Origin of the sequence: Roseivivax jejudonensis (assembly GCF_900172265.1) — a bacterium.
Lineage (GTDB): Bacteria > Pseudomonadota > Alphaproteobacteria > Rhodobacterales > Rhodobacteraceae > Roseivivax > Roseivivax jejudonensis.
The window spans coordinates 113,766-170,075 of record NZ_FWFK01000008.1; the positions used below are offsets into that span (position 1 = coordinate 113,766).

Consider the following 56,310-nt stretch of genomic DNA (forward strand, 5'->3'; position numbering starts at 1 on the left):
TTATGGACACACGCCGCCCGTTACCCGCGTTTCCAAGCTGACTAGGGCATAGGTTGCCGTCAGGTTAGTGCAACGTGATGCAGAACCAAGGGTGTTGGGCGACATCTGGTCAGTGCTTGCCGTGATGGGGTTCGTCGCGATCCTCTTCGGGTATCAATGGGCCAAGGTCCCCGTACGAGCAGTGGGCTGTCGAGCATCCAACGATTGCCCGCGACGGTCACGCGAAGCCGAAGTATCTTGGAGCTAGGCGACTCACCGAGTGTCCCAGCATGTCGAGAAACACGCTTATCATTGCAGGCCCTTCTTCGCTGACTGGCCGGCCGCTTCGCTGAACTCGACATATTTTTATTCCTCAGAACGGCTCATCAGCTTCATCCCAGACCATGTCGTCGGGTCGCGAGTATTCCACCCAAAGTAACTCGACGGTTCGCTCCTGCTCATTCATTCGAAACCATATAGAGTGCGACAAGATAACATCCGGTCCATTGAACCTCAGATGCGTTCGCGCAAGTCGTATTTCAGCCACACTCGTTTCAGGGAAAGCAAGTGGCTCGCGATGCAATGCATAGATTATTGGAGCAATGGCATCATCAACTTGTCGCGCGCCGCCGCATTGTGCGACGGCACGCAAGTAATCGTCGCTCTCAACTATAGACCACCCGTTACCAGCCAAGCTCTCGTGCCAACTCTTGCGTTCTTGTCTGCTCGGCGTCCGAAAGCGGGTCTCCAGAAAGATGCACGAGTTCGTAGGGCATGTGGTCTTTGTGCCGCAACGCGCGCCAACGAATGTCGTGAGAGGCATCACTGACTTCTGCCGCGGTTTGGCTCCACAGCTCCCGTATCACCTCATCAACAAGGTACAGCTCATCGGCGGTGAACAGGTCGACAACCGGCTCTCGAAGCGCAATCGGGCGGTCCTGACGATGGTCGGGTCCAACTTGTCGCTTCTCGACACGCAAAGCACCTTCACGCACCAGTTCATCGCGAACCGGAACCAGCATTTTGGGGGCAGGCCCCTTCGGGAGGCGGAAGTAACGAACTCCTGTCAGCGGCACACCGAAACGCTCAAAGGCCCGAAAGTCCGAGTGGTAGAGGATCTTGTTCAGCTTGACTGCGCCAAACCAATGGTCGCTCTGGCATTCCATGCAAATATACAGAATCAGTTCGCGAAACCGCTGCGTTCCGCGAGGCACATCAAACGTTTCGTGCAGCATTCCTCGCACCACGGGCACTCCTCACATTTCGCAATACCATATATGGTAGAATTTGCCAAAATTTTATCCCGGACGAGAGCGCGAGCCCGGCCTACCTTTCTAGCGCTGGAGTAGCGCCAGTGATCATGGCCGCTTGCGAGCGCGTGAGCTGAGGAGACTCAGAAGCAGGACGGAAACCCGATGCCGCGTCTCTGATGGCCTCCACGCCTTGGCGAACGGCTTTGTCGGCGTAGCCCTTTGCAGCCGAGCCCACGACCATCGCAGGCAGCGTAGCACCGCCGGAGAGAATGCCGCCGGTCGTGTGCAGCGCCAGCATCAAGCCGTTTCCATCGGGCGAAAGTTTCCCCAGAAGGCGGGCGAAGTTCTCACTGCGGGAGCCACGAACAAACTGGCGCATAAGGCTAATTTCGTCCTCGCTGAAGAACCTGGCCTTCTTCTTGTCATTGATGATCGACGTGACCGCCTGGCGATACTTGTTCAGGATGTTGCCACCGGAACCAGTAGACGCCGTTTGGTCCTCTGCCTTCCTGAAAGCATCGTCCAAGAGCTGAGATTTGGCGTAGCGAGCGTTCGCAGCTCGGGCGAGCCCCATGACTTCAGAGGCTCCGGCCCTGCTGTCGATCAGCGCATCAATCTCTCGGATGGCGTCAAGGATGAAAGGTTGATCCGGTGCACTGCTGTAGCGTCGCCATAGGCTCTGGCGAATTCCGTCTAGTTGGGACAGCGTGGTATTCGGCTGATCTGCTCGCTTCTCCAGCGTTCGCAAGACCGCGCGGCCGGCGTTGTCAACTTCCTCAACGTAGTTTGCCGCCTCAAAGGCTCTCGTAGCTCGCTCGTAAAGGCTGCGCATTTCGCCGGAGCCAAAGCTCTCACCTGCCTCGTCCACCGCGCGATAGGCTAGATCCTTGGTGGTCCTGAGGGCGCCGAGCGTGGGTCTCTGCTGTGATTGCTTGAAAGCCATCCTGACGCGCGTGGGCACCCCGCTGAGAGCGTCTACCGCCTTTGGCGCTACTGTTCCGAAGATACCACCCAGCGCTCCTGTGAGGGCACCTGACTGCGCCCGGGCCGATGCGTCCCCCTCACCCTCCAGGAACCCGTACAGACCACCTGCGCCCGCACCCAGCGCCATTCCAGCGCCGCTGCGCCCTAGGGCATTACTTGCCTTAGCGGCGAGCTTTGCACCACCAGCGCCGGGAATAAGCGCAGGGGCGACTTCTGCGGCGAATGCCACGCCTGGGTTCTCGTCGCGCAGCTGTTGCTCTTGGTCACGGCGAACCTGCAACCGCTCATCGTAGGAACCGCGCCCCATAGCGGCGTCAGTCGCCGCTGCCGCCTCGTCCCCCACAAGGCCGAGCGTCAGGCTTTCCCCGCCGATGTTGAGCGCTGTCGCCGCCTTCTCACCGAAAGACTGTACACCGTCATCAACGCCGACGATATTGTCTTTCAGGCGCCCTGTGAACGACATGTCAGCGCGGGGCGGGCGAGCTTGCGGACGAACCTTTCCCAAAGCCGCGCCCTGCGCCGCCTGCTCTAGTCGCTTCCGACGTGCGGTTAGCCGGGCCAGTTCCTCGAAATTTCGCGGGCGGATTCCAGACGGCTCCTTGGTTCGGTCCTGCGATGACTCAGCGCCGCTCTCTTGCATGGCCTTTCGCTTCCTCGCTTGAGCCTGCATCAATTGGAGGCGCCTCAATTGCACATCGGTCGCCTCTGACGTGGCTGATCCCTCTGCGCGATTATTCGAGGCACCGACTGAGCTTTCCGACGCCCGGTCAGAATCCCTAAGCGCGTTGCTGGACATTGGCTTTCCCTCGATCCTTCCAAATCGCTTTGCTCGCCTCAACGAGGAGCTAGAACAGGCCTAGCAAGCCCGCTCCGACACCGCCCGCAATTGCCATCGGTCCACTCAAGCCCATAGCCGCGAGACTTCCGTATGTGCCAAGGCCGCCAAGCCCCGCACCCAGTGCCTTTTCAGCACCGCTCGCGCCCGGCATCGTCTGGCTGCCCGACGTAGTGCCGCCCTGGCCGCCCATCAGCGCCGCAAGGTTGGCATAACCCATGAGGTTGTCACGCGGCTGAAGCTCGCCCTCGTAATAACGCTCCATGTCCGCGTCAATCCGGCGCTGGCGCAGGGCATCACGCTCATCACCCACGGCACCCATCATCTGTGCCCCGAGATAACCCGCCTGCTCGGTGCTCGGCGTCAGCGCCACGCCACGCAGCGCATTCGTCTGCATGTTGTTCATCGCGTCGTAAGCGAACGGCGCCGTCGCCTCTGCCGCTACCCGTCCCACGGTATCCATTGCTTGGGACGAGTTGAGCATGCCCGACCCGGAGAACTGCGCCGTTGCCGCTGGGATCGCGGCATCAAGTGCATTGTCCTGCGCGGCCTTAAGTTGCTCGCTTTGGAAGCCGCCAGACATCATCTTTGATAAGTAACCTTGAGCATCGTCCGTGAGACTTGGTCCGCGCGCGCGATCCATAATCATCTGTTGGGAGACTGCTGTGGGTGCACCTGGTCCTGCGACGCGGTTGCCCTCGTAGGGAGACGCTGAAAAGCCACCAGAGCCATAGAGCTTGGAGCCGCCTGCCATAGCTTCTTTGAGATATGGTTTAGCAGCCTTCCACGGCTCCATCTTTTGCGTAGTTTCAGTCTTTTCGCTACCACCGCCTGGCATCTCATTTACCCTTTAGTTCAGCCGTGCGTTTTCGCCGGGCGCTTCATTCAGTTTACCATCACCATCTATATCAAGCCACATCGTTCGATATATCTCAGGTGCGATTTCTTCGGCCCATTGATCGCCGCCACAAATCCACGCTGTCACATGAACAACGCTCAGCAGAGAATGCGACAAAACTTCGATGATGGGCTGATCGGGGCTTTGCTCAGGATCAAGGCTGGCTATCGTCCGTAACTGAAGGCAACTTGTCAGAACAACAGGCCGAAGTATCGCCGCATGCTGGACGAAGAACGGGTGTAGCTCTTTTCCAAATGCCATCCAGACCGTCATCCGCCCCATGCAGTCGGTTTCGCTGGTTTGGGACATGCGTATCCACTCGCTGCAGGCGATGGAGAGGTTCTCCATGAAATTCACGGCCTGAGCGTTCCCACAGAACCATTTGTTCAGGTCCTTTGAGTTTAGCCTCAAGAGTTGATGCTTGCCCGTCATTTTCTAAGTCTCCAGGTTTTGATGATTGACACCAATCCGAGTCGAGCATCTGGCTATCTCGACAAGAAATTCTGCAAAGTCATCAATCATGGTGAAGCTGCAAGAATTCGCTTTCGGGTTTCTGAAAACAACAAGCTCCTTCCAGACGAAGCCGTCAGCTGTCGCGACCTGATTGGCCTGTCGTTCTATTTCTGCGTCCTCTAGGTCGGCGGGTGCGAAAACGATTATCGCAAGCGACGTGTCACCCCTGCCTGCCTCCAGCCTTTCGACGCGGTTCATGAGCTGTCTCATTGCGCCGGACGCCTATGCTCTTCGAAGACGGATTCCGCGCGCGCGTAGAAGCTCTCGCTGGTTTCACCCTCTGCCCGTGCGATGCTGGAAACGCTGCAATTCACGAAGAGCGCGACATCGGGTGCATCTTCTTGGCTGTCCGCATGGTCTGCCCTCTGGGCCACGAGAAAGATGATTGCAGGCCATTCCTTGTCCGGGGCGTTATCGCCTTCCAGCCGTTCGATCCGCGTACTCAACTTGCTCATGTCCTGCTCTCCAGTGCCGCCACGCGGCGTTCGAGTTCTTCGGTCTCAAGGGCCCGCCGGTAGGTCTCGACCAGCGCCATGACGCTTGCCGCTTCGCTAGGTGTCAGCTCACCCTCGGACACGGCCTTCAGGACCGCCTGCGCCGCCTTGGTGGCGTCTTCGGCGGTCTTCATTTCGGGTAGGTCAAAGCTGACCGGGGCGTCCTTCTTGGCGGGAGCGATCCGCTCCAGGCAGAGGCGCATGGCTGTCGTGTCCCCCTCTAGCGCCATCTCGACAGCCTTGCGGGTAATGCCCTCGGCTTCGCCCTCCAGCAGTTCCTCCACCGCGCGGGTGATCTTGTGGCGTGTGCCCTTCGGGCGACCCGGATTACCGGGCGCAAACGTGCCGTCGGGGTTGCGGGTATCCGTAGTCGAGCCGCTATTTCGGTGGGTCATCGTGCGGCCTCCGAGACTTGCCGGATCTGCCAACAATCACTATACACCTCTTCCCCCCGGAGGGATTGGGATACCAAGCTGTAGAGGCCACACTGACGACGGCTTTTATCCGGACTGCGGCGCTCGGCCAGGTAACCACGCTCAAGCAGTACGTCCCGGGCGCATTCGATACGCCGGCGCGGCCATGGCGGTGAACCAGCCTTGCTCATGGCTGTGGGCGCGATTGCGAACGACTGGCGGTTTGGATGCCAGCGCTGGAACAGCAGATACAGCGCATAAGCTTCCGGCTGGTCGATCAGACCGTCCATGATCCTGTCTCCGTTCGTGATCTGGGGTTTCTTGAGCCCGAGGAAGTTCCGGCCGGCGGCCTCGTACTTCCATGCCGAGCGCGCGCAGCCTTCGACCTCTCTCAGCCCGAGCGGGTTGGGGAATGCGCTGCACCAGGTCTCGGCCGCGTCGATCAGCGTCTCCACGTCGTCGCAGTGGCGCGCCTCTGCCATGCACCAGCGAAAGAGGCTGTTGTTGCGCTCACCTTTCCCGATGCTCTCAGCGGCCCTCAGGGAGCCAGTGCTGAGCGCTGCAGCCGGGATGGTCGGGAGGTTTGCGATGTCGCCAAGACCGCCGGTCCGGAACGCGTACGACGCGCCCAGGTCTTCGCGGCGAGACGGCGGCGCGATGGTGAAGCCGTCGCCGAGGATGTCGATTGGCTGATTGGATAGAGGGCGGATAGCTCGCCCCTCACCATTGTGCCGATACCAGAGCTTCGACTTTCCAGACGCGGTTCTGATCGTGATCGGGGTCTCGCCGAACCGGTCAACGGCAACGGCGAGCCACGCGTCTCCAACGGCGTCCACGTCTACTTCGACCAGGCCGGATGGCTTGCCCATGACAAGGCCGAGTCCGTCCGCATTGGCCAGTCTCGAGGAACGCGCCCACGCTCGCGACTTGTTTGCGTTGGCGTGCTGCCAGCCCTTCACTGCCGGACGCTTCGCACGGGTATCCACCGGGAAGGTGGCGAGCCCGTGATCCGCGAAGTGGGGAGCGTGCTGAGCGAAAACACCCATTATGCTGCCCTCCCGATGAATTGCATCAGGGTGGCGCGCTCTTGGGCCTCGATGTTTTTCAGCTGCGTCAGTTCCTCGTGCGGCAAGTGCGCTTCGATGGCACTCTCCACGAGCCGACGCAGGAGGTCGGGCGGCATGGCATCCAACTCGGCAGCGAACTCGTAAGGCCAACGCTGATCCGCCCTTGACTTGCGCTTCGCTGGGCGGGTCGGAAGCTCGTGGTCGATGACCTGCTGGTACGTCAGCCCGAGTTCGTGGAAGACGACGGGCACATCGAATTCGGTGCCAAAGCGATGCAGTTTGTCCCTTAGCGAGCGCGCGGCATCCCGTCCGCTGCGGTCGAAGTCGTAGAGCGAGTAGACCACGAGTGTCTGGCCGATGCCGATCATGTCGTTTACTGCCTCGAAGGCGAACGTCTCCGAAGAGAAGCCACCGGTCGGCATGAGCGGCACGTCGTATTCGCTCGTAACCGGCGCGATTACACCAGCCAGCGCGCTCTTCTCGATCCAGATTTCCACCTGTTCGGCCGCATCCGCCCAAAGAGCCTTGCGGTACACCTGCGCGGTGCGGCGCAGTGCGTCCTGCCAGCCGTCATAGGTCCGGGGCTTCCGCATGTAGCGGGTGGCGTCCGCAACTGCGCTGTAGGGCATCCTACCGGCACGGCGAAGGGCGAGCACTTGTGCCTGCACCTTGCCGTAGCCACTCTCAGACTTCTCGATAAGCCCGGCAACGGTCGCGGCATAAAACAACTGCCGGACTGTCACGGGACCGTGCAGGTTGGCGTAGCTGATCAGGAAGTCGGCGCGCGCTTCCATCTCAGCGCCAGTGGCGCGCCCGCGCTTTATCCGGCCAGCCTGATAAACACCGGAATTCATGACGATGCCCCCTGATTTGGGGACATCGCGCGCAGCACATCATTGAGGCCGACGCAAAGTTCGGGAAGCTCGTGCGGCTCGATGGATACGCCTTGCTTTGAAGGTCGCATCCGACCATCTCTGAGCGGATACCAGAGACGCAGGTCGACGCGCTGCCGGCCCTGCGCCCCCTCCAGCGTTAGGCGCAGTTCCTTACCATTGGTCTGCGAGATTGCGGCGTAAATCACTGCTGCTGCCCTCCGCACTCGGGCGGCATCTGCTGCGCCTCGTTCAGAGCCCAGAGGAAATCCGACAGCAGCTCGGCCTTGAAGGCGATGCCCTGCTTGCCAGGCTTCATCTCGCCGCCCGCGTCGTAGAAGACGCGGACGTTGATCATGTCGTGGCCTTTGAAGTCATTCCGCATGACGCGGATTTCCTCGCGGTCGTTCTTCCTGATCTTGGTAAACAAGGGCATCAGCCACGCCCTCCGAATGCGAGCCCTGCGATGACGCGGGCGGTCGGTTCAGGCAGGCCGTGGCGCTTGCGGAGACGGTCAATCTGCAGGCGGCGGATCATGCTGCCACCTGCTCGCTGGCCACGCGGTGAACCCGCGAAACAAGCGTATACGTTCCGTAAGCACCCGCTCCGGTGTTGGGATCACCGGCGTAGTAATCCGTGTGGATCTCGACGCCGGTTTCGCGCTTCAGCAGATGCACGATGTCCGAGATGCGCACGGGCGACGCGCAATAAACGGGTGCAGCAATCAGCAGATCCATCACCTGGCGGCGACGCTTCGACAGGATGTGGCGCGTAACCGAGCCGTCCGCTTGCTGGATGGCATAGGTTGCAGCGGAGCGGTCAGACGGCAGGTCTGAAACACGCCAGATGCGGCGTGTGCTGGCTGGGGGAATTGCAGTTTCGGTCTTCATGGTTCGTCCTTTCCAGTTGAAAGGACCGAGCCGCGTCGCTATACTTTCAATTGCCGCTGAAAGAATAACGCCCCTGCGAGCCCGGTCGGGTTTGCGGGGGTTTTTCTTTTACGCGGCTTCGCGATTGGCGGCGGCGTTGTCGATAACCGCTTGGATTTCGCTGCACTTCCAGCGGCTCATTCCGCCAATCTTGATCGGGCGCGGAATCACGCCATCCTGAACGCGGCGCCAGAACGTCGAGACAGACGCACCGAGCATCGCGGCCGCTTCCTTGTCGCGAAGGAGCGGATCAGCAGGAATAGCGAGCTTGGGGGCTTCGCCGATATTCGACGTCGCTTGATTTCCAGAATAATTCGTTTGCATCTCTCAGCCCTCAGGTCAGCGCCGGGGGCTAAGTGCTCAACCCTCGGCTTGATTGCGATGGGTTGAGAATACGGCGGGCAGTTCTGTCGCATAACGGGGTGCAGCATCTCTGCACACCACCCCGCAGGGGCTAAACTATCTAGGCGGACCAGCGTTTTTGTTGCGATACTCCCTCATTCTCGCGATTTCCCAGTCACTTAAGTCCGGAATATTTATCGAGAAAGAACCATCTGTGACCGCTGACATGTATCGCTTGGGGACTGCATGTGGGACCTCGTTGGCGACGAGTTGCATCACGGTCAGCTCCCTCTGAAACCAAGCGGAAACCTTCAAGAAGCGATCCAGTGCATTGGATTCCTCAAAAAGGGCTTTGCGAACTGTTACTTCGTCTAAAATTTCGTGCGCGGCCCAAAGATGCGCCACAGACTCAAATTTTGGCCACATCTTAGACTGCAAATTATTAGCGTCAGAGCTTACTGATCTTCCCGACGAGTCTCGCTGAGTTGAAACCCACTCCGAGACAAGAAACGCCGCCTTCATTTTTTTCTTTTCGCCATATTTCTTTATGTTCCTAAGCATCTGAATAGCCAAACACCCACAAAGCCTGCCGTTCTGAGTTCGCGTCGGTGCATCCTTGAAAATTAGTTTGCTAAACCGCGAAAATTCTTCCGCTTCGCCCAATGCCATGGCGGCACCATCACGAAGCGCGATATCGATGGCGTTGTTTCGATCCAGATCACTCTCCGGATACAGCATATACACGTGCAGAATGAGTGGAGCCAAAGAGGAAATACTTCCGTCTTCGCCTAAGATTGGCAGGACTTCAGCCTGGGTCACAACATCTCCGTTTCATGCCTAAGTGCGAGCCAATCTTGCACGGTGCGGCTATACCAACCCACGGCGCGCTCTCCGATCCGCGCGGGCACCGGCAAGTCACCACGCGCAATCATGCGGTACAACGTGCTCTTACTTGGGCCGGTGAGGCTCTCGACCTCGGGGCGGCGCAGCATTCTGTCAGTCATTTTTCTTTCCTTCCTTGACTGACGTGATGAATATACCGCGACGTTTTCGCCAAAGTTAAAGGCCAGTTGCTCAGGCAAGTTTCACCACCTTTCCGGTGCCTTTGCCTGTTACGTGGTCCGCCCACCGCTCCAGTAGGGCGTGCCGCTGCTCCAGGAAGTCCGTTCGCCGATAAGCGCGCTCGACCGCGCTGCCGGTCGTATGCGCCATCACGGTCTCCGCGACCTCGTGCGGTGCGTCGGTCGTCTCGGACAGCCAGGTGCGCAAACTACTGCGGAAGCCGTGCGGCCTCTCAGGCAATTCGCGGCGCTCCATAAGACGGGACATGGTTGCGTCCGAGATGACGCCTTTCCGCGCGCTCGGGAAGAGGTACCCGTCTCGCGAATGCGGTTTTGCCAACTCGATAACGGCCAGAACTTCAGTGGACAGCGGCACGCGGAAGTCGCCAGTCTTGCCCTCGCGGCCCTTCATCAGTTCCGCCGGTATCGTCCAAACGCTACCGTCTATCTGGTCGAGGCTGAGAAAGCGGATTGGCTTTGACCTGGCGCCGGTCAGTATCAGCAGGCGAAGCGCCAAGTGCGTGACGGTCGGCTCGTTCAGGGTCTCGTAGAACGCAGGCACCTCGCGCCAGTCCATCGACGCGATGTTCTGCGGCTTGTGCCGGCTCTTGCCAAGAAGCGCTTTGGCTTTTTCGGTAGCCTGCAGATCCACGTCGAGCCCGAGCGCGGCGGCGTGTTTCATCACAATGCTCAGCCGGTTCATGGCTTTTCGGGCCGTGTCAGCCTTGCTGTGCCAGATAGGCGACAAAGCAGACTTGATGTCCTGCTGGCTGATTTCTTCGACAGGAACCCGAGCGAGCTTCGGCAGGACGTGAAGCTCAAGCGGGGAGAACCAACGACCGGCTTTACCGTCCCCACGCAGTTCCGCCTTGCGCGCCTCAAATGCATCGGTCGCCACAGTGCGGAGTGTGTTGTCGGATCGGGCGGCCTCTCGTTTCAGACGGTCTCGCTCCTTGATCGGATCTTTCCCCTCGCGAGCAATCGCCCGCCAGCGCTCAGCTTCCAGCCGCGCTTCCTTGAGCGAGACGTCGGACAGCCGGCCGAGGCCCATCTCGCGGCGCCGGCCGTGGACGGTGACACGCAGGAACCACTGTGCGCCGCCATCATCACGCTTGTGCAACCAGAGGCCGCCGCCATCGGCATGCTTGCCTGGCCCAGCGTTCTTTACTTCTGCAGCTGAGAGCCTGTGCAGCGCGCGCACGTTCCGCCCACCCTTCTATCCACCCCAACATGTGCCACATCATGACACGGATTGAGGCCGAACGAAAGGGGTACACGCTGCGGTATCAGGATGTTGCGAGAAGCGCGAGATTGGGTGAGGCTACACGATATTGATGTTCAATGCCCTCTGCCGGCACCACCAATCCAGATCAAGTTTCGGTTCATAGTGAACCTCCGAGGTCCATTCTGGATCGCACGTGCGTGGCTCCGCGCTGCCAGCGTCGCTCTGCGCCAGACAAGGGTTCCGTGCGCCGGATCCTGCAGACGTCGCTTTGGCGCCCCGGCGTGCCGCCACTGCGTCGATATCCAAGCGCCGCCCTCGTCCGCAGTCGCAAGAATGACGGCATTGCTTTCGGATGCACCGGGGCGACTTCGAAGTCGTTTCGGTCGTCAGGCAAGGATACAGGACCACCGTCACCACGCCCTCCTGGTCGCTCCGACATTCAGCCTGGCACGACGATCGTCGCGAAGGAGGTATTCGGCCGGCTCTCACCCAGCGCGACCGAACAGGCGCATACGGGCTCCCGGCGTTTCGGCTCGGCGCGTGGCAACCACCCTTTCATTGAATGCTTGGAAACATTCTGCCCGTTTGGCTGTTCACGCTTTCGGGGAGGCAAGTGGCACCTTGCGAGAGGGAGGTCCCGATGACGGCGGCAGAGTCGGAGACGGTGCAGGCAATTCGCGAGCTGATCGCCTCGAGGATACGGACGGCCGAAGCGGTGTCCGCGTTCATGTACGCTCCTCATCCGCACCTCAAAGGGCGCCGGCCGCATGATATTCTCGCGTGTGCCGATCACTTCGAACTCATGGAACTCACATCTTGCGTGCTTTCGATGAGCAAAACGCGCTCGGCATAGAGCGCGGTGTTCTCCCTGCGGGCCTTGTCGGATGCCTTGGGCGCCCGCTTGGCGCAGGACGCGGGCCCGGCGGCCGTGCCGTAGCACTGTGCACACTCGCCCGAAGGCTCACGCTGCAAAATGGCGCGGGACGCCGAGGGCGACCTGGTCTGGTCTCACAGACGTCGAGGCTGGTCAGCCAACGCGAGGCGATACGACAGGGTGGCTGCGTCGAGAGGCCAAGTCCTGATTTTGGGGAACCGATATCGCTCACGTTGGTTATGTTCCAACATGGTATGAGATGTGAGATGTCCCGAGCCCCTCAACGCTTCGACAACCAGTCACGGAACCCACCAGCGCGACCGTCACCGCAAAAATTGGATGGCGTAGGGTGGGGCCACATTTGGGCAGTTCTCGGAGTGATGGTCGTCGGCGCGATCCTCTTTGGATATCAGTAGGATACCGCTGAACCAGAGGAGGAAGCGCGTCGCGAAAGATCCGCAGGTTGCCGCGACCGTCGCCTGCGGCTGACGTATCACGAGGCGGTGCAACTCAAGGAGTGGTCAAGCATGTCGAGAAACACGCTCATCATTGCAGGGCTCGCGGTCGTTGTGATCATTGTTCTCTTTGCCGGGTTTGGCGGAGTTGACGACGAGGGGTCGTCCCCCGAGGAACCGGCGGCCGAGACAAGCGAGTAAGCAATCCTCGCGTGGCTTGCGACCCCGTGCTGCCGCGGGGCCGCAGTGAATTCACCTTGCCCGATCAGCCGCTGCATCATGGCGACAACCACGGCGCGCGCTTCGAGCGGCGTGTGACGAGAATGCTGGTCGCTCGATCGGGTGACCTGGCGGGCAACGTCAGCGAATCCCGCCTCCGACCGGATGTCCGGAAGGTCATGCCCGTCGGCACCACGAAGCAAGCCAGTTTTAACAGTAAGGTTGCCGGTCGGGCGCGGGTCGGCAGGGTCGTGCAGGTCGCTGGCGAGTGCACTCGCGAGGAGTGCGCCGCGTCTCGCCCCGAAGCGTTTCGAGTTGTCAGGGCTTTGCCAGATGGCGGTCTCGCCCCACGCAGGGCCGCGCGGCTTTGCGCCGGATCCGCTCGGGCGCAAGCCGCGAGACATCGGCAGTCCCGGCGGCGCGTGACCGCACCGCCGCATCTCATTTGCCCAGGCCGAGCTCCACCAGCGCCTGTCCGATCGTCTCGTTCGAAAAGGGCTTCTGCACGATCCGGCAGGGCGGGTAGGCGGCCCGCAGGTCTTCCTTTTCGCCGTAGCCGGTGGTGAGCACGATGGGCGTGCCGATCTTGGCCAGCTCTTCGGCCACCTGCACAGACTGCTCGCCGGCGAGGTTCACGTCGAGAAGCGCGACCTGGAAGGTCTCGCGCGCAAGCTCGCGCTTGCCTTCGGCGACGCTCGCGGCGATGCGGACGTCGGTCGCGCCGAAGTCGCGGAGGATGTCCGCGGCATCCATCGCGATTATCATCGCATCCTCGACCACAAGAGCCGGACCCGAGAGCGCGGGCTCCCACGGGCGGGTGCTCTTGTCGACGCGTTGCAGCGCCACGACGTTCTCGGGTTCGGAGATGAAGCGCGGCGGGATTCGAAAGCGCGCGACCACGCCGGTCATGCGATAGTCGATCTCGGCCTCGCCGTTCAGCTCGAACGGGATGGAGCGTTCGATGATCGTCGAGCCGAAGCCCTGGCGTTCCGGCGGGCGCACAACAGGACCATCGGATTCGCGCCATGACACCTCCAGCGCGCCGGCGGTGTCGCGGGTGAGACCGACAGAGACGCGGCCGTCCGCGGTGCTGAGCGCGCCGTACTTCACCGAGTTCGTCACCATTTCGTGCAGAACCAACGCCATCGCGGTGTAGGCCTCGGGCGACAGCAGCACGTCGTCGCCCGTCACCGTCGCGCGTTGCACGTTCTCGACGTAGGCCGCGAGTTCGAGCTGCACGAGTTCGTCCAGCGATGCGGGCGCCCAGTCCTTGCGGGTCAGCTGGTCGTGCGCACGGGCCAGCGACTGGATCCGGCCGTCGAGGCTGGAGGCGAAGCGATCGAGGCCCACATCCTCGCGCCGGGTCTGCGAGATCAGGCCGCGCATGAGGTTGAGGATGTTGCGAACGCGGTGATTGAGTTCCGCGATCAAGAGCTCCTGCCGCTCCTGCGCGCGCTTGCGCTCGGCATTCGCGCCGTCGGAGATCCGCAGGAAGACCTCGAGCAGCAATGCGCGCAGCATCTCGCCGGCGCGGCGTTCGTCCTCGGTCCACGGGGCGGACTGCCCCTGAACGATCTCCTGCCACGCCTCGAAGCTCTTGCGCGGGTGCAGGCGCGTTGTGCCGTCGGCTTCGGTCCGCACGGTTTTTTCCGGCGCGCCGGCCCATTCGACCGCATGCGCCTCCTCACGCCGGCACAGGATCAGGTAATCGCGCGGCGTGCGCGAGATCGGCACCACGAAAATGCCCGAGCAGCGCGACGCATACTCGGCCGCCGGTGGGTGATCGCGCGACAGCGCCTCGGTCACGTAAACGGACGAGGACGCGGCGGTGTTGAGAAAGCGCGTGAGCGCGGTCAGTTCCTCGCCCTGCGGCGTCGCACCGGTGGCGGTGACCTTGCCGTCGGACACGAGCACCATGCCGTCATGCGGCAGCAGCGCCTCGAGTTGATCCGAGACCGCCGACAGGCTGCCGGCGAGGTCGCCGCCGACCGCGAGGCGCCGCAGAAGCTGGCCCTGCATGTCGCGGATCTGTGCCTCGTTCTCGCTGCGTGCGCGTTCCTGAAGGCGGGTCAGCTCGTAGCTGAACAGATGCGCGAAGAGCTCGACCGCCGTCCGCTTGTCGAAGGGCACGTAGTGTTGGCTGCGGTGGTGGCAGGCGAACAGGCCCCAGAGCTCTCCGTCCTTGATGATCGACACCGACATCGACGCGGCGACGCCCATGTTGCGCAGGTACTCGATGTGCACCGGCGACACCGCGCGCGTCACCGCGAGCGACAGGTCGAGCGGTTGGCCCTCGGGCGACCGGGCCGGCACGATCTCGGCGCCCGGGTCGTCGACGTCGGCGATCAGGCGCAGGAGATTGCGCTGGTAAAGCTCGCGCGCCTGCGCGGGAATGTCGCTCGCCGGAAAGCGCAGGCCGAGGTAGCTCGGCGAATTGCCGACCTTGGTCTCCGCGATGACCTTGCCCGAGTGATCCTTCTGGAACTGGTAGACCATGACGCTGTCGAAGCCCGACAGCGCCTGCACCGCGCGTGCGCCCTCGTGGGCGACGCGCGACAGCGTCTCTGCCTCCCGCACCTTCTGCAGCAAGGGATAGGTTTCGGACAGGGCATCGGAATCCCGGCGGCCGGCTTGCGGTTCGAACTCGATCACGAGGTGCCGCCCGCTCTGGTGCACCGACACGTCGAAGCGGGAATCGTGCACGGCGAGCCCGAAGATCCGTGTGGATTTCGCGCCCACCTCGAGCCCGCGCAGCCGGTGCCGGATCTGGCGCAGCGCCTCGTCGGGCAGCATGTCGGCCAGGGGGCGCCCGATCGGATCGCGCGCCGCCGGCTCGCCGAGCAGCTCGGCGAGGTTTTCCGATGCGTGTTGCACCATCCAGTCTGACGAGACGGCGATCAGCGCGCCGTAGCTTTGCACGCGACCGAGCATGTGGATCGGTTCGCTGGCGCAGCCGTCGAGGTCGATGTCGTTTTCGGCCGCTGTCGTGTTGGCGGTGGCCTTTTTCATGTCGTCGCGCTTTCGGATATGGTCCAGACGCGCGCCGCCGCCGCACGGTGGAGGTCGAACCCGGCACGGGCATCCGCGATGACGCGTTCGGCCCGGACCGGATCTTGGGAATGGGTGTCGAGCCGCTGCCGGAAGGCGCGCCACGCGCCTTGGGGAGCGGTCAGGGTAAAGGCACGGGGCAGGGCGAGCCCGGCCTCCGTCACCTGTCGGGCGAGCACGGCGGACCCGAGGCGGGCGCCGAGCGCGAGGTATCCCACGGCGAGCGTGTCGAGCCGGCGCGGAACGGCCAGATCGGGCAGAGGGGCATGCCCGGCGTCGGCGCAATCCTCGGACAGCGCCTCGATCAGATCCGCGAGAAGGCGGCCTTCTTCGGCTACCGGCGCACCGTCGCGCGCCGCCGCAAGTGCACGGGACGCGACGAGTTGCGCGGCGAGAAATCCGCTCAGGTGGGCGGCCGGATCAGCCGTGAAGAACGCGAAGGCCTCTTCCGTCCGGCTGTGCTCCGTCCCGGTCTCCGTCCTCAGCCGCAGCGACAGCGTCGTCTCGGCATCGTGGCGCAAGAGCCGCTGCTCGCTGGAAGTGCTGTCGAGCAAGGTTGACTCCTTCAATGTCAATCATACTCAACATATCTCGCCTCTTGCAGGCTTTAAACCATTGACAGACGGAACCCGGGTTTGCTTCGGCGGCACACCGCGCAATGACGCTATTGCCGGAAGCGGTCAGCCCAGCTCGCGCAGACGCGCAAGAGCGGTCTCCAGGGTCATCGCCTCTTCCCGCCGGGCGGCGAGCGTTTCACGCGTGTCGGCAACGACGTCCTCGGGCGCGCTTTCCACGAACTTGGGGTTGGACAGGCGCTTGTCGAGACCTGCGACCTCCTTCTCCACCTTGGCATGGGATTTCTCGAGGCGGCTCATTTCCGCGGCGACATCGACGATCCCGTCGAGCGGCATGCCGAACGTGGCGCTGCCGACCGGAATGGTGACGGTGCCCTTCGGGAAGGTCTCGGTTTCGGTCAGGCTGTCGATGCGGGCGAGGCGGCGGATCAAGGCGGCATTCGCCTCCCACGCGGCGCGGCCTTCGGCGTCGAGGTCCGACACCAGCAGAGGCACCTGCATGTTGTTCGGCACCCGCATCTGCGCCCGGGCCGAGCGCACGCCCTCGATCAGCTGGATGACCCACGCCATCTCACGCTCCGCCGCGGGCACAACGCAGTCATCGGCGCGATCCTCGGGCCAATCGCCATGCACGATCATCGTGTCACGCGTGCCGAGCGTGCCCCAGAGCTCTTCGGTGACGAACGGCATGAAGGGGTGAAGCATCAGCAGGCACCTGTCGAGCACCCAAGCCATGGTCGCGCGCGTTTCGGCGGCAATCGCGTCGTCCGAACCGTCGAGCAGCGGCTTCGAGAACTCCACGTACCAGTCGCAGACGATGCCCCAAGTGAAGGCGTAGAGCGCGTTGGCCGCGTCGTTGAACCGAAATGCGCCAAGGGCGGCATCGACCTCTTCGCGGACCTTCGCGGTCTCGCCGATGATCCACTGGTTCGCCGTCGCGGTCGCCCGCGGCGGCCGGTCCTGCGTCCGGTGGCCCTCGAAGACGCCGTTCATCTCGGCGAAGCGGCAGGCGTTCCAGAGCTTCGTGCCGAAGTTGCGGTAGCCGGCGATCCGGTCTTTCGACAGCTTCAGGTCCCGGCCCATGGCCGCCATCGCGCTGAGCGTGAACCGCACCGCGTCGGCGCCGTATTCCTCGATCAGATCGAGCGGGTCGAGCACGTTGCCGAGCGACTTCGACATCTTCTTGCCCTTCTCGTCGCGGACGAGCGCATGGACATAGACGGTATCGAAGGGCCGTTCGCCGACGACGGCGTATTGCATCATCATCATCCGCGCGACCCAGAAGAAGATGATGTCGAAGCCGGTGATGAGCACGCTCGTCGGGAAGTAGCGGCGCAACTCGTCGGTGTCCTCGGGCCAGCCCAGCGTGCCGATCGGCCAGAGCCCGGACGAGAACCACGTGTCGAGGACATCGGGGTCGCGGAAAACCGGGATGGTCTTCGGCCCCTGCGCCTGCCGGATCGCGCCCTCGTCGGTCCAGTTGTCGATATAGGCCCGGAACAGGTCGAGCGCGGCGCCTTCGTCGGCGGTGACGCGAAACTCCGCATCGTCGCCCCAGAGCACGCGCAGCTTGTCCAGCGCCTCCGCCTCGGTGGGGGCGCAGACATGGTGCCAGTCGGTGCCGCCGGCCGGGTTCGGCGCGTACCACACCGGGATCTGGTGCCCCCACCAGAGCTGACGCGAGATGCACCACGGCTCGATGTTCTCGAGCCAGTGGAAATACACCTTCTTGTCGCGTTCCGGCAGGATCTCGACCGTGCCGTCGCGCACGGCGTCCAGCGCCGGCCCGACGATCTGGGTGGTATCGACGAACCACTGGTCGGTCAGCATCGGCTCGATCACGACCTTCGAACGATCGCCGAAGGGCTGCATGATCGGCTTTGATTCGATGAGCGGCACGAGCTGTTCGTCGCGGGCCTCGCCGCCCTCCTCGGGCGCGACCGGCGCACCGGTCCCGAGCCGGGGATCGGTCGGCGGGACCATCACGGCGAGCCCTTCCTCGGTGATCTGCTCGACGACGCGCGCGCGCGCCTCGAAGCGGTCGAGCCCGCGCAGGTCGTCCGGCACGAGGTTGACGGCGTCGGCCTCGGTCTCGGACAGCGTTCGGTCGCCCTTCGCGACCGACACCGCCAGTTCGGCCGCCTCCGCGTAGGACGCGCCGTCGGCGCGCATCCGTGCCGCGGTGTCCATCAGCCGGTAGCAGGGGATGTCGCCGCGCTTTGCCACCGCGTAGTCGTTGAAGTCGTGCGCGCCGGTGATCTTGACCGCGCCCGAGCCGAATTCGGGGTCGGGATATTCGTCGGTGATGATCGGGATCAGGCGGCGGTGCTCCTTCGGTCCGACCGGGATCTCGCACAGCGCGCCGACGATGGGCGCATAACGCTCGTCCGAGGGGTGCACCGCGACCGCGCCGTCGCCGAGCATCGTTTCGGGGCGCGTCGTGGCGATGGAAATGTAATCACGCTCCTCCTCGAAGACGACGGCACCGTCCTCGTCGCGCTCGACGTAGGTGTAGGTGCGCCCGTCCGCTAGCGGATACTTGAAGTGCCACATCTGGCCCGGCGTCTCGACGTTCTCGACCTCCAGGTCGGAAATGGCCGTTTCGAAGTGCGGGTCCCAGTTCACCAGCCGTTTGCCGCGGTAGATCAGGCCCTTCTCGTACATCTCGACGAACACGCGGATGACCGCGTCGTGAAAGTTGCCGTCCTCGCCCGCGGGCGCGGCGGGCGCACCCGACATGGTGAAGGCGTTGCGCGACCAGTCGCAGGAGGCGCCGAGGCGCTTCAACTGGTTGATGATCGTGCCGCCGGATTGCTGCTTCCACTCCCAGACCTTTTCGAGGAACCGGTCGCGGCCCATTTCGCGGCGGCTCTCGTCGCCGGCCTTGGCCAGTTCGCGCTCGACGACCATCTGCGTGGCGATCCCGGCATGGTCCTGCCCGGGCTGCCACAGCGTGTCGTGCCCGCGCATCCGGTGCCAGCGCGTCAGGATGTCCTGCAGCGTGTTGTTGAACGCGTGACCCATGTGCAGGGAACCGGTCACGTTCGGCGGCGGGATCATGATGCTGAAGGTGTCCGCGCCGGGGCGCGCGTTCGCGCCGGCGGCGAAGCTGCCCGCCTCTTCCCAGGCGGCGTAGAGGCGCGCCTCGGCCTCGGTCGCGTCGAAGGTCTTGTCCATCGCCATGATCGTCGTCCCGTCTGTCGGCCCCGTCGGGGCGTCGTGGTCGGGAACCATCTAGCGAAGCATGACCGGAAGGGAAAGCGGGGGAAGGACGCGGCGACGCCAGGGAGGAGGAGAGGCGCCGCCGCTGATCCGAGAGCCCCAAGGGAGGAGGAGAGGGCCCGCGGCTTGGTGCGGACGGGGGAGCGGGGCTCCGTGTCCGCGATGTTCGGGCGCGGCGACGCCAGGGAGGAGGAGAGGCGCCGCCGCTGATCCGAGAGCCCCAAGGGAGGAGGAGAGGGCTCGCGGCTCGGATGCGGACGGGGGAGCGGGGCTCCGTGTCCGCGATGTTCGGGCGCGGCGACGCCAGGGAGGAGGAGAGGCGCCGCCGCTGATCCGAGAGCCCCAAGGGAGGAGGAGAGGGCTCGCGGCTCGGATGCGGACGGGGGAGCGGGGCTCCGTGTCCGCGATGTTCGGGCGCGGCGACGCCAGGGAGGAGGAGAGGCGCCGCCGCTGATCCGAGAGCCCCAAGGGAGGAGGAGAGGGCTCGCGGCTCGGATGCGGACGGAAGAGCGAAGCTCGGTGTCCGCGATGTTCGGGCGCGGCGACGCCAGGGAGGAGGAGAGGCGCCGCCGCTGATCCGAGAGCCCCAAGGGAGGAGGAGAGGGCTCGCGGCTCGGTGCGGACGGGGGAGCGGGGCTCCGTGTCCGCGATGTTCGGGCGCGGCGACGCCAGGGAGGAGGAGAGGCGCCGCCGCTGATCCGAGAGCCTCAAGGGAGGAGGAGAGGCTCACGGCTCGGATGCGGAAAGGGAGCGAGGCTCCGGTTCCACGTTGTTCTGTTGATGGATCGTACCGAGGGGCCGGTCGGTCCTGCGATCGGGCATCGTGCTGCCCGTTATTCGCCTAACCCGCTACATCCATCATGGTTTCTGCACCGCAACATCTTTTTCGTACTATACGAGCAACCCGTTGCGATTGCCTTACTATTTCCCGTCGAATTACGAGCGGGCGTCGTGTGCTGCCTGCCACGCGATCCCGCGCAGCTGCGACCGATGCAGGCCGAGATCGGCCAGTTCGCGATCGCTGAGCGCGCTCAGTTCGTTGAGCGTGCGCTTGAATGTCTGGCGCCGTGCCATGTGCGTGCGCAGGCCGGATGCCAGCGCTGCGAACCGGGTGCCGAATGCGCCGTCGGCGGCGGCGTTGATGACCTGGGCCATGGTCGTCTCCATTGCCTGTATTCGATGTTGACGCTAACTTGGCCCCAATGCTGCACCTGCACAATGGCTGTATCGGCAATGCTGCCATGCAGAAAGCGCAAAGGCAAAACTCAATAAATTCAAAAGGTTCCGGGTCGTCGATTTTCGTGACGTTAGGTCATTTTGCAGGTGTTGCGGGGCGGTCGCGCCAATTTTCATCAGCCTTGCCCCTCAATCGGGGCCGAGCGCTGCGACGTATTCTCCCTTAGGTTGATAGCTCCGCGGGACAGGTGGTGCGACCGTGTTCGGCGGCCGTTCTGGTCGCGCTGCGCAGCCTCGTCATGCTTGGTCGCGCCGCGCCCCTCGACGACCGCGCTCCGCGCACGCGCACGCGCACGCAACGCGCACGCGCGTACTGCTCTGGCCGTCTCGCGGTGACTTCTGTCCTGGGGGTCTTGGGACTGCATGGACCGGGCGCCGCGGATTGACCGGTCTCATGGGAATGCATGGGCAAGAGTTGGGTCCGGGCGGGAATCGAGTGGCGATTCCGGGCGAAACCGCGACCGTTGGCAGCTTTCCTACGGAACTTTGGGCCAGATCGGGCCGTTTGTTGCGAAATGGTCACGGAAAATCCGGGTGTTCGAGCGAAAAAATTTAGCGCTCCATCCGCCGCGCTTCTCTCGGAATCTGCCAGATATTGTGATGGGACGTGAGCGGCGGACAATATAGGGCGTCTGTTCTCGTCGGATTGCCTACGATATGTTGTTTTCCACAGGCGCTGTGGACAACATTCTGAGCCTTGGCCCGCTTTTTCCCATTGCTGCCCATGAATTCCCATGCCATACCTAAGTCACTCGATGAGGGACGGAGACAAAGACGGGAACGCAACATCCCGCAGAGAACTCCAAAATAAGAACTGGCAGGTTTCATACAGGCACCGGCTCTCATCCAAAAAACGGAATTCGAGCTGCGCGGGCGAGCAGACATCCCCCCAGGTGGCGCGCGCTCTCGGATCCTCCCGCCCAAGCGGGACCAGGCGGCGGGTTGATCAATGGCAGCTGATCAACCCGCCGCATTTCGTTTCAGGGGGCTGAGAAAGGGCCGGAGGCGTGGGCCGCAGGCTGAGGTTCAGGGGCGAAAGTCGGCACAAGGTCGACAGCAAGGGCCGCGTGTCCGTGCCCGCGGCCTATCGCCGTGTCCTCGAAGCCGGCGACCCCGACTGGACCCCCGGCAGCGACCCGGGCGTCGTCGTGGTCTACGGCGATCACCGTCGCCAATACCTCGAATGCTATACGATCAGCGAGTTCGAGGCGCTCGAAGAACGCATCTACAACATGAAGCGCGGAAGCCGGAACCGTAAGATTCTCGAGCGGCTCTATTCCACGCAATCGCTGGTGACCACAGTCGACAATACCGGCCGGATCGTTCTTTCGGCCAAGCTGCGGGCCAAAGTCGGTATCACCGACGAGGCGCAGTTCGCGTCGAATCTCGATACCTTCCAGATCTGGGCGCCGGACGTCTACGAAGCGGACGAGCTCACGAAGACCGAGGATTATCTCGACGAGATGCCGCCGGATTTCGATCCGTTGCTCCTGCTCGACGAGGATGACGAGGACGCGGCCTGATGGCGGCCGAGGCGGCTCCGCACGTTCCCGTGCTGCTGCGGCCGATCCTCGAGGCCGCGGCGCCCGTCTCCGGCGTCTGGATCGACGGCACGTTCGGCGCGGGTGGCTACGCCAAGGGGCTTCTGGAGGCCGGCGCGGCGCGCGTGCACGGAATCGACCGCGATCCTCTTGCGCACCAACTCGCCGCGGCGTGGATCGCGGAGCAGGGCGACCGGTTGCAGCTCCACCGCGCCAATTTCGCCGAAATGGATCAGATCGCCGAGAACGTAGACGGCGTGGTCCTCGATCTCGGCGTCTCGTCGATGCAGATCGACAGGCCCGAACGCGGCTTCTCGTTCCAGAAAGACGGCCCGCTCGACATGCGCATGAGCCAGGACGGCGCGACCGCCGCCGACCTCGTGAACGAACTGCCAGAGCAGGCGCTGGCCGACATCCTGTTCACCTATGGTGAAGAGCGCGCCTCGCGGCGCATCGCCAAGGCCATCCTGCGCGCGCGGACCGAAGCGCGGATCGAGACCACGGCCCGGCTCTCCGAGATCGTCGAGGGCTGTCTGCCGCGTCAGAAGCCCGGGCAGTCCCATCCGGCGACGCGAACCTTCCAGGCGCTGCGGATCGCGGTGAACGACGAATACGAATCGTTGTGGCGCGGGCTGATCGCGGCCGAGCGGGCGCTGGCGCCCGGCGGGCTTCTGGCCGTCGTCACCTTCCATTCGGTCGAGGATCGCATGGTCAAGCGCTTCTTGCAGATCCGCGCCGGCCAGACCGGCCGCGCCAACCGCTTCCAGCCGCTCGTCGAAGAGACGCCGCCGCATTTCACGCTCGTCTCGAAGAAGGCGATCGGCCCGGATGCCGACGAACTCGCCGCCAATCCGCGGTCGCGCTCGGCCAAGCTCCGTCTCGCCCGCCGGACGGACGCGCCCTCGGGCGACGTCGATCCGCGCGACATCGCCATGCCCGTGTTGAAGGAGGATCGCTGAGATGCGCACCCTGATCTACGTGATGACGGCGCTCGCCGTGATCGGCCTCGCCTTCTGGGCCTACCACGAGAACTACAAGACGCAGGCCGCGCTCTCGCGGTCCGAGTCGCTGTCGCGCGACATCGGCCGCGCGCACGAACGCCTGGCCGTGCTGCGCGCGGAATGGGCCTACCTCAACCGGCCCGACCGCCTGCGCGACCTCGCCGAGATCAACTTCGACCGCCTGAAGCTTCTGCCGTTCCGCCCCGAGCAGTTCGGTCGCGCCGACCAGGTCGCCTATCCGAATCCGGACGCGACCGCGGATTCGGTCGACCTCGACACGCCCGTAGACGTCACTTCCGCCGGAGCCGACTGAGATGATCCGCACGCCCCTGCGCCCGCTTGCCCGCATCCTCGACGCCCGCCGCAAGGGCGAGAATCCCGACGCCATCGAACGCGAGAACCTACGCCTGCGCCACGAGGCGATGCGCGACCGCGCCCGCGTTCGCGCCGAGAGCCGGCTCGTGATGCTGTCGGTCATGTTCTTCTGCGCGTTTGCGGTGGTGGGCGTGCGCATGGGCGTCCTTGCCGCGACCGAACCGGCCGAGCCGCGCGCTCAGGCCCCCGGCGCGGCGATCGTGTCCGGCCGGGCCGACATCGTCGATCGCAAGGGGCGGATCCTCGCGACGAACATGGAGACCCATTCGCTCTATGCGCATCCACAGCAGATGATCGAGCCGGCCCGCGCGGTCGACGAACTGATGAAGATCTTTCCCGATCTCGACCGCGAGCGACTGACCCGCGACTTCACTGGAAAGCGCAAGTTCGTCTGGGTCCGCAAGACGCTCAGCCCGGAGCAGAAGCAGGCGGTGCACGACATCGGCGAGCCCGGTCTGCTGTTCGGCCCGCGCGACATGCGGCTCTATCCGAACGGACGGCTGGCAAGCCACATCCTCGGCGGCACACGCTTCGGCCAGGAAGGGGTGCATTCGGCCGAGGTGCTGGGTTCCGCGGGCCTCGAGCGGTTCCTGGATACCGAGCTGCGCGATCCCGCGCGGCAGGGCCGGCCAGTGGAGCTGTCGCTCGACCTGACGGTGCAGGCTGCGGTCGAGCGCGTGCTGGCGGGCGGCATGATGCTGATGAACGCCAAGGGCGCGGCCGCCGTGCTCATGGATGTCGACACCGGCGAGGTCGTGTCGATCGCGTCGCTGCCCGATTTCGATCCGAACTCGCGCCCGCTGCCGCCGACACAGGGCTCGGCCGCGGACAGCCCGCTTTTCAACCGGGCGGTGCAGGGCGTGTACGAGCTTGGCTCGACGTTCAAGATATTCGCCGCGGCACAGGCGATCGACCTCGGGCTCGTGCATCCGCAGACCGTGATCGACACCAGTCCGCCGATGAAGGTGGGCGGCTTCCGCATCGGCGAGTTCCGCAACAAGAACTACGGCCTGCAGACCGTCGAGGAGATCATCGTCAACTCGTCGAACCGCGGCACCGCGCGGCTGGCGCTGTCGATCGGGGCAAAGCGCCAGCAGGAATTCCTCAAGAGTCTCGGCTTTTTCGAACCGACGCCGCTGGAGATCGTCGAGGCCAAGGGGGGAGCGCCGCTTCTGCCCAAGGACTGGACCGAGCTGTCGAGCGTGACGATCTCTTACGGGCATGGCCTGTCGTCCTCGCCGCTGCATCTGGCCGCAGGCTACGCCGCGATCGCCAATGGCGGTTACGCGGTAAAGCCCACGCTGCTGAAGCAGACAGGGCCGCGCCTCGGACCCCGGGTGATGAGCTCCGGCGCCGCCGAGGCGGCGCAGGTGATGCTGCGCAAGGTCGTGACCGAAGGCACCGCAAGCTTCGGCGAGGTTCCGGGTTATCACGTCGCGGGCAAGACCGGCACCGCGGACAAGCCGAAGGAGCGCGGCGGCGGCTACTACACCGACAAGGTGATCGCGACGTTCGCGTCGTTCTTTCCGGCCACGGATCCCAAATACGTGCTGATCCTGTCGCTTGACGAGCCTGTGGAGACGACCGGCCCGGTGCCGCGCCGCACCGCGGGATGGACGGCAGTGCCGGTCGCCGCGGAAATGATCGCACGGGTCGCGCCGCTGCTCGGCCTGCGCCCGGATCACCGTGCGAAGACGGGCCTCGTCCTCGCCAGCGACTGAAGCGTCGCGCGCGCGAACAGAAACGGTTTCGCATGGCGGTGGGCGGTGTCCGCCGCCATGTGCGCAAGGAAGGGCCAGCGGCTGACGACGGGCGTGCGGAACCCTTCCTCCGGCGGGCGGAGCCTGATAACTGGATCGGACCACAGGAGGCACCGACATGACCCGGGGACAGCGCGTGAGCGGCACCACCAAGTCATTGAACGAGCTCGGTTTGACGGCCCGGTCCGGACGTGACGCGCAGGTCGCCGGCCTGGCCGTCGATTCCCGCGAGGTGCAGGAGGGCTTTCTCTTCGCGGCGCTTCCCGGCACCCGTGTTCACGGCGGCGAGTTCATCACCTACGCTCTGCGCATGGGCGCCGCGGCCATACTGACCGATGCCGAGGGGGCCGAGATCGCGTCAGCCGAGCTTGCCGCGTCCGACGCCGCGCTGATCGTCGCGGCCGACCCGCGGCAGGCGCTGGCGATGACCGCCGCGCTCTGGTTCGGCGCGCAGCCCGAAACGATGGTCGCGGTGACGGGCACCAACGGCAAGACATCGGTCGCGACGTTCACGCGCCAGATCTGGCAGGAACTCGGCCAGCGCGCGGTGAACCTCGGCACCACGGGTGTCGAGGGGGACTGGCACGCCCCGCTCAAGCACACCACGCCCGAGCCGATCACGCTTCACCGTGCGCTGGCGCAGGCGGCGCGCGCCGGGGTCGATCACGCGGCGATGGAGGCGTCCTCGCACGGGCTCGATCAGCGGCGACTCGACGGCGTGACGCTGGCCGCTGCAGGGTTCACCAACTTCAGCCAGGATCACCTCGATTACCACGCGAGCTTCGAAGAGTATTTCGATGCCAAGGCGGGGCTCTTCGCCCGCGTGCTGCCCGAGGACGGGACGGCCGTGGTCAACATCGAGGACGCGCGCGGCGTCGACATGGTGGCAATCGCGAAGGCGCGCGGACAATCGGTCATCACCGTCGGCCGCGAAGAGGGCGCCGACATCTGCCTGATGGCGCAGCGCTTCGAGCCCAAGGGCCAGGAGGTGCGGCTGCGTCACGCCGGAACCGTGCGACAGGTCCCGCTCAACCTGATGGGCGGTTTCCAGGCCGAGAACGCGATGGTGGCCGCGGGCCTCGTGATCGCCTGCGGCGCCGATCCCGAAGAGGTCTTTGCCGTGCTGCCGCGGCTCGAGACGGTGCGCGGACGGATGCAGCTGGCCGCGACGCGTACCAACGGCGCCACGGTCTTCGTCGACTACGCGCACACGCCCGGCGCGGTCGAGACGGCTCTGCGCGCGCTGCGCCCGCATGTGATGGGACGGCTGGTGGCGATCGTGGGCGCCGGCGGCGACCGCGACCGCGCGAAGCGCCCCCTGATGGGACGTGCGGCGGCCGAGGCCGCCGACCTCGTCATCGTCACGGACGACAACCCCCGGAGCGAGGAGCCGGCCGCCATCCGGGCCGCGGTGCTCGAGGGCGCGCCCGACGCGATCGAGGTGGGCGACCGGGCCGAGGCGATCCTGCGCGGGGTCGATGCGCTCGGTCCCGGCGATGCGCTGCTGATCTGCGGCAAGGGCCACGAAAGCGGACAGATCGTCGGTGACGTGACCTATCCCTTCGACGATTCCGAGCAGGCGTCGGTCGCGGTGGCGGCGCTCGACGGGTGGGCGACGTGACGGTGCTGTGGACCTCGGAGGAAGCCGTGGCCGCGACCGGCGGACGCTGCAAGACCCCGTGGACCGCGCGAGGGGTGTCCATCGATACACGGACGCTGCGGCGGGGCGACTTGTTCGTCGCGCTATCGGCACAGCGCGACGGGCACGACTTCGTGGCCGAGGCCCTTGCGCGGGGCGCCGCGGCCGCGCTTGTGTCGCGCCGGCCCGACGGCGTGGACAAGGATGCGCCGCTTCTGAGGGTCGATGACGTTCAGGCCGGGCTCGAGGCGCTGGGGCGCTGGTCGCGCGCCCGCATGCGGGGCCGCGTCGTGGCGGTGACCGGGTCGGTGGGCAAGACGTCGACAAAGGAGATGCTGCGCAAGGTGCTGGGCGGGCAGGGGCACTGCCATGCCGCCGAGGCCTCCTACAACAATCACTGGGGCGTGCCCCTGACGCTGGCGCGGATGCCGGCGCAGTCGGATTTCGCGGTGATCGAGATCGGCATGAACCATCCCGGCGAGATCGCGCCCCTGTCGCGCATGGCGCGCCCCGACATCGGCATCGTGACCACCGTCGCGCCGGCGCACCTCGCCGCGTTCGAGAGCCTCGAGGGGATCGCGCGGGAGAAGGCGTCGATCTTCGAGGGATTGGCACCCGGGGGGACGGCGATCGTGAACGGTGACCTGCCGACCACGCCGATCCTCGTGGCGGCGGCCGAGGCCGCCGGCGCGCAGGTGCGTACCTTCGGTGAAGCCAGCACCAACCATCACCGGGTCACCAGCATCCGCATCGGCGATCACGCCACCGTCGCCGAGGGGCGGGCGTGGCGCGAACCGGTGGTCTACAAGGTCTCGGTGCCGGGACGGCATTTCGCCGTGAACGCGATGGCGGTCCTCGCCGCCGCACATGCGCTCGGCCTCGACCGGGCGCGCGCGCTGTGCGACCTCGGCCTCTGGCAGCCGCCGGCGGGGCGCGGCCTGCGCGAGGTGATCGCGCTCGACCCGGTCGAGACGACGCACACGCTCGAGCTGATCGACGACGCCTACAACGCCAACCCCACCTCGGTGGAGGCGGCGCTCGAGGTGCTGGCGGCGGCCAGCGTGATCCACGGCATCGGGCGCAAGGCCCAGGGCCGGCGGGTCGCCTATCTGGGCGACATGGGCGAACTCGGGCACGACGAGGCCGCGCGCCATGCCGCGCTCGCCGAACTGCCGCACATGGCGCGGCTCGATGTCGTGCATTGCGTCGGTCCGCTGATGCGCGGGCTCTATGACGCGCTGCCGGCCGACCGGCGAGGCCGCTGGACCGAGACCGCGGCCCAGATGGCCGCGAGCGTGCCGCGCGATCTCGATGCCGGTGACGTCGTTCTGGTCAAGGGATCGAACTACATGGGGCTCTCTCGGCTGGTTGACGCCATCCGGAAAATGGGCCAAGCCGCCATCGCTTCCGAAGAGTGAAACACGAGGGCTCGGCGCGCGCCGGAGAGGCGCGGCCGGGACAGGTGGGAGAGAGTGCATGCTCTACTGGCTGACCGAGTTGTCCGACGGTGGCGGCGCCTTCAACCTGTTCCGCTACATCACGTTCCGTGCCGGCGGGGCGTTCCTGACCGCGCTGCTCTTCGGTTTCCTGTTCGGGCCGCCGCTCATCAACGTGCTGCGGCTGAGACAGGGCAAGGGCCAGCCGATCCGCACCGACGGGCCGGAGACGCACTTCACCAAGGCCGGCACGCCGACGATGGGCGGGCTGCTGATCGTGGGCGCGCTGCTGACCTCGACGATGCTGTGGGCGCGGCTCGACAACCCGTTCGTGTGGATGGTGCTGTTCGTCACAATGTCCTACGCGGCGATCGGCTTTGCCGACGACTACGCCAAGGTGTCCAAGCAGACCTCGGCGGGACTATCGTCCAAGATGCGGCTGCTGCTGGGCTTCGTCATCGCCGGCATCGCCGCCTACTGGGCGTCGCTGTTCCATCCGCCGGAGCTCACCGGCAACCTCGCCCTGCCGGTGTTCAAGGACACGCTCATCCATCTCGGGGTCTTCTTCGTGCCGTTCGCGATGATCGTGATCGTCGGCGCGGCGAACGCGGTCAACCTCACCGACGGACTCGACGGGCTGGCGATCATGCCGGTGATGATCGCCGGCGGCACGCTCGGGATCATCGCCTATGCCGTGGGCCGCGTGGACTTCACCGAGTATCTCGAGGTGCATTACGTGCCGGGCACCGGCGAGATCCTGATCTTCTGCGCCGCGCTCTTCGGCGGGGGCCTCGGGTTCCTGTGGTACAACGCGCCGCCGGCGGCCGTCTTCATGGGCGACACCGGGTCGCTCGCGCTCGGCGGGGCGCTCGGGGCGATCGCGGTCGCGACCAAGCACGAGATCGTGCTGGCCATCGTCGGCGGGCTCTTCGTGGTCGAGGCGCTGTCGGTCATCATCCAGGTCTTCTACTTCAAGCGCACCGGCAAGCGCGTCTTCCTGATGGCGCCGATCCACCACCACTACGAGAAGAAGGGCTGGGCCGAGCCGCAGATCGTCATCCGCTTCTGGATCATCGCGCTCATCCTCGCGATGATCGGCCTCGCGACGCTCAAGGTCCGCTGATCCGGTCGGGCGCGCCGCCGGCGCGCGCCTGTCGTGTCGCCGCCGGCCAAAGCCGGCGCCTCCGAGCGCGAAGGTCGATGCGACGCTCCGCCTCCGGGGCGGCGCACGTGGCGCGGACGGACGCCTCCGGCGGGAGTATTTTCGCCAAGAAGAAGGGGATGACGGCGCCGCGACGCGTCGGCTAGGGTCGACGCTCGGGAGGGTCTCATGGACGGCACGCGGACGGGGATCGAGGCGCCACGCATCGGCGGCGCGGCACGGCCGGGATTGTGCACCGATTGCGGGGTCAGCCGCATCGGCGACGGTCGCGCCTGCGGGCGTGCCTGCCAGTTCATCCGCCCCGATTACCCGGGACTGGAGCGCGTGGCGCATGGCCGTGCGGGCGCGGCGGAGGGCGACGAGGGGTTCTTCGGCGTCACCCGCGCGATGTGGCGCGCGCGGCTCGACCCGCCGGCGCCGGGGGCGCAGTGGACCGGACTGACCACCGCTCTGGCGGCGACGCTGCTGGCCGAGGGGGCGGTCGACGCCGTTCTGGCGACGGCGCCGCACCCCGAGGACCGGTGGGCACCGATGCCGGTGATCGTGACCGATCCTGGCGAGACGGCGCGCTGCCGCGGCATGCGCATGGGCTACGGCCCGTTGCTGGCTCTGCTGGAACCGGCGCGGGCGGCGGGCCACCGGCGGATCGCGGTGATCGGCATCCCCTGCCAGGTCTACGCGCTGCGGGCGCTCGAGGCCGAGCTCGGCTTCGACGAGATCACGGTGATCGGCACGCCGTGTTCGGACAACACCACGACCGAGAACTTTCATGCCTTCCTCGCGCGTCTCGATTCCCGGCCGGACACGATCTCGTATCTCGAGTTCCGTGCCGACTACCGGGTCGAGCTGCGCTTCGACGACGGGCGCGCCCCGCGAACGATTCCGTTCCTGAACCTGCCGCTGTCGGACCTGCCGGCGGATTTCTTTCCGATGACCTGCAAGACCTGCGTCGACTACACCAACCGGCTCGCCGACATCACCGTGGGCTACATGGGCGGCGACGGCGACCAGTGGGTGATCGTGCGCAATGCGCGCGGGCAGGCGGCGCTCGACCGGCTGGGCGGGCGCGTGACGACGCGGCCGCTGACCGACAGGGGAACGCGGGAGAGCGCGGTGCGCGGCTTTCTCGTCAATGTCGAGCGGGCGGCCGGCGGCCTGCCGGTGCGGCGGATGCCGCGCTGGCTTCGGCCGATCGTCGCGTTCCTCCAGCCGCGGACCGGACCGCGGGGCCTCGAGTTCGCGCGGGCGCGGGTCGAAATGAAGGCGATCGAGACCGTGCTGCACCTGCGGCGGGCCCATCCCGCGCGGGTCAAGCTGATGGTGCCGGAGCATGTCTGGCGGCTCGCCGCGCGCTACGGCCTGACGCGCCGGCCCGACGAACGCGGCCGCTTTTCCCCGCCCGAGGAGTGAGATAGCTCTCGACCGAACGAGTGGCGGAGGCGCGGATGATCGCGGTCGGCGGATACGAGGGCGAGGGTGTCGCCATTCTGGGGCTCGGGCGATCGGGCCTGTCGGCGGCGCGGGCGCTGCGGGCGGGCGGGGCCCGGCCCGTCCTGTGGGACGACAACCCCGATGCGCGGGCACGCGCGGCCGAGGAGGGGTTCGAGCTGCGCGAGTTCACCCGCGCGGGCGGGTTCGAGGGGATCGCCACCCTGGTGGTATCGCCGGGGATTCCGCATCTCTATCCGGCGCCGAACGAGGCGATCGCCGCCGCATGGGCCGCCGGTGTGCCCGTCGACAACGATATCGGCCTGTTCTTCCGGGCGCTCGGACAGGGGGCGTGGGACGCGCTCGACACGCCGCCCAAGGTGATCGCCGTCACCGGGTCGAACGGCAAGTCGACGACCTCGGCGCTGATCCATCACGTGCTGGGAGCGGCGGGGCGCGCGTCGCAGCTGGCGGGCAATATCGGGCGCGGCGTGCTCGATATCGAGCCGCCGGGCGAGGCGGGGGTGATCGTGCTGGAGCTGTCGTCCTACCAGACGGAGCTGGCGCGCGCGTTGACCCCCGACATCGCGGTCTTCACCAACCTCACGCCCGACCACCTCGACCGGCATGGCGGGCTCGGCGGGTACTTCGCGGCCAAGCGACGGCTCTTTGCAGAGGGCGGGCCCGACCGGGCGGTGATCGGCGTGGACGAGACCGAGGGCCGGTTCCTTGCCAACCAGCTGTCCACCGCGCCGGCCGACGATCGGGTGATCCGAGTGTCGGTCGCGGCAAAGCCGGCCGGGCCGGGCTGGCAGGTCGCCGCGCGCAAGGGCTTCCTGACCGAATGGCGCAAGGGGCGGCAGGTCGCGTCGATCGACCTGCGGGAGGTGCGCGGCCTGCCCGGAGCGCACAACCACCAGAACGCCTGCGCGGCCTATGCCGCGGTCCGGGCGCTGGGGCTCGGACCGCGCCAGATCGAGGCGGGTTTCCACAGCTTCGAGGGCCTGCCCCATCGCAGCCAGATCGTCGCCGAGGCCGGCGGCGTCACCTTCGTCAACGACAGCAAGGCCACGAACGTGGACAGCGCGCTGAAGGCGCTTCTGGCCTTCGACCGCGTGCGCTGGATCTGCGGCGGGCTGATGAAGGAGGGCGGGCTCGACGCGCTGGGTCCGGGGTTCGCGCACGTGGAGAAGGCCTATGTCATCGGCCGCGAAGCGGCGGGGTTCGCGCTCGGGCTGAGCGGGGTCGAGGCGGAGATCTGCACCGACATGGCGACCGCGGTGGCGCGTGCGGCGGCCGAGGCGCAGCCGGGCGAGACCGTGCTGCTGGCGCCGGCGGCGGCGAGCTTTGACCAGTACGACAACTTCGAGAAGCGGGGGGACGACTTCGCCGCGCAGGTGACGGCGGCGCTCGGCGCGGGATCGGGGCGCTAGCTGGCGGGATCGGACTGCGCTAATATGACGGAATTGTAACAGCGCATATCATCCGATGGAGTCCGACATGATCATCAATTCCATCCAGCAGCTTCTCAGGGGGCGCAGCCTCGTGCGCGTGGCGCCCGACGACACGGTCCGCGCCGCCTGCGCGGTGTTCGAACGCGAGGATGTCGGCGCCGCCGCGGTCATGGACGGTCACCGGCTCGTCGGCATCCTGTCCGAGCGCGACGTGATCCGCCGCTGCATCTGCGCCGGCCGTCCGACGGCCGAGACGCGCGTGTCGGAGGTGATGACCGCCGATCCGGTGACCATACCGCTTCAGGCCAGCCTCGCCACGGCGCAGACGGCGATGATCGAGGGGCATTTCCGCCACCTGCCGGTGGTCACGTCGGACGGCGAGGTCGTCGGAATGCTGTCGTTCCGCGACATCCCGACCGAATACCGCCTGATGGTCGAGCGCTACCGCGACTACCGCGGCGCGCCCGACGCCGCCCCGGCCTAGTAGGGGTTCTTCGGTCCGCGATCGTCCGACAGGGTCATCTGCCGGCGCTCGACGAGGCGTTCGATCGCGTCGGCGAGATGCACCTCGGCGATGTGGTGATCGCCTCGCGCCACGCGGGTGCGATGCGCCTCGATCATCACGTCGGCATGGGAGCATCCGAGCGGCGGTTCGAACTTGTAGGTCGCCAGCTCGATCAGCAGCCCGAGCGGGTCCTTGAAGTAGATCGAATCCATGAAGCCCCGGTCCTTCGGGCCGGAATGCGTGATGCCGCGGGCGTTCAGCCGGTCCTCGACCTGCATCCAGGTCGCGCGGCTGACGTTGAAGGCGATATGATGCACGCAGCCGGGATCGGTCGGCGTCCGGTCATGGACCGCCTTGCGATTCTCGTTCGTGAAGATGGTGATGAGCCGGCCGTCGCCGGGGTCGAAGTAGAGGTGGCCCTCGTCCGGGTTGTCGAGATTGGGCTGGTCGAAGATGAACGGCATCCCGAGCACACCCTCCCAGAAGTCGATCGAGGTCTGCCGGTCGGCGCCGGTCAGCGTGATATGGTGCACGCCCTGGGCCTGGAGTTTCTGCATCTGGGATCCTCCCCTTGGTGTTGCCGTCGTCTGCGAGGATAGGCGCGCGGCGGGCGAGGGCCAGTGCGGGCGGTCGAAGACCGGGGCGCGTCGCGTCGCCTGACGCGCGGGCAGTTCGGCCGCGGCGGACGGCGCGCCACCGCCGATCGCGTCAAGAATCGCGCATCCCGGGCGGGCGGCTGCTAGCATCCCGACCGGGAGGTCCGCAGATGGGACGTTTTCCTTCGAGAGCCGCGCTCGCGGTCGCGACGCTGTTCGGTGTCGCGGTGCCATCCGGCGCATCGGAGCTCTGTACCGACGACGCGATGATCGTGTTCGACGGGTCGGGCTCGATGGCGGAGATGGGTTTCAACCTTCTGGGCGAGCCGCGCATCTTCGACGCGCGCCGCGCCGTGCGGGAGGCGGTGCCCGGCATCGCGCGAACACGGCGGCTGGGCCTTATCGTCTATGGGCCGGGGCAGGGCGACGTCTGCGGCAACGTGGCGCTGCGGTTCCGCCCGCGCTGGGATGCCGCCGGGGCGATCGTCGCGGCTGTCGACGCGCTGCGCCCGGCCGGGGCGACACCGCTGACCGCCGCCGTGCGTGAGGCCGCCGAAGTGCTCGATTTCCGGCGCGCGCCCGGCGCGATCGTCCTGGTGACCGACGGGGTGGAGACCTGCGGCGGCGCGCCCTGCGCGCTCGCCGACATGCTTGTGCGAGAGGCGGCGGACCTCACCGTGCACGTGATCGGCTTCAAGGTCAGAAGCGACCACTTCGACTGGGCGCCGACCGAAGGCGTCGCGCCGACGGTGGCGGCGGCCCGCTGTCTCGCGGATCGGACCGGAGGGCGCTACGAAACCGCCGAAACCGCCGGCGACCTGGTCGCGGCCTTGCGCACGACACTCGGCTGCAATCTGTTCGGCGCGGTGAGCGATCGCGCGTATCGCGCCGTCCGCGTGCGACCGTGGCCGGCGCGCTGACCGGGCGCGCTGACCGGGCGTCCGGAGCCGAATGGGCTCCCGGCGCGCGACCGGGAGCCCTCGACGTGACAGGTGCCGCGCAGCGGCTCAGTTCGGGATCTCTCCGCTCAGGCCTTCGACGTAGAAGTCCATGCCGAGCAGGGTGCCGTCGTCCGCGGTCTCGCCTTCGGCGAGCCACTCCGACCCGTCCTGGCGATTGATCGGCCCGGTGAACGGGTGATACTCGCCCGCGGCAATCGCGTCCTTCATCTCGAGCGCCTGCTCGCGAACGTCCTCCGGCACGGCATCGGTGATCTCGCCGATCTCGACCATGCCCTGGTCGATCCCGTACCAGACGTCCTGGCTTTCCCAGGTGCCGTCGATCACCGCCTGCACGCGGTCGATGTAGTAGGGCGCCCAGTTGTCGATGATCGACGACACGCGGGGCTCGGGCGCGTATTCGGCCATGTCGGAGGCCTGGCCGAAGGTGATCACGTCGCCGGCTTCCTGCGCGGCGGCCTGCGGCGCGGTGGAGTCGGTGTGCTGAAGGATGACGTCCGCGCCGTTCTCGATCAGCGCGCGGGCGGCATCGGCCTCCTTGGCGGGATCGAACCACGTGTAGGCCCAGACGATCGAGAACTCGACATCCGGGTTGACCTTCTTGGCGTGGATGTACGCCGAGTTGATGCCGCGGATCACCTCGGGGATGGGGAAGGATGCGATGTAGCCGATGCGGTTCGACTCGGTCATCGCACCGGCGATGTGGCCCTGGATCGCGCGGCCCTCGTAGAAGCGCGCGGAATAGGTCGACACGTTCTCGGCACGCTTGTAGCCGGTGGCGTGTTCGAAGACGACATCGGGGAAGTTCGCGGCCACCTCGATGGTCGGATCCATGTATCCGAACGAGGTGGTAAAGATGATGTCGGCGCCCGACAGGGCCATCTGCGTGATCGCGCGCACCGCGTCGGCGCCCTCAGGCACGCTTTCCTGGTACACGGTCTCGACCTGGTCGCCGAAATGTTCCTCGACGGCGAGCCGGCCCTCGTTGTGCTCGTAGGTCCAGCCGCCGTCGCCGATCGGGCCGACATAGATGAAGCCGACCTTGACGGGATCGTCCTGGGCGAAGGCGGGTGCCGCGGCGAGGATCGCCGCGCTGGCAAGAAGGGTTCTTCGGTTCATTCTGTCTACTCCCCTGTCGGTTCCGGATTTGTAATCGATCTTCGACCGGTCGCGCCGGTCAATGCAAGGCTGCCGCGGCTGCCGGTGTCCTGCCCGGGCCGGTCGTGGCGGTTCCGCGGGCAGTCGGGCGCGCGGTACTACTGGCTGGCATGGAACGGGCGTCCCAGCGAGCCCGGCGCGGCATGCGCCCCGCGGGCCGAGATGATGACGAGCACGAGGATCGTCACGAGGTACGGCGACGCCGACAGCAGCGCGACCGGCACGTCGGCCCCGGCCGCCTGCAGGTTCAGCTGCAGCACGGTGACGCCGCCGAAGAGATAGGCGCCGACCAGCACCCGCCACGGCCGCCACGAGGCGAAGACCACGATCGCCAACGCGATCCAGCCGGCGCCCGCGGTCATGCCCTCGGTCCATTGCGGCACGCGCACGAGGCTGAGATACGCTCCGCCGAGCCCGGCGCAGGCCCCGCCGAAAAAGATCGCCATCAGCCGCACCCGCACCACGTGGTAGCCGAGCGCGTGGGCGGCATCGTGGTTCTCGCCGGCCGCGCGCAGGATCAGCCCGGCGCGGGTGAACTTCAGGAACATCCAGACGAGCGCAACGATGCCGAGCGCGAGATAGACCATGATGTCGTGCGAAAAGAGCATCCGCCCGACGACCGGAAGATCCGACAGCGGGCCGAGATCGAGCTTGGGCAGCGTCGGGGATTTCATGCCCTCGTAGGGCTTGCCGATCAGCGACGACAGGCCCAGCCCGACGAGCGTCAGCCCGAGGCCCGTCGCGACCTGGTTCGACAGGAAGATCTGCGTCAGCACGCCGAATGTCAGGGACAGCACCGCCGACGCGAGCGCGGCGGCCGCGAATCCTGACGCCGGATCGCCGGTGTTTACCGCGACGGCAAAGCCGACGACGGCGCCGGTGATCATCATGCCCTCGACCCCGAGGTTGAGGACGCCCGAGCGCTCGACCACCGTCTCTCCGATGGCGGCGAGCAGGATCGGGGTCGCCGACACCATGACCGAGGCCACGAGCAGCACCGGATTGATCGAACCGAAATCCATCACGCGACCTCGCGCCGGCCGAGCCGCAGCCGGTAGTTGGTAAAGACGTCGACCCCGAGCAGGAAGAACAGCAGCATCCCCTGGAACAGTTGGATCGAGGCGCCGGGCACGCCGAGCATGAGCTGCGCCAGTTCGCCGCCGATATAGGTCAGCGCCATCAGCAACCCGGCCAGCAGGATGCCGACCGGGTGGAGCCGGCCGAGGAAGGCCACGATGATCGCCGTGAAGCCGTAGCCCGAGTTGAAGTCGATCGAGATCTGCCCTGCGGGCCCCGCAACTTCGAACAGGCCGGCAAGGCCTGCGAGCGCGCCGGCGGTGCCGAGACAGAAGATGATGATGCGGGCCGGCCGGACGCCGGCGAAGCGCGCCGCCCGCGGCGCGTCGCCCGACAGGCGGATGTTGAAGCCGAGGACATGCCGCGACATCAGCACGTAGGCGAGGATCACCGACACGAACGCGGCGACGACGCCCCAGTGCATGCCCGTGTTCGCCAAGAGCTCGCGGTTGGCCGCGGCATCCCACTGGGCGAGGTTGCGCGAGCCGGGGAAGCCCATGCCTTCGGGGTTGCGCAAGAGACCGGACGATACCGACGCAAGGATGGACTCGGCCACGTAGACCAGCATGAGCGACACGAGGATCTCGTTGGTGCCGAAGCGCGTCTTGAAGAGCGCCGGGATCATCGCCCAGGCCCAGCCGCCGAGCGCGCCGGCCAGTGCCATCAGCGGAAAGATCAGCAGCGACTCCGACGGGTAGAAGGCGAGGCCCGCACCGGCGCCACAGATCGCCCCCATGATGTACTGGCCTTCGGCGCCGATGTTCCAGATCCCCGCGCGAAACCCGAGCGACAGCCCGATCGCGATCAGGATCAGCGGCCCGGCCTTCACCAGGAGCTGCGGCCGCGAATAGCTCGCGAACTGCGGGTTGAAGAGCGGATCCCAGAAGATCGTGCGGATCGCCTCCACCGGATCGACCCCGAGCGCCGCGAACATCGCGCCACCGACGAGCATCGTCAGCACCACGGCGAGGAGCGGCGCAGCCACCAGCCAGCCCCGGGAGGGCTGCGGCCGTTTCTCGAGCGCGATCATCGCGCCCGGCTCCGGATCGGCTCTTGGCGCCCCGGGGCACGGCGGGCTGGGCCGAGCCGCGTCTCCGCCGCGACCGGTAGGGCGGCGTCAGGCCTCCGCATGGGCCACCTCCATGTCGTGCGCGCCGCCCATCATCAGACCGATCCGCTCGAGCGTGAGTTCGGCCACCGGCCGCGCGGGCGACAGCCGCCCCTCGTTCAGCGCGGCGAAGCGGTCGGAGATCTGCATCAACTCGTCGAGATCCTGGCTGATGACGAGGATCGCCGTGCCCTTCGCCGCGAGGTCCAGAAGCGCCTGCCGGATCGCGGCGGCGGCGGCGGCGTCGACGCCCCATGTCGGCTGATTGACCACGAGCACCTCGGGGCGCTGCAGGATTTCGCGCCCGATCACGTATTTCTGCAGGTTGCCGCCGGACAGCGCGCGGGCTGCCGTGTCGGTCCCGGGCGTACGCACGTCGAAGCGATCGACGATCCGGCGGGCGAACCGCTCGGCCGCGTCCCAGTCGATGAAACCGCCCCGCACCAGACGTTCGCGCCGCGCGGCGGTCAGGACCGCGTTCTCGGTCAGGCTCATCTCGGGGGCCGCGGCGTGGCCGAGTCGTTCTTCGGGGCCCGACAGAAGGCCGGAATCGCGCCGGGCCATCGGACCGAGGCGGCTGATGTCGCGCCCGGACAGCCATATCGTGCCGCGCGGCGCGGGGCGCTCGCCGGACAGCGCGGCCAAAAGCTCGTCCTGCCCATTGCCGGCGACGCCCCCGATGCCGAGCACCTCACCCTTGCGCAGGTCGAAGCCGACCTCGCGCAGCGGCGTGCCGAAGGCGCCCGGGGCCGGCAGGCTCAGCCCGGCGACCTCGAGCGCGATCTCGCCCGGCGCCGCGCCGCGCGGCTCGGGCGTGGCGAAGCTCGCGCCGACCATCATCTCGGCCAACTCGCGCGAGGACCGTTCGGCCGGCGTGCAAGTCGCCACGCGCCGGCCCAGTCGCAGGATCGTCGCGGTGTCGCAAAGCGCGCGGATCTCGTCGAGCTTGTGCGAGATGTAGAGGATCGATCGCCCTTCCTCGCGGAGCTGGCGCAGGGTCGCGAACAGGATTTCGACCTCCTGCGGCGTCAGCACGCTCGTGGGCTCGTCCATGATCAGAAGCCGCGGCTCCTGCAGAAGGCAGCGCACGATCTCGACTCGCTGGCGTTCGCCGGCGGACAGCGTGCCGACGGTGCGGTAGGGATCGAGCGGCAGGCCGTATTCTTCGGACACGTCGCGGATGCGGCGGGCGAGGTCGCGGGTCCGGGGCGGCGTTTCCATCCCGAGCGCGACGTTCTCGGCCACTGACAATGCGTTGAAGAGCGAGAAATGCTGGAACACCATCGCGACCCCGGCGCGGCGGGCGTCCGACGGTTCGGCGGGGGCGAAGCGGCGGCCGGCGAACTCCATCTCGCCCGCGTCCGGCGTGACCAGCCCGTAGATCGCCTTGACCAGCGTGGACTTGCCCGCGCCGTTCTCGCCCAGCAGCGCGTGGATTTCGCCCTCGGCCACGTCGAAGGACACGTCGTCGTTGGCGACGACGCCCGGATAGGCCTTTGTCAGGCCCCGAAGGCTGAGGAGGTGGTGACCCACGCTGCTGTATCCCTGTCGTTTTTCCTGTCGAGTAGATCGCGCGCGACGCCGAGCGCAATGGCCTGCGGATGCTTGCCGAGCGATTTTTGCCCAATCGGGCAGCAGATGCGCGATATTTTCGCGTCGGTGTGGCCGAGCGCTGCGAGGCGGCTGCGGAACCGGGCCCATTTGGTGTCCGACCCGATCAGCCCGGCATGACCGAAGCCATGGCGCAGCAAGGCGTGGCAGAGCGCCAGGTCAATTTCGTGGCTGTAGGTCAGGATGAGGTGCCACGCATCGCCCGGAGCGGTCGGCACGGCACGCGCGGGATCGGGGGCCGGCAGGCATCGCACGCCAGCGGGCGGCGCCTCGGGAAAGCGCTCGGGCGCGGTGTCGATCCAGGTGATCGCGATGTCCGGCAACGGCGCCATGACGTCGACGATCGCCCGGCCGACATGGCCCGCCCCCCAGATCCAGAGCGGTTGCGCCGGCGCCTCCACCGGTTCGACGAACCATGTGCCGACGAGCTGGGGCGCGGGCAGTGCGCCCTTGGCCCGGGCCGCGTCGAGCATCCGGCGCACCGCGAGGGGCGCCTCGCCACGGCCGCGCGCGACGACCGGACCGGCCAGGTCCGCGACGTCCGGGGCCTCGTAGATCTCGGTCAACAGCGTTACCGCGCCGCCGCAGCACTGCCCGAGGGCGGGGCCGAGCGGATAGCGCACGAGGCCGGGCCGGTCGAAGGCGTGGCGCGCAGCTTCCCATTCCAGTGTGCCGCCGCCGATCGTTCCGGACTGGCCGCCGTCCCAGACCAGCATGGACGCACCGACCTCGCGCGGCACCGATCCGGCGGCGTCGGCGATCACGACGCGCGCGACGCGGCCGTGGGCCGCCACCGCGGCGCGCATTGCGGCAAGGTCAAAGGCCATCGCGTGCCCGTCCCACCGCGTCGAGCACGCGCTCGGGCGTCGCCGGCGCGTCGAGCGCGGGGTAGCCCGGTCCGCAGGACGCGACCGCGTCCGACAGCGCGAGGAAGGTCGAGATGCCCAGCATCAGCGGCGGCTCGCCCACCGCCTTGGAGCGATAGATCGTGTCCTCGCGGTTCGCCCCGTCCCATAGCGCGACGTTGAAGACCGGCGGTCGATCGGAGGCGACCGGGATCTTGTAGGTCGATGGCGCGTGGGTGCGCAGCCGGCCGGCGTCGTCCCAGACCAGTTCTTCGGTCGTGAGCCAGCCGGCGCCCTGAATGAAGCCGCCCTCGACCTGGCCGATATCGATCGCCGGGTTCAGCGAGGCGCCGGCGTCGTGCAGGATATCTGTCCGAAGCATCCGGTGCTCGCCGGTCAGCGTGTCGATGACCACCTCCGTGCAGGCGGCGCCGTAGGCGAAGTAGAAGAACGGCCGGCCGACTCCGCGAATGCGATCCCATTCGAGCTTCGGCGTCCTGTAGTAGCCGGTGGCGGACAGCGAGACCCGGCCCTCGTAGCAGAGCTTGGCCGCCGCGGCGAAGCTCAGCGTCTCGGTCCCGACACGGACCCCGCCCTCGGCAAAGCGCACTTCGTCCGGCCGCGCCTGGTAGCGCTCGGCCAGATGTTCGGCCATCCGCGTGCGGATCGTGTCGCAGGCGGCGCGCACGGCCATGCCGTTCAGGTCCGATCCGGAGGAGGCGGCGGTGGCCGAGGTGTTGGGCACCTTGCCGGTGTCGGTCGCGGTGATCCGCACCGCGCCGACCTCGACCCCGAACCGTGATGCGGCGACCTGCGCCACTTTCTGGAACAGGCCCTGGCCCATCTCGGTGCCGCCGTGATTCATGGCGATGGAGCCGTCCTGGTAGACGTGGACCAGTGCGCCGGCCTGGTTGAGATGTGTGAGCGTGAACGAGATGCCGAACTTCACCGGCGTCAGCGCGAGCCCGCGTTTCAGGATCGGGTTGGCCTCGTTCCATGCCGCGACAGCCGCGCGCCGCCCGGCATAGTCGCAGTCTTGCGCCAGTCGGTCCGTCAGCGCGTTCAGGATCCCGTCCTCGACCGCCATGCCGTAGGGCGTCGTCTGCACGTCGCCCCGGGCCGCCGTGGCCGTTCCGCCATGTTCGGGCACCGCGCCCACGGCGCCGCGCGACGCGACGTCGAGCCCGGCATCATCGGGCAGACCCGCCGGCACGCGCGGGTGCGCCGCGGCGTCCTGTCTCGGCGTGTCCGAGTTGGACCCGCTGGTCGCTGGGGGGCCGGAGGCGCCGTCGGCCGATGGCCCCTCGTCGTCGGCATCCGCGTAGTAGTTGCGCCGGCGCAGCTCCAGAGGGTCGAGCCCGAGGATGTGCGCGGCGTGGTCCATCACCCGCTCGATCCCGACCATGCCCTGCGGACCGCCGAACCCGCGGAAGGCCGTCGCGCTCTGGGTGTTGGTGCGCAAACGGTGGCTTTCAATGCGCGCGGCAGGCAGGTGATAGGCGTTGTCGGCATGCAGCATCGCCCGGTCTGCGACCGGCAGCGACAGGTCCTGCGCCCAGCCGCAGCGCACGAGATGCAGGAACTCGACTCCCAGGATGCGGCCGTCGGCGTCGAAGCCCGCGCGATAGTCGATGACGAGATCGTGGCGCTTGCCGGTGATCGTCATGTCGTCGTCGCGATCGTAGCGCATCCGGCACGGCCGCCCGGTGATGCGCGCCGCCACCGCGCAGGCGACCGCCAGCGCGTTGCCCTGGCTTTCCTTGCCGCCGAAGCCGCCGCCCATGCGCCGGGTCTCGACGCGCACGCCATGCATCGGCAGGCCGAGCGAGTCGGCGACCTTGTGCTGGATCTCGGTCGGGTGCTGGGTCGAGGAATGGACGACCATGTCGCCGTCCTCCTGCGGAAACGCCAGCGCGGCCTGTCCCTCGAGGTAGAAATGCTCCTGTCCGCCGATACCGATCCGGCCCTCGACGACGTGCCGGGCGCCGTCGATCGCTTCGCCCGCATCGCCCTTGGCCCAGATCCGAGGCCCGTCCTCGAATCGAGCATCGGCGTCGAGCGCGTCTTCGACGGTGAGGATCGCATCGCGCGCCTCGGTCGTGATGCGGCCCAGCCGGGCGGCGCGGCGCGCGGCGAGATGAGATGTCGCGACCACGAGGAAGACCGGCTGACCGAGGTAGTGGATCCGGCCGTCGGCCAACAGCGGTTCGTCGTGCGCCGAAGGCGAGACATCGTTTGTGAAGGGCAGGTCGCCGGCTTCGAGCACGGCCACCACGCCCGGCGCCGCGCGCACCTGCGCGAGGTCGAGCGCCGTAATGCGGCCGGCAGCCTCCGTCGACAGCCCGAAGGCGAGATGAAGACAGGTGGCCGGGGCCGGGATGTCGTCGACGTAGCGCGCGGCGCCGGTGACGTGCAGCCGTGCGGCGTCGTGGGGCAGGGGGCGGGTCACGCTCATGGCGTCACCTCGAGGACGTTCACCGCCGCGCCCAGATCCTCCAGCAGATAGCGCGAGAGCATGTTGCGCGCCGCGCTCAGCCGGTACCCGGCAGAGGCGCGCATGTCCGACATCGGGGTGAAGTCCCGCTCCCATGCGTCCCAGGCGGCGGCGACCGCGTCGTCCGACCAGCGTTGGCCGATCAGCGCGGCCTCGACCGCCCGGGCGCGCTTGGGCACGCCGGCCATGCCGCCGAAGGCGATGCGCGCCGCGCTCACGTGCCCGTCCTCGATCCGGATGTCGAAGGCGCCGCACACCGCGGAGATGTCCTGGTCAAAGCGTTTGGACAGCTTCCAGACCTTCAGCCGTGGCGCCGAAACGGGGAGTGTCACGGCCTCGACGATCTCGCCCGGGCGGCGGTCCTGCCGCCCGTACTCGAGGAAAAATTCCTCGATCGGCATTTCCCGGCGGCCATCGCGGTGCGCCAGATGTAGCGTGGCGCCCATCGCGATGAGCGGCGGCGGATTGTCCCCGATGGGCGAGCCGTTGGCGATGTTGCCGCCGATCGTGGCCGCCGCGCGCACCTGTCCGCCGCCGTAGCGGCGGATCATCTCGGCGTAGGCGGGATGGTGCGTCCGCATCAGATCGTGCACGCGATCCATCGTCACCCCGGCTCCGAGGCGGATCGTGTCTGCCCCGACCTCGATCTCCCGGAGCTCACGGCAGCGGCCGAGGAAGATCACGTCTCCGAGGTCGCGCAGGTCCTTCGTGACCCAGAGCCCCACATCGGTCGCGCCGGCGACGAGCGTTGCCTCCGGCCGGTCGGCGGCGAGTGACAGAAGCGCGTCGAGCGTTTCGGGCGCATGGGTCGTACCGGTGGAGGCGGACGGCGTTGCCGCGACGGGCGGGGGCGCGTCTCGCATCCAGCCCGGGACCGGCTGCGCCGCCGCGTCCTCGGCCGCGCGTATGATCGGCGCGTAGCCGGTGCAGCGGCACAGGTTGCCGGCCAGCACGTCGTCGTGGCCGGTGTCGCCGTTCAGGTGCGCCGCGGCCATCGTCACGACGAAGCCGGGCGTGCAGAAGCCGCACTGGCTGCCATGTCGGTCGATCATCGCCTGCTGCACCGGGTGCAGCGTGCCGTCGGGGCCGGACAGCCCCTCGACGGTGCGAACGGCCTTGCCGTGCAATTGCGGCAGGAACAGGATGCAGGCGTTGAGTGTGCGCGCGCCGTCGTCGTCGGTGATGATGACCGAACAGGCGCCGCAATCGCCTTCGTTGCAGCCCTCCTTCGTGCCGGTCAGCCCGCGCTCGAGCCGCAACCAGTCGAGCAGGGTCGTCGTTGGCGCGACGTCCCGCAGCTCGACCCTTTCTCCGTTCAGAAGAAAGTCGATATCCATGAAAGATGCCCGCCGCGTTACCGATTGCCCGTGCTGCGCGCCCTCGATGCGGCGTAGAAGGCGGCGGGCCGGTCAGGTTCGGACACCGAGGCTAGAAGCTGGCCCCATGTCGATGCAAGGAAAATGTCGCGACCGCGACGTCGCGGCGCGATCGCTGCCCATAGCGGGGGCGGATCGGGCCGCCCCGCCCCAACCCTCAGTTTCCGTCGGCAGCCTCGCCCTGGATCGCCTCGCCGGTGTTCTCCACCGCTTCGCCGACGCTGTCGGCGGCGTCGTCGATGGCCTGTTCGCCTTCCGGGCTGACCTGCAGAAAGCCGAAGTAAACCAGGATGATGATGATCGCCGCGACGGCGATCAGAAGTCCGATGAGTCTGCCCATGTCCGTGTTCCCCTCGCGGATCCCGTTGGATGCAGTTGCAACGCCGGGACGGGCTGCGGCGTTCCGGGATGCGGAGAGGACTTTCCGGCGCCGCGCACACCACATATCGTGGTCGCATGAGCAGTGACCCCCGATTCATCCATCTTCGCGTCCACACCGAGTACTCGCTTCTGGAGGGCGCCGTGCGGCTCAAGAAGCTGCCCGGGCTGTGCGAGGCGATGGGGATGCCCGCCGTCGCCGTGACGGACACCAACAACCTCTTTGCCGCGCTCGAATTCTCGGTCACGGCCGCGGGCGCCGGTGTGCAGCCGATCATCGGCTGCCAGGTGGACGTGCGCTACATCGACCCGCAGCCGGGTGAACGGCCCCGCGCGCCGGCGCCGGTGGTCCTGCTGGCGCAGTCCGAGCGCGGGTACGAGAACTTGATGAAGCTGAACTCGTGCCTCTACCTGCGGGGCGACGGGGAGCTCGCGCATGTGACGCTAGACGAGCTCGACCGCCACGCCGAGGACGTGATCTGCCTGTCGGGCGGACCCGACGGGCCGGCGGGCCTGCTGCTGCGGCAGGGCAGTCGCGGCGCGGCCGAGGCGCTGATGGTGCGGATGCACGCCGCCTTCGGTGACAGGCTCTATGTCGAACTGCAGCGCCATCCCGGCGAGGACGGGGCGCCCGAGGCGGAACGGCTGACCGAGCGCGGCTTCGTCGAGATGGCCTACGACATGGGCTTGCCGCTCGTCGCCACCAACGACGTCTACTTCCCGAAATCCGAGATGTACGAGGCGCACGACGCTCTGATCTGCATCGCCGACGGGGCCTACGTGGACCAGCAGGAGCCGCGCCGCCGCCTGACGCCGCAGCACTACTTCAAGTCGCCGCAGGAAATGGCGACGCTGTTCGCGGACCTGCCGGAAGCGGTCGAGAACACGGTGGAGATCGCCAAACGCTGCGCGGTCAAAGCCGAAAAGCGGCCGCCGATCCTGCCACGCTTCGCCGACGACGAGGTCGAGGAACTGCGCCGGCAGGCCAACGAGGGCCTGCAGAAGCGCCTTGCCGTGATCCCGCACGCGGTGCCGGTCGAGGACTACCAGGCGCGGCTCGACTTCGAACTGGGCATTATCGAGGGGATGGGCTTTCCAGGCTACTTCCTGATCGTGGCCGATTTCATCAAGTGGGCCAAGGAGCACGACATACCGGTCGGGCCGGGGCGGGGCTCGGGCGCGGGCAGCCTCGTGGCCTACGCGCTGACGATCACCGACCTCGACCCGCTGCGCTACTCTCTCCTGTTCGAGCGCTTCCTCAACCCGGAGCGGGTGTCGATGCCGGACTTCGACATCGACTTCTGCATGGACCGCAGGGAGGAGGTCATCCAGTACGTTCAGGAGAAGTACGGTCGCGACCGGGTGGCGCAGATCATCACCTTCGGCGCGCTCCTGTCCAAGGCTGCCGTCCGGGACGTGGGCCGCGTGCTGCAGATGCCCTACGGGCAGGTCGACCGGCTGTCGAAGATGATCCCGGTCGAGGGGGTGAAGCCCGTCTCGATCGAGCAGGCGCTGCGCGACGAGCCGCGCCTGAAGGAGGAAGCCCGCAACGAGGAGGTCGTCGACCGGCTGCTGACCTACGGCCAGCAGGTCGAGGGGCTCTTGCGCAACGCCTCAACCCACGCGGCGGGCGTGGTGATCGCGGACCGGCCGACCGACGAACTGGTGCCGCTCTACCAAGATCCGCGCTCGGACATGCCGGCGACCCAGTTCAACATGAAGTGGGTGGAGCAGGCGGGCCTCGTGAAGTTCGACTTTCTGGGCCTGAAGACGCTGACGGTGATCCAGAACGCGATCGACCTGATCCACCGCGCTGGCCGGCCGCTGCACGTCGCCGCCGACGGCGCGGAGATCTACACGCCCTTCGACGGCGCCGAGAACGATATCGGGCAGATTCCCCTCGATGACGAGAAGACCTACGCGCTCTATGCCAAGGCGCGCACCGTGGCGGTGTTCCAGGTTGAATCCTCGGGCATGATGGATGCGCTCAAGCGCATGAAACCCACCTGCATCGAGGACATCGTGGCACTCGTGGCGCTCTACCGTCCGGGTCCGATGGAGAACATCCCGGTCTATTGCGAGGTCAAGAACGGCCAGCGCGAACGGGCCGGCATCCACCCCTCGATCGATCACATCCTCGACGAGACGCAGGGCATCATCGTCTACCAGGAGCAGGTGATGCAGATCGCGCAGGAGATGGCCGGCTACTCGCTCGGGGGCGCCGACCTTCTTCGCCGTGCGATGGGCAAGAAGATCCAGGAGGCGATGGACGCCGAGCGGCCGAAATTCATCGGGGGGGCCAAGAAGAACGGCGTCGACGACGACAAGGCGCTGGAGGTCTGGCACCTTCTCGACAAGTTCGCCAACTACGGGTTCAACAAGTCGCACGCCGCCGCCTACGCGGTGGTCAGCTACCAGACCGCGTGGCTGAAGGCGAACCACCCGGTCGAGTTCATGGCCGGCGTGATGAACTGCGACATTCACCTTACCGACAAGCTCGCCGTCTATTTCGAGGAGGTGAAGAAGGGGCTCGCGCTGCCCTGGGTGGCGCCGTGCGTGAACCGCTCGCGCGAGAGCTTCGATGTCGAGGGGGGCGCGCTGGTCTACGCGCTCGGCGCACTCAAGAACGTGGGTCTCGACGCGATGCGCCTGGTGGTCGAAGGGCGCGGCGACAAGCCCTTCGCGACGATCTACGACTTCGCCCGCCGCGTCGACCTCAAGCGCGTGGGCAAGCGCCCGTTGGAGATGATGGCGCGGGCCGGCGCGTTCGACCAGCTCGACCGCAACCGCCGCCGCGTGTTCGAGAGCCTCGACGCGCTCGTCGCCTACTCGGCCGCGGTGCACGAGCAGAAGGCGTCGAACCAGGTGTCGCTCTTCGGCGAGGCCGGCGACGACCTGCCCGAGCCGCGGCTGCCTCCGGTCAACGACTGGCTGCCGGCGGAACGGCTGGCCGAGGAGTTCAAGGCGGTGGGCTTCTACCTGTCGGGGCACCCGCTCGACGATTACATGGGCGCGCTCCGGCGCAAGCAGGTGATGACGCTCGACGAGGTGACGAAGAAGGCCGAGGGCGGCGCGCTGGTGGCCAAGATGGCCGGCGTGGTCGCCGGGCGGCAGGAGCGCAAGTCCGCGCGCGGCAACCGCTTCGCCTTCTGCCAGCTGTCGGACCCGACCGGCGCCTACGAGGTCACGCTGTTCTCGGAGACACTGGAGAAGAGCCGCGCGCATCTCGAGACCGGGGCGAAGGTGGTGGTGACTGTCGAGGCGACGATGGAGAGCGATCAGTTGAAGCTGCTCGGGCGGTCCGTCGCACCGGCCGACGTGGCGGTGGCCGACGCGGGCGCCGCAGGGCTGCGGATCTTCGTCGAGGATCCGGGCGCCATTCCGCACATCGCCTCCGTGCTCGGCCGCGCGGCGGACCAGCTGCCGCGCGCCGGACGCGGGCCGGTGCGGCTCTGCCTGAACGACGCCGGCCTGCCCGGCGAGGTGGAGATCGACCTGCAGGAGGAATTCCCGGTCACGCCCGAGATCAAGGGCGCGGTCAAATCGCTCGGCGGCGTGCTGGCGGTCGAGGAGTTCTAAGCCGCGCCGGCGGTGCGCGCCTGTCGGCGCGCGCATGTCGCCCGGGGGCAGGGCCCCCGGACCCCCGCCCCGGGGCGCTGCCCCGGACCCCGGGGTTTACCGGCAAGATGAAGGGGGATCGGGCGCGCGCGGCGGCTGCGGCGCGCGGCCCCAGTCAGTAGTGGGGCGGGCGCTCGTCGCCGAAGACGTGGCCGCCGGTGCCCTCGGCCTCTCGCTCGGCCTCGCGGCGTGTCAGGCGCTCCACCCGTGCCGAGAGGCGGGCGATCTCGGCGTCCTGGCGCGCCACGATCGCGGAGAGATCGTCGACCTGGCGGGCGAGATCGGCGAGGTAGGATTCGAGGCGTTCGGCATCGGTCATGAACCGCGCTTAGCGGCCGCGCGCGATGCGCGCAACGGCGGCGCGCGCGGGCTCGGCCTCGCTTGCCCCTCGTGTCGCGAGCGGATAGAGCGGCGGCGCGACACGCGAGGAGCTTCTCACCGCCATGGCGAAGGTCAAGAAAGCGCCCCGGCCCAGGGCCGAACCCCCGAAGGGATTCCGCGACTATTTCGGCGCGGAGGTGACCGAGCGCGCAGAAATGCTGGGCCGGATCACCGAGGTCTATCGCCGCTACGGCTTCGAGGCGCTCGAGAGTTCCGCCGTGGAGACGGTGGAGGCGCTGGGCAAGTTCCTGCCCGATGTCGACCGCCCGAACGAGGGTGTCTTCGCGTGGCAGGAGGCCGACGAGGACGGCGCAGGCGACTGGCTGGCGTTGCGCTACGACCTGACGGCGCCGCTCGCGCGGGTCTACGCGCAGCACCGCAACGATCTGCCGACGCCTTATCGGCGTTTCGCCATGGGCCCCGTCTGGCGCAACGAGAAGCCCGGGCCGGGGCGGTTCCGGCAGTTCTACCAGTGCGACGCCGATACCGTGGGGGCGCCGTCGGTGGCCGCCGATGCGGAGATCTGCGCGATGCTCGCCGACGTGCTGGAGGACGTCGGCATTCGGCGCGGCGACTACCTGATCCGGGTGAACAACCGGAAGGTCCTGAACGGTGTTCTGGAGGCCATGGGTCTCGAGGACGACGCGCAGAAGGACGCGGTGCTGCGCACGATCGACAAGTTCGACAAGGTGGGAAAGGCCGGGGTACGCGAGCTCCTCGGTGCCGGGCGCAAGGACCAGTCCGGCGCGTTCATCGACGGTGTCGGGCTGATGCCGGAGCAGGCCGAGCCGGTGGTGGCCTTCCTGACGTCCAAGGGCACCGACAGCGCGGCGACGCTCGCGAACCTGCGCGCGGCCGTGGGCGCCTCGGACACGGGCGCGGCGGGCGTCGACGAACTGTCCGAGATCGCGGACCTGCTGGCGTCGCAGGGCTACGGGCCGGAGCGCATCGTCATCGACCCGTCGGTGGTGCGCGGGCTCGGCTACTATACCGGACCGGTCTTCGAGGCGGAGCTGACCTTCGAGATCACCGACGAGAAGGGGCGGCCGCGGCAGTTCGGCTCCGTCGCGGGCGGCGGGCGCTACGACGATCTCGTGAAGCGCTTCACCGGGCAGGCGGTGCCGGCGACCGGCGTGTCGATCGGGGTCGACCGGCTGCTCGCGGCGTTGCACGCGACGGGGCGCGTGGGCGGTCAGGCGGAGGGACCGGTCGTCGTCACGGTGATGGAGCGCGCGCGCATGGCCGAGTATCAGGCGATGGTGGCCGAGCTGCGGCGCGCCGGCATCCGGGCCGAGGTCTATCTCGGCAATCCCAAGAATTTCGGCAACCAGCTCAAGTACGCGGACCGGCGCGGCTCGCCCGCGGCGGTGATCGCGGGCTCGGAGGAGTTCGAGCGCGGCGTGGTGCAGATCAAGGACCTGATCCTGGGCGCCCGGATCGCCGAGAACGCGACGCTCGAGGAATGGAAGGAGCGGCCGAGCCAGGTCGAGGTGCCGCGGGCCGAGCTCGTGGCGCGGGTGCGCGAGATCGTCGCGTCGTCCGACCGGGAGGGGTCATGAGCCAGGCCGCCGCGCGGGCGCTGTCCGCCGTGCTGGTCGCGCGGTTCGAGGAGGCCGGCGCGGTGCCGGTCGACTGTGCCGTACTGCAATCGGCGGAAACGTTGCTCGATCTTTACGGCGAGGACATCCGGGCGCGCGCCTACGTCACGCAGGATCCGGCGCGCGGCGAGTTGATGCTGCGTCCGGACTTCACCGTGCCGGTGGTCGAGCGGCACACGCGCGAGGGCGCGGAGCCCGCGCGCTACTGCTACGCCGGCGAGGTGTTCCGGCGGCAGGAGGAGCATCCGGACCGGGCCTCGGAATACGTGCAGGCGGGCTACGAGGTCTTCGACGGATCGGAACCGGAGGCTGCCGATGCCGAGGTCTTCGCGCGGTTCGCGACGCTCCTTGCCGACTATCCCGTGCGGGCGGCGACCGGCGATATCGGCATCCTGACCGCCGCGGTCGGCGGATTGCGGATCTCGGAGCGGCGCCGGGCGGCGCTTCTGCGGCACATTTGGCGGCCGCGCCGGTTCCGCGCGCTGATCGACCGGTTCGCCGGGCGCGCGCCGGTGCCGCCGACGCGCGCGGCGCTCCTCGCGTCGACCGACCCGATGGCCGTGGCGGCACCCCTGATCGGGATGCGCGGCGAGGACGAGATCCGCGCGCGGATCGTCGCGCTGCACGAGGACGCGGCAGAGCCGCCGCTGTCGGCGGAGGAGGTCACGCATCTCGAGGCGCTCTTGAAGGTATCGGAGACCTGCCCGTTCGCGCTCGAGCGGCTGCGCGACCTCGCCATCGATCTGCCGGCGCTCGGGCCGGCGGTGGAGCGCTTCGCCCGCCGTTGCGAAGCGCTGGCGGCGCGCGGCGTGGATGTCGAGGCGCTGGACTTCGAGACGAGCTATGGGCGCACCTCGATGGAATACTACGACGGTTTCGTCTTCGGCTTCGCGGCGCCGGGCCGGCCGGACCTTCCACCGGTGGCAACGGGCGGCCGGTACGACGCGCTGACCGCGCGACTCGGCGGCGGGGCCAGCATCCCGGCGGTCGGCGGAGTGATCCGGCCGGACCTTCTCATCGCGCTCGGAGACGCGGCATGAGCATCAAGCTGGGCGTGCCGTCGAAGGGGCGGCTGATGGAGAAAACCTTCGACTGGTTCGCGGCCCGCGGCGTGCGGTTGTCGCGCACCGGGTCGGAGCGCGAATATGCCGGCGCGGTCGACGGCGTCGAGGGCGTGTCGCTGGTTCTGCTGTCGGCGTCGGAGATCCCGCGCGAACTGGCGCGCGGGCGGATCCACCTTGGCGTCACCGGCAGCGATCTCGTGCGCGAGACGCTGGTGCAATGGGACCAGACGGTCGAGGAACTGGCCGAGCTCGGCTTCGGGCATGCCGACCTCGTGGTGGCGGTCCCGCAGGCCTGGGTCGATGTCGATACGCTCGACGATCTGGATGCGGTCGCGGCGGCCTTCCGGGCGCGCCACGGCCAGCGCTTGCGGATCGCGACCAAGTATCACCGGCTGGTGCGCGACTACCTGCGTCGGGGCGGGGTGGCGGATTACCGGCTAGTGGACAGCCAGGGTGCGACCGAGGGGACCATCGCCAACCTCACCGCGGAGGCCATCGCCGACATCACCTCGACCGGAGAGACGTTGCGCGCCAACCACCTGAAGGTTTTGGACGAGGAGCCGGTGCTGCGCAGCCAGGCGACATTGTTCCGCGCGCGCGGCGCGGGACGAAGCGACGCGGAACGCGACGCACTGCAGCGGCTGGTGGAGATGCTCGATCTCTGAGCGCGCGCCGCTCAGCGCCCGTAGGCCACGCCAAGCGCGAGGTAGAGCGCGAGTGTGCCGCCGAGCGCGAGGCCCATCGGAAACCGTGATCCGCTCGTCCAGCTGACCCATTCGGGGGCGAGCCGGCTGAGACCGGCAAGGCGCGCCCCGCGATGCGCGGCAAAGGCCGCAAGCAGCGTCGCGGCGAACAGCACCACAAGGAACCGCAGGTCGCCAAGGTGCACGAACGGGGCGGCCGCGGCCATGAATTTCGCGTCGCCGGCGCCCATGGCGCCGCCCGCGTTCAGCGCGATCCCGGCGAGCAGGACGACGGCGAGGTGGCTCCAGCGCCACGCCCAAGTCTCGAGCGGGAGCGCGACCAGGCCGACAACGGCGAAGACCCCGACGAGCACCAGGACGGTGCGATTGGTGATCTTCATCCATTTCATGTCGGTGTAGCAGACCCACAGGCAGATGGGCGCGACGAAGGGCAGGAACCAGAGCGCGGCGGCGGCCGAGATGTCCATGCGTGCGTGTCTCCGCGAGCCCCGGTTCAGCGCGCGGCGGTGCCGCCGAGCGCGTCGAGCGCGGTGGCCGCGGCCTCGAAATGCTGCGGATGGGATTCGAGCGCGTCTTCGAGAAGACCCTGGCCGAGGGCCACGTCCCCGCGCTTGATCGCCGCGAGGCCGAGCGTGTGCAGAAGCTCTGCCCGCTCGATCTGCGTCATCCTGATCGGGGGCAGGGCGTAGTTGCCGCGCGCGGCGCGGGCCAGCATCAGGTTGTTCTTGGCGGTGAACAGCGTGTCGTCCTGGCGCAGAGCGTCGGTGAACAGGCGCTCCGCCGCGGCGTGGTCACCGCGCGTGAGCTTGGAGAAGCCCCAGTTGTTCAGGACGCTGGCCGGCGTCGTGGTGAGCCCGACCGCGATTTCGTAGAAACTGTCGGCCTTCTGCCAGTTCTCGTTGTAGTCTGCGACCATCGCTTCGAGGCGGTAGCGCTCGAAGGTCTCGTGCGTGGGCGGGATGGCGTTGAGCGTGGCCTGCGCCTCGGTCCAGGCGCCGCCACGGATTTGGGCGTCCGCCAACTGCACGCGGTCGGCGTCGGTCGCGTCCTTGTGGGTGGTCACCTCCTGCCAGGTTGCCGCGCCCTCGCTGACCCGGCCGGCCCGGACCAGCGACTTCGCAAGGCCGCGCTGGAACTCGAGGCGCGCGGGCTCCTGCTTGACCGAGCGCTGGAAGTATCGCACCGCCTCGTCGGGATCGGCCGATTGCAGCATCATGTCGTTGAGATTGGCCCCGTCGACGGCGTTCACGCCCTGGAAGGCGCGTTCCACGGTCTCGTCAGCGGAGCTCTTGCCGAATGGTAGCTTTTCGCAACCTGCAACACCGGTCGCCCCTGCGATGCAGAGGACGGCAAAGATGGGGTGGCGCATTTTTCTGCGTCCTTCACTGCTCTGTCGGCCCGCGTATCTGCGTCGCGGTTCTTATTCTGCGTTGCGTATGAGGTATTCACCCATGCCGCGACGCACGAGCCGAAACTCGTCTGCCTCGATCGGACGATAGCCGGAATTGTCGCGCTTTGCGAGTGCCAAGCGCAGATTGTCGCGGATTGCGTCACTTTCGCCATTGTCGAGCGCGTAGGCCCGGCGGAAGATCTCGGCCGCTTCGGCGACCTTGCCGCGTTCGATCAGGACAACGCCGAGGTTGTTCCACACACGCGGGTTCGCCGCGTCGGTCTCGACCGCGCGCCGAAGCTGTCCCTCGGCCTGGTTCAGACGCCCCAGCGCGAGGTTCGCCGATCCGATGGCGGACAGGACCTCGCCGGTGAGGCCCTCGGTCGCCGCGGCGCGCTGGTAGGCCTCGAGCGCGAGCTCGGGCTCGTTCGCATCGAGCAGGCGATGCCCCACGGTCAGGCCATCGACCGCCTCACCCCGCGGATCGGTCGGTGGGGCGAAGAGCCGGTCGTCAGATTCGGAAAAGCCGCCCGATGAACACGCGGCCGATCCGAGAGTCGCGATGACGAACAGGTGCGCGATGCGCATGTATCCTCATTGGCCCAAGCTGCCGAGTTCCATGACGCCGACCGCCGAGGGGCCCACGAGAATGATGAGCAGCGGCGGCACCGTCAGCATCATCGTGGTCAATGTCATCTTCGTTGGCAACTTGTTTGCCTTCTCCTCGGCGCGCATGACGCGCTTGTCCCGCATCTCGGAGGCGTAGACCCGCAGCGCGTCGGCCACCGAGGTGCCGAAGCTCGCCGACTGGTTCAGCACGGTGACGAACGACGACACGTCCTGCACGCCGCAGCGTTCGGACATGTCGTTGAGGACCGCGGACTTGTCCTTGCCGGCCTTCATCTCGTAGCTGACGAGCTGGAATTCCTCGGCGAGCGCGGGGTAGGACGCCCGCAATTCCTTGGAGATGCGCACGATGGCCTGGTCCATCGACTGGCCCGCCTCGACGCAGACCAGCATCATGTCGAGCGCGTCAGGAAAGCCGTCCTGGATCTGCTGGCGGCGCTCTTCGCAGCGCTTGTTGACCCAGTATTTCGGGCCCATGTAGCCGACGATGCCGGGCCCGAGAATGTACATGGCCATCTGCTTGGGCGTCGCGTCGGGGCCGAGCGCGACGAGGTAATAGACGAGGCCGCAGCCCAGGAGCCCGAGGCCGAGGACGAACTGCGCGAGGTAGTAGTAGCGCACCGCTTCCTTGCTGCGGTAGCCCGCGTTCAGAAGCTTCTTCTTGATGTCGGTGTATTCCTCGACGTTCTGCGGCTCGAGGAACTGGGCGTACTTGTTGAGCTTGTCGTTCTTGGCCTTTTCGCGCAGCACGGCGCGGGTTTCGGCTTCCATCCGTCCGCGGTTCGACTTCTCGACAAGCTTGTCCAGCGGGTCCGGCCGCGAGTTCAGCATCATCGGAATGCAGGCCAGCAGCAGAACGAAGGCAAGGCCGCCGACCGCGATCAGCGGACCGGCGGGGCCGAGCATTCCCACGAGCATCGCGTTGAATTGATCGAGCATTCTCGGGGCCCCCTCAGACCTTGATGTTCGTGAGCATCCGCATGACGAACAGGTTCGCCGTCAGCAGGATCGCCACGATGAAGCAGCACGGGATGAACCACGGGTGGTCCAGCACGTCGTCGTAGTAGTTCGGCTTCGTCACCTGGATCAGGATCAGGGCTCCCACCGGGAAGCCTGACAGGAACTTGCCCGACCACTGCGCCTCTGCAGTGATCGCCTTCACCTTGCGGAAGAGGCGGAAGCGCGCGCGGATCACCTTGGCAAGACCTTCGAGGATCTCGGCGAGGTTGCCGCCCGATTGCTGCTGGATCGCCACCGCCACCGCAAGGAAGCGAAGGTCCTGCATGTCGAGCCGTTCGGCCATGTGCTTGAGCGCCTCGCCGATGTCGCGGCCGTACGCGCTTTCGTCCGCGATGATGCCGAACTCGGTGGCGAGCGGATCCTTGATCTCTTTCGACACGATCGAGATTGCCGAGGAGAACGGGTGGCCGACCCGGAGCGACCGGACCATCAGCTCGACCGCGTCGGGCAGCTGTTCCTCGATCATCGACAGACGCTTCTTGGACTTGTGGTTGATCCAGGTGAAGACGCCGCCGACACCGAACCCGACGCCGAGCAGGGCGCGGACGGGCAGGGAGGCATCGGTCCCGAGCGACAGCGCCACGAAGGCGACGACGCTGAGCGCGACCATGATCATGATCAGCTGTTGCGGCGTGAAGGCGATGGCCGCCTTCTGGGCGCGGTCGGCCAGCATGGAGTAGAGCGGGATGCCCTTGCTCTCCATGTGCTGGTCCATCTCCTTGCGCAGCTTGGCCAGCACCTCTTCGCGACGGGTGCCCTTGTCGAGCATCTCCAGCCGGCGGTTGACCTTGGAGTTCAGGCTGATCGACTTGCCGAACGCGACGAGATAGGCGCCCTCGACGAGGCCCAGCACGGCGATGAAGATCAGGCCGTATATGATGAATTCGGCGCTCATGGCCGTCAGTCCCCCCGGAAAGGTTCGTAGATCGACGGGGGCAGGTCATAGCCCCACATCTTGAAGCGCTCGGAGTAGTGGCTGCGCACTCCGGTCGCGGTGAAATGGCCGATGATCTTGTTGTCGGGCGTCAGGCCGACCCGCTGGAAGCGGAACAGCTCCTGCATCGAGATCACCTCGCCCTCCATGCCGGTGACCTCGGTGATCGAGGTCATGCGGCGGGAGCCGTCTTGCAGGCGCGAGGCCTGCACGATGAGGTTGACGGCCGAGGAGATCTGGCTCCGCATCGCTTTCAGCGGCATCTCTATGCCGGCCATCGCGATCATGTTCTCGAGACGCGAGATACCGTCCCGCGCCGAGTTGGCGTGGATCGTCGTCATCGAGCCGTCGTGGCCGGTGTTCATGGCCTGCAGCATGTCGATCACTTCCTCGCCGCGCGTCTCGCCGACGATGATGCGGTCGGGTCGCATCCGGAGCGCGTTCTTGAGACAGTCGCGCGGCGTGACGGCGCCCTTGCCCTCGACGTTGGGCGGGCGGCTTTCCATACGCCCCACATGGGTCTGCTGCAGCTGAAGTTCCGCGGTGTCCTCGATCGTCAGGATCCGTTCGCTGTCGT

At 67.1% G+C, this 56,310-nt stretch carries 53 protein-coding genes (1 of these 53 cut by a window edge); 17 read left to right on the forward strand and 36 right to left on the reverse strand.

What is annotated here, in order from left to right:
• Positions 1-662: 662 nt before the first annotated feature.
• From ROJ8625_RS18650 to ROJ8625_RS18705, 16 genes are all read right to left on the reverse strand, one after another.
• Entirely contained in the window at positions 663-1,214 is a 552-nt protein-coding gene (locus ROJ8625_RS18650) for a Panacea domain-containing protein (RefSeq protein ID WP_085793442.1), read from the reverse strand.
• Between the two features lie 91 nt (positions 1,215-1,305).
• Positions 1,306-2,856, reverse strand: a complete 1,551-nt coding sequence (locus tag ROJ8625_RS18655; RefSeq protein ID WP_143535193.1) for a hypothetical protein — start codon at positions 2,854-2,856, stop codon at positions 1,306-1,308.
• Between the two features lie 205 nt (positions 2,857-3,061).
• Positions 3,062-3,847, reverse strand: coding sequence for a hypothetical protein (locus ROJ8625_RS18660; protein WP_143535194.1), 786 nt, complete (start codon positions 3,845-3,847; stop codon positions 3,062-3,064).
• Positions 3,848-3,901: 54 nt separating this feature from the next.
• Positions 3,902-4,381: a hypothetical protein gene (locus tag ROJ8625_RS20760; RefSeq protein WP_143535195.1), complete on the reverse strand. Its 480-nt coding sequence runs from the start codon at positions 4,379-4,381 to the stop codon at positions 3,902-3,904.
• A 3-nt stretch (positions 4,382-4,384) separates the two neighbouring features.
• On the reverse strand, positions 4,385-4,660 hold the full coding sequence (locus ROJ8625_RS20765) for a hypothetical protein (protein WP_143535196.1): 276 nt from the start codon (positions 4,658-4,660) through the stop codon (positions 4,385-4,387).
• An 8-nt stretch (positions 4,661-4,668) separates the two neighbouring features.
• Positions 4,669-4,917: a hypothetical protein gene (locus ROJ8625_RS18665; protein WP_085793445.1), complete on the reverse strand. Its 249-nt coding sequence runs from the start codon at positions 4,915-4,917 to the stop codon at positions 4,669-4,671.
• Positions 4,914-5,351 (reverse strand): DUF5681 domain-containing protein, encoded by a 438-nt coding sequence (locus ROJ8625_RS18670; RefSeq protein WP_085793446.1) that lies wholly within the window; start codon positions 5,349-5,351, stop codon positions 4,914-4,916. Before ROJ8625_RS18670 ends, ROJ8625_RS18665 begins: the two co-directional genes overlap by 4 nt.
• Positions 5,348-6,415 carry a bifunctional DNA primase/polymerase gene (locus tag ROJ8625_RS18675; protein ID WP_085793447.1) on the reverse strand — a complete coding sequence of 356 codons (1,068 nt, stop codon included), beginning with the start codon at positions 6,413-6,415 and terminating at the stop codon, positions 5,348-5,350. Before ROJ8625_RS18675 ends, ROJ8625_RS18670 begins: the two co-directional genes overlap by 4 nt.
• The gene (locus ROJ8625_RS18680) at positions 6,415-7,290 is read right to left on the reverse strand and encodes a hypothetical protein (protein WP_234984317.1); all 876 of its coding nucleotides are present in this window, start codon (positions 7,288-7,290) and stop codon (positions 6,415-6,417) included. The genes ROJ8625_RS18675 and ROJ8625_RS18680 overlap by 1 nt, the downstream gene beginning before the upstream one ends.
• Positions 7,287-7,517, reverse strand: coding sequence for a transcriptional coactivator p15/PC4 family protein (locus tag ROJ8625_RS18685; RefSeq protein WP_159456821.1), 231 nt, complete (start codon positions 7,515-7,517; stop codon positions 7,287-7,289). Before ROJ8625_RS18685 ends, ROJ8625_RS18680 begins: the two co-directional genes overlap by 4 nt.
• The gene (locus tag ROJ8625_RS18690) at positions 7,514-7,744 is read right to left on the reverse strand and encodes a transcriptional coactivator p15/PC4 family protein (protein ID WP_085793450.1); all 231 of its coding nucleotides are present in this window, start codon (positions 7,742-7,744) and stop codon (positions 7,514-7,516) included. The genes ROJ8625_RS18685 and ROJ8625_RS18690 overlap by 4 nt, the downstream gene beginning before the upstream one ends.
• 97 nt (positions 7,745-7,841) lie before the next feature.
• Complete coding sequence (locus ROJ8625_RS18695; RefSeq protein WP_085793451.1) at positions 7,842-8,198, reverse strand: hypothetical protein; 357 nt, start codon at positions 8,196-8,198, stop codon at positions 7,842-7,844.
• A 108-nt stretch (positions 8,199-8,306) separates the two neighbouring features.
• Positions 8,307-8,561 carry a helix-turn-helix transcriptional regulator gene (locus tag ROJ8625_RS20770; RefSeq protein WP_143535197.1) on the reverse strand — a complete coding sequence of 85 codons (255 nt, stop codon included), beginning with the start codon at positions 8,559-8,561 and terminating at the stop codon, positions 8,307-8,309.
• A gap of 135 nt (positions 8,562-8,696) precedes the next feature.
• A complete protein-coding gene (locus ROJ8625_RS20775; RefSeq protein ID WP_143535198.1) occupies positions 8,697-9,398 on the reverse strand; it encodes a hypothetical protein in 702 nt (233 codons plus the stop codon).
• Positions 9,395-9,661 (reverse strand): helix-turn-helix transcriptional regulator, encoded by a 267-nt coding sequence (locus ROJ8625_RS18700; protein WP_234984318.1) that lies wholly within the window; start codon positions 9,659-9,661, stop codon positions 9,395-9,397. The genes ROJ8625_RS20775 and ROJ8625_RS18700 overlap by 4 nt, the downstream gene beginning before the upstream one ends.
• Positions 9,654-10,841, reverse strand: coding sequence for a tyrosine-type recombinase/integrase (locus ROJ8625_RS18705; protein ID WP_085793453.1), 1,188 nt, complete (start codon positions 10,839-10,841; stop codon positions 9,654-9,656). The genes ROJ8625_RS18700 and ROJ8625_RS18705 overlap by 8 nt, the downstream gene beginning before the upstream one ends.
• 664 nt (positions 10,842-11,505) lie before the next feature.
• On the opposite strand from ROJ8625_RS18705, the gene ROJ8625_RS18710 reads away from it, so the two are divergent.
• Together ROJ8625_RS18710 and ROJ8625_RS21510 are read left to right on the forward strand one after the other, a co-directional pair.
• Positions 11,506-11,718: a hypothetical protein gene (locus ROJ8625_RS18710; RefSeq protein ID WP_085793454.1), complete on the forward strand. Its 213-nt coding sequence runs from the start codon at positions 11,506-11,508 to the stop codon at positions 11,716-11,718.
• A 548-nt stretch (positions 11,719-12,266) separates the two neighbouring features.
• Positions 12,267-12,395, forward strand: coding sequence for a hypothetical protein (locus ROJ8625_RS21510; RefSeq protein WP_268794704.1), 129 nt, complete (start codon positions 12,267-12,269; stop codon positions 12,393-12,395).
• A 459-nt stretch (positions 12,396-12,854) separates the two neighbouring features.
• Here the strand turns inward: ROJ8625_RS21510 and ROJ8625_RS18715 are convergent, their stop codons facing one another.
• From ROJ8625_RS18715 to ROJ8625_RS18730, 4 genes are all read right to left on the reverse strand, one after another.
• Complete coding sequence (locus ROJ8625_RS18715) at positions 12,855-15,422, reverse strand: HWE histidine kinase domain-containing protein (RefSeq protein ID WP_085793455.1); 2,568 nt, start codon at positions 15,420-15,422, stop codon at positions 12,855-12,857.
• Positions 15,419-16,015, reverse strand: a complete 597-nt coding sequence (locus ROJ8625_RS18720; protein ID WP_085793456.1) for a heme oxygenase-like domain-containing protein — start codon at positions 16,013-16,015, stop codon at positions 15,419-15,421. Before ROJ8625_RS18720 ends, ROJ8625_RS18715 begins: the two co-directional genes overlap by 4 nt.
• Positions 16,016-16,141: 126 nt before the next feature.
• On the reverse strand, positions 16,142-19,219 hold the full coding sequence (locus ROJ8625_RS18725) for a valine--tRNA ligase (protein ID WP_085793457.1): 3,078 nt from the start codon (positions 19,217-19,219) through the stop codon (positions 16,142-16,144).
• Positions 19,220-20,194: 975 nt separating this feature from the next.
• Positions 20,195-20,413 (reverse strand): DUF1127 domain-containing protein, encoded by a 219-nt coding sequence (locus tag ROJ8625_RS18730; RefSeq protein WP_085793542.1) that lies wholly within the window; start codon positions 20,411-20,413, stop codon positions 20,195-20,197.
• 1,088 nt (positions 20,414-21,501) lie between these two features.
• On the opposite strand from ROJ8625_RS18730, the gene mraZ reads away from it, so the two are divergent.
• The 10 genes from mraZ (at position 21,502) to ROJ8625_RS18780 (ending at position 32,774) form a co-directional block, all read left to right on the forward strand.
• Positions 21,502-22,017 carry a division/cell wall cluster transcriptional repressor MraZ gene (gene mraZ, locus ROJ8625_RS18735; RefSeq protein ID WP_143535199.1) on the forward strand — a complete coding sequence of 172 codons (516 nt, stop codon included), beginning with the start codon at positions 21,502-21,504 and terminating at the stop codon, positions 22,015-22,017.
• Positions 22,017-22,994, forward strand: coding sequence for a 16S rRNA (cytosine(1402)-N(4))-methyltransferase RsmH (rsmH, locus tag ROJ8625_RS18740; RefSeq protein WP_085793458.1), 978 nt, complete (start codon positions 22,017-22,019; stop codon positions 22,992-22,994). Before mraZ ends, rsmH begins: the two co-directional genes overlap by 1 nt.
• 1 nt (position 22,995) lies before the next feature.
• On the forward strand, positions 22,996-23,349 hold the full coding sequence (gene ftsL, locus ROJ8625_RS18745) for a cell division protein FtsL (protein ID WP_085793459.1): 354 nt from the start codon (positions 22,996-22,998) through the stop codon (positions 23,347-23,349).
• Position 23,350: 1 nt separating this feature from the next.
• Positions 23,351-25,132 (forward strand): peptidoglycan D,D-transpeptidase FtsI family protein, encoded by a 1,782-nt coding sequence (locus ROJ8625_RS18750; protein WP_085793460.1) that lies wholly within the window; start codon positions 23,351-23,353, stop codon positions 25,130-25,132.
• A gap of 157 nt (positions 25,133-25,289) precedes the next feature.
• The gene (locus ROJ8625_RS18755) at positions 25,290-26,792 is read left to right on the forward strand and encodes a UDP-N-acetylmuramoyl-L-alanyl-D-glutamate--2,6-diaminopimelate ligase (RefSeq protein WP_234984319.1); all 1,503 of its coding nucleotides are present in this window, start codon (positions 25,290-25,292) and stop codon (positions 26,790-26,792) included.
• 2 nt (positions 26,793-26,794) lie between these two features.
• Positions 26,795-28,228 carry a UDP-N-acetylmuramoyl-tripeptide--D-alanyl-D-alanine ligase gene (locus ROJ8625_RS18760; protein ID WP_085793544.1) on the forward strand — a complete coding sequence of 478 codons (1,434 nt, stop codon included), beginning with the start codon at positions 26,795-26,797 and terminating at the stop codon, positions 28,226-28,228.
• A gap of 58 nt (positions 28,229-28,286) precedes the next feature.
• Entirely contained in the window at positions 28,287-29,369 is a 1,083-nt protein-coding gene (gene mraY, locus ROJ8625_RS18765; RefSeq protein ID WP_085793461.1) for a phospho-N-acetylmuramoyl-pentapeptide-transferase, read from the forward strand.
• Positions 29,370-29,576: 207 nt separating this feature from the next.
• Positions 29,577-30,818, forward strand: coding sequence for a Coenzyme F420 hydrogenase/dehydrogenase, beta subunit C-terminal domain (locus ROJ8625_RS18770; RefSeq protein ID WP_085793462.1), 1,242 nt, complete (start codon positions 29,577-29,579; stop codon positions 30,816-30,818).
• 35 nt (positions 30,819-30,853) lie between these two features.
• On the forward strand, positions 30,854-32,269 hold the full coding sequence (gene murD, locus ROJ8625_RS18775; RefSeq protein ID WP_085793463.1) for a UDP-N-acetylmuramoyl-L-alanine--D-glutamate ligase: 1,416 nt from the start codon (positions 30,854-30,856) through the stop codon (positions 32,267-32,269).
• A gap of 67 nt (positions 32,270-32,336) precedes the next feature.
• Positions 32,337-32,774: a CBS domain-containing protein gene (locus ROJ8625_RS18780; protein ID WP_085793545.1), complete on the forward strand. Its 438-nt coding sequence runs from the start codon at positions 32,337-32,339 to the stop codon at positions 32,772-32,774.
• On the opposite strand, the gene ROJ8625_RS18785 is transcribed toward ROJ8625_RS18780, so the two are convergent.
• A complete protein-coding gene (locus ROJ8625_RS18785; RefSeq protein WP_085793464.1) occupies positions 32,771-33,352 on the reverse strand; it encodes a VOC family protein in 582 nt (193 codons plus the stop codon). The two genes, ROJ8625_RS18780 and ROJ8625_RS18785, sit on opposite strands and share 4 nt — an antisense overlap.
• Positions 33,353-33,561: 209 nt before the next feature.
• On the opposite strand from ROJ8625_RS18785, the gene ROJ8625_RS18790 reads away from it, so the two are divergent.
• The gene (locus ROJ8625_RS18790) at positions 33,562-34,311 is read left to right on the forward strand and encodes a vWA domain-containing protein (protein ID WP_234984320.1); all 750 of its coding nucleotides are present in this window, start codon (positions 33,562-33,564) and stop codon (positions 34,309-34,311) included.
• A gap of 87 nt (positions 34,312-34,398) precedes the next feature.
• Here ROJ8625_RS18790 and ROJ8625_RS18795 read toward each other — a convergent pair whose 3' ends face one another.
• From ROJ8625_RS18795 to ROJ8625_RS18830, 8 genes are all read right to left on the reverse strand, one after another.
• Complete coding sequence (locus ROJ8625_RS18795; RefSeq protein ID WP_085793465.1) at positions 34,399-35,469, reverse strand: BMP family ABC transporter substrate-binding protein; 1,071 nt, start codon at positions 35,467-35,469, stop codon at positions 34,399-34,401.
• 137 nt (positions 35,470-35,606) lie between these two features.
• Positions 35,607-36,530, reverse strand: coding sequence for an ABC transporter permease (locus tag ROJ8625_RS18800; protein WP_085793466.1), 924 nt, complete (start codon positions 36,528-36,530; stop codon positions 35,607-35,609).
• Positions 36,530-37,615: an ABC transporter permease gene (locus ROJ8625_RS18805; RefSeq protein WP_085793467.1), complete on the reverse strand. Its 1,086-nt coding sequence runs from the start codon at positions 37,613-37,615 to the stop codon at positions 36,530-36,532. The genes ROJ8625_RS18800 and ROJ8625_RS18805 overlap by 1 nt, the downstream gene beginning before the upstream one ends.
• Positions 37,616-37,702: 87 nt before the next feature.
• A complete protein-coding gene (locus ROJ8625_RS18810; RefSeq protein ID WP_085793468.1) occupies positions 37,703-39,226 on the reverse strand; it encodes an ABC transporter ATP-binding protein in 1,524 nt (507 codons plus the stop codon).
• A complete protein-coding gene (xdhC, locus tag ROJ8625_RS18815) occupies positions 39,193-40,131 on the reverse strand; it encodes a xanthine dehydrogenase accessory protein XdhC (protein ID WP_085793469.1) in 939 nt (312 codons plus the stop codon). Before xdhC ends, ROJ8625_RS18810 begins: the two co-directional genes overlap by 34 nt.
• The gene (locus ROJ8625_RS18820) at positions 40,121-42,604 is read right to left on the reverse strand and encodes a xanthine dehydrogenase molybdopterin binding subunit (protein ID WP_085793470.1); all 2,484 of its coding nucleotides are present in this window, start codon (positions 42,602-42,604) and stop codon (positions 40,121-40,123) included. Before ROJ8625_RS18820 ends, xdhC begins: the two co-directional genes overlap by 11 nt.
• Positions 42,601-43,980: a xanthine dehydrogenase small subunit gene (gene xdhA / locus ROJ8625_RS18825; protein WP_085793471.1), complete on the reverse strand. Its 1,380-nt coding sequence runs from the start codon at positions 43,978-43,980 to the stop codon at positions 42,601-42,603. The genes ROJ8625_RS18820 and xdhA overlap by 4 nt, the downstream gene beginning before the upstream one ends.
• A gap of 196 nt (positions 43,981-44,176) precedes the next feature.
• Complete coding sequence (locus ROJ8625_RS18830) at positions 44,177-44,359, reverse strand: hypothetical protein (protein ID WP_085793472.1); 183 nt, start codon at positions 44,357-44,359, stop codon at positions 44,177-44,179.
• Between the two features lie 116 nt (positions 44,360-44,475).
• On the opposite strand from ROJ8625_RS18830, the gene dnaE reads away from it, so the two are divergent.
• Positions 44,476-47,976 carry a DNA polymerase III subunit alpha gene (gene dnaE, locus ROJ8625_RS18835; protein WP_085793473.1) on the forward strand — a complete coding sequence of 1,167 codons (3,501 nt, stop codon included), beginning with the start codon at positions 44,476-44,478 and terminating at the stop codon, positions 47,974-47,976.
• 154 nt (positions 47,977-48,130) lie between these two features.
• Here the strand turns inward: dnaE and ROJ8625_RS18840 are convergent, their stop codons facing one another.
• On the reverse strand, positions 48,131-48,334 hold the full coding sequence (locus tag ROJ8625_RS18840) for a SlyX family protein (protein ID WP_085793474.1): 204 nt from the start codon (positions 48,332-48,334) through the stop codon (positions 48,131-48,133).
• 124 nt (positions 48,335-48,458) lie between these two features.
• On the opposite strand from ROJ8625_RS18840, the gene hisS reads away from it, so the two are divergent.
• From hisS to hisG, 3 genes are read left to right on the forward strand one after another with little or no spacing between them, the layout of a single operon-like run.
• Positions 48,459-49,955: a histidine--tRNA ligase gene (hisS, locus tag ROJ8625_RS18845; protein ID WP_085793475.1), complete on the forward strand. Its 1,497-nt coding sequence runs from the start codon at positions 48,459-48,461 to the stop codon at positions 49,953-49,955.
• Complete coding sequence (locus ROJ8625_RS18850; protein ID WP_085793476.1) at positions 49,952-51,034, forward strand: ATP phosphoribosyltransferase regulatory subunit; 1,083 nt, start codon at positions 49,952-49,954, stop codon at positions 51,032-51,034. Before hisS ends, ROJ8625_RS18850 begins: the two co-directional genes overlap by 4 nt.
• The gene (gene hisG / locus ROJ8625_RS18855) at positions 51,031-51,723 is read left to right on the forward strand and encodes an ATP phosphoribosyltransferase (protein WP_085793477.1); all 693 of its coding nucleotides are present in this window, start codon (positions 51,031-51,033) and stop codon (positions 51,721-51,723) included. The genes ROJ8625_RS18850 and hisG overlap by 4 nt, the downstream gene beginning before the upstream one ends.
• Before the next feature lie 11 nt (positions 51,724-51,734).
• Here the strand turns inward: hisG and ROJ8625_RS18860 are convergent, their stop codons facing one another.
• The 6 genes in view from ROJ8625_RS18860 to ROJ8625_RS18885 are tightly spaced (at most 51 nt apart) and all read right to left on the reverse strand, a layout consistent with a single transcriptional unit that may run on beyond the window.
• On the reverse strand, positions 51,735-52,229 hold the full coding sequence (locus ROJ8625_RS18860) for a prepilin peptidase (protein WP_085793478.1): 495 nt from the start codon (positions 52,227-52,229) through the stop codon (positions 51,735-51,737).
• 26 nt (positions 52,230-52,255) lie between these two features.
• Entirely contained in the window at positions 52,256-53,131 is an 876-nt protein-coding gene (locus ROJ8625_RS18865; protein ID WP_085793479.1) for a tetratricopeptide repeat protein, read from the reverse strand.
• Between the two features lie 51 nt (positions 53,132-53,182).
• Complete coding sequence (locus ROJ8625_RS18870; protein WP_085793480.1) at positions 53,183-53,740, reverse strand: tetratricopeptide repeat protein; 558 nt, start codon at positions 53,738-53,740, stop codon at positions 53,183-53,185.
• 6 nt (positions 53,741-53,746) lie between these two features.
• Entirely contained in the window at positions 53,747-54,718 is a 972-nt protein-coding gene (locus tag ROJ8625_RS18875) for a type II secretion system F family protein (protein ID WP_085793481.1), read from the reverse strand.
• A 13-nt stretch (positions 54,719-54,731) separates the two neighbouring features.
• The gene (locus ROJ8625_RS18880; RefSeq protein ID WP_085793482.1) at positions 54,732-55,694 is read right to left on the reverse strand and encodes a type II secretion system F family protein; all 963 of its coding nucleotides are present in this window, start codon (positions 55,692-55,694) and stop codon (positions 54,732-54,734) included.
• A gap of 5 nt (positions 55,695-55,699) precedes the next feature.
• Positions 55,700-56,310, reverse strand: partial view of a TadA family conjugal transfer-associated ATPase gene (locus ROJ8625_RS18885; protein WP_085793483.1) — the end only. Its footprint extends 856 nt past the window's final position; 611 of the gene's 1,467 nt are visible here — the last part of the coding sequence; the start codon falls outside the window, past its right edge; it ends in the stop codon at positions 55,700-55,702.

Coding starts and splice junctions, on each gene's coding strand:
- ROJ8625_RS18650 (WP_085793442.1), bottom strand. CDS start 1,214: ATGCTGCACGAAACGTTTGATGTGCCTCGCGGAACGCAGCGGTTTCGC.
- ROJ8625_RS18655 (WP_143535193.1), bottom strand. CDS start 2,856: ATGCAAGAGAGCGGCGCTGAGTCATCGCAGGACCGAACCAAGGAGCCG.
- ROJ8625_RS18660 (WP_143535194.1), bottom strand. CDS start 3,847: ATGGAGCCGTGGAAGGCTGCTAAACCATATCTCAAAGAAGCTATGGCA.
- ROJ8625_RS20760 (WP_143535195.1), bottom strand. CDS start 4,381: ATGACGGGCAAGCATCAACTCTTGAGGCTAAACTCAAAGGACCTGAAC.
- ROJ8625_RS20765 (WP_143535196.1), bottom strand. CDS start 4,660: ATGAACCGCGTCGAAAGGCTGGAGGCAGGCAGGGGTGACACGTCGCTT.
- ROJ8625_RS18665 (WP_085793445.1), bottom strand. CDS start 4,917: ATGAGCAAGTTGAGTACGCGGATCGAACGGCTGGAAGGCGATAACGCC.
- ROJ8625_RS18670 (WP_085793446.1), bottom strand. CDS start 5,351: ATGACCCACCGAAATAGCGGCTCGACTACGGATACCCGCAACCCCGAC.
- ROJ8625_RS18675 (WP_085793447.1), bottom strand. CDS start 6,415: ATGGGTGTTTTCGCTCAGCACGCTCCCCACTTCGCGGATCACGGGCTC.
- ROJ8625_RS18680 (WP_234984317.1), bottom strand. CDS start 7,290: ATGAATTCCGGTGTTTATCAGGCTGGCCGGATAAAGCGCGGGCGCGCC.
- ROJ8625_RS18690 (WP_085793450.1), bottom strand. CDS start 7,744: ATGCCCTTGTTTACCAAGATCAGGAAGAACGACCGCGAGGAAATCCGC.
- ROJ8625_RS18695 (WP_085793451.1), bottom strand. CDS start 8,198: ATGAAGACCGAAACTGCAATTCCCCCAGCCAGCACACGCCGCATCTGG.
- ROJ8625_RS20770 (WP_143535197.1), bottom strand. CDS start 8,561: ATGCAAACGAATTATTCTGGAAATCAAGCGACGTCGAATATCGGCGAA.
- ROJ8625_RS18710 (WP_085793454.1), top strand. CDS start 11,506: ATGACGGCGGCAGAGTCGGAGACGGTGCAGGCAATTCGCGAGCTGATC.
- ROJ8625_RS21510 (WP_268794704.1), top strand. CDS start 12,267: ATGTCGAGAAACACGCTCATCATTGCAGGGCTCGCGGTCGTTGTGATC.
- ROJ8625_RS18715 (WP_085793455.1), bottom strand. CDS start 15,422: ATGAAAAAGGCCACCGCCAACACGACAGCGGCCGAAAACGACATCGAC.
- ROJ8625_RS18725 (WP_085793457.1), bottom strand. CDS start 19,219: ATGGCGATGGACAAGACCTTCGACGCGACCGAGGCCGAGGCGCGCCTC.
- ROJ8625_RS18730 (WP_085793542.1), bottom strand. CDS start 20,413: ATGGCCCAGGTCATCAACGCCGCCGCCGACGGCGCATTCGGCACCCGG.
- rsmH (WP_085793458.1), top strand. CDS start 22,017: ATGGCGGCCGAGGCGGCTCCGCACGTTCCCGTGCTGCTGCGGCCGATC.
- ftsL (WP_085793459.1), top strand. CDS start 22,996: ATGCGCACCCTGATCTACGTGATGACGGCGCTCGCCGTGATCGGCCTC.
- ROJ8625_RS18750 (WP_085793460.1), top strand. CDS start 23,351: ATGATCCGCACGCCCCTGCGCCCGCTTGCCCGCATCCTCGACGCCCGC.
- ROJ8625_RS18755 (WP_234984319.1), top strand. CDS start 25,290: ATGACCCGGGGACAGCGCGTGAGCGGCACCACCAAGTCATTGAACGAG.
- mraY (WP_085793461.1), top strand. CDS start 28,287: ATGCTCTACTGGCTGACCGAGTTGTCCGACGGTGGCGGCGCCTTCAAC.
- ROJ8625_RS18770 (WP_085793462.1), top strand. CDS start 29,577: ATGGACGGCACGCGGACGGGGATCGAGGCGCCACGCATCGGCGGCGCG.
- murD (WP_085793463.1), top strand. CDS start 30,854: ATGATCGCGGTCGGCGGATACGAGGGCGAGGGTGTCGCCATTCTGGGG.
- ROJ8625_RS18780 (WP_085793545.1), top strand. CDS start 32,337: ATGATCATCAATTCCATCCAGCAGCTTCTCAGGGGGCGCAGCCTCGTG.
- ROJ8625_RS18785 (WP_085793464.1), bottom strand. CDS start 33,352: ATGCAGAAACTCCAGGCCCAGGGCGTGCACCATATCACGCTGACCGGC.
- ROJ8625_RS18790 (WP_234984320.1), top strand. CDS start 33,562: ATGGGACGTTTTCCTTCGAGAGCCGCGCTCGCGGTCGCGACGCTGTTC.
- ROJ8625_RS18795 (WP_085793465.1), bottom strand. CDS start 35,469: ATGAACCGAAGAACCCTTCTTGCCAGCGCGGCGATCCTCGCCGCGGCA.
- ROJ8625_RS18800 (WP_085793466.1), bottom strand. CDS start 36,530: ATGGATTTCGGTTCGATCAATCCGGTGCTGCTCGTGGCCTCGGTCATG.
- ROJ8625_RS18805 (WP_085793467.1), bottom strand. CDS start 37,615: ATGATCGCGCTCGAGAAACGGCCGCAGCCCTCCCGGGGCTGGCTGGTG.
- xdhC (WP_085793469.1), bottom strand. CDS start 40,131: ATGGCCTTTGACCTTGCCGCAATGCGCGCCGCGGTGGCGGCCCACGGC.
- ROJ8625_RS18820 (WP_085793470.1), bottom strand. CDS start 42,604: ATGAGCGTGACCCGCCCCCTGCCCCACGACGCCGCACGGCTGCACGTC.
- xdhA (WP_085793471.1), bottom strand. CDS start 43,980: ATGGATATCGACTTTCTTCTGAACGGAGAAAGGGTCGAGCTGCGGGAC.
- ROJ8625_RS18830 (WP_085793472.1), bottom strand. CDS start 44,359: ATGGGCAGACTCATCGGACTTCTGATCGCCGTCGCGGCGATCATCATC.
- dnaE (WP_085793473.1), top strand. CDS start 44,476: ATGAGCAGTGACCCCCGATTCATCCATCTTCGCGTCCACACCGAGTAC.
- ROJ8625_RS18840 (WP_085793474.1), bottom strand. CDS start 48,334: ATGACCGATGCCGAACGCCTCGAATCCTACCTCGCCGATCTCGCCCGC.
- hisS (WP_085793475.1), top strand. CDS start 48,459: ATGGCGAAGGTCAAGAAAGCGCCCCGGCCCAGGGCCGAACCCCCGAAG.
- ROJ8625_RS18850 (WP_085793476.1), top strand. CDS start 49,952: ATGAGCCAGGCCGCCGCGCGGGCGCTGTCCGCCGTGCTGGTCGCGCGG.
- hisG (WP_085793477.1), top strand. CDS start 51,031: ATGAGCATCAAGCTGGGCGTGCCGTCGAAGGGGCGGCTGATGGAGAAA.
- ROJ8625_RS18860 (WP_085793478.1), bottom strand. CDS start 52,229: ATGGACATCTCGGCCGCCGCCGCGCTCTGGTTCCTGCCCTTCGTCGCG.
- ROJ8625_RS18865 (WP_085793479.1), bottom strand. CDS start 53,131: ATGCGCCACCCCATCTTTGCCGTCCTCTGCATCGCAGGGGCGACCGGT.
- ROJ8625_RS18870 (WP_085793480.1), bottom strand. CDS start 53,740: ATGCGCATCGCGCACCTGTTCGTCATCGCGACTCTCGGATCGGCCGCG.
- ROJ8625_RS18875 (WP_085793481.1), bottom strand. CDS start 54,718: ATGCTCGATCAATTCAACGCGATGCTCGTGGGAATGCTCGGCCCCGCC.
- ROJ8625_RS18880 (WP_085793482.1), bottom strand. CDS start 55,694: ATGAGCGCCGAATTCATCATATACGGCCTGATCTTCATCGCCGTGCTG.